The organism is Enterococcus sp. C76, assembly GCF_040886985.1.
Taxonomy (GTDB): domain Bacteria; phylum Bacillota; class Bacilli; order Lactobacillales; family Enterococcaceae; genus Enterococcus_B; species Enterococcus_B lactis.
Genome location: NZ_JBFOEY010000005.1, coordinates 1 through 57,671 on the forward strand (window position 1 = coordinate 1; position 57,671 = coordinate 57,671).

Below are 57,671 nucleotides of genomic sequence, written 5' to 3' on the forward strand. Positions count from 1 at the left end.
TTTGACGTTCGTATCAATCAAGTTAGAGAAGTAGAAGTAGATATTTTTATGGAAGAAGTAGCTATAGCAAACTATGTAGTTGACGCAAATGGTCACTTATATCGTGTAACTGCATCTGACAAAAAAATGGTGGCGAATAAATGGGACGTACCAGAGAATTTTGAAATAGAAAACGCGAACGATTGAGATACTCGTTCGCGTTTTTCAAAATAAAATAGCGTTAAAACACACAATGAACAGACAGAAATGTGAAACTTTCTATATCATCAAAACGGTGTGCCGTACGCATCAGTAATCGAGATCACTCCATCTGGGGACACTCGATAGAAACCGACACTTCCTGATCCTCCTTGGGCACGAGTCTGCTTGCTAGAAGTCGTGAACAAATAATCTTGATCGATTTTTTGATAAAAGCTAGTAACGATATCGTCACTTTGTAATTCGGAACGATGAGCAATAAGAAATAGAAGTGCTTCATCAGAGTTTTCCAATGGAAGAGAAGGTTCAGTTCTTTCCTGCATTTCAGATGTTGAAGAAATGGGAGACGACTGAATGCTTGATTGGCTATATTGCGAATCTACATTACTAGTAGAAGTATTAGTAATGGAAGCAGTAGAAGTACTTTTAGTCGAACCGACTTCAGTTGTTGAATTGGTTAGTGAAGATTCATTGAGAGAATTCTTTGTAGCATTTCCACAGGCTGAAAAAAGTAGTGCAACCCCCAACAATCCTATGTAAAGCCCTTTATTCATGATGGTACCTCCTAAAATAGATTATCTTAATTCAGTATACCACTTCCCATGTGGAATCAGATGACTTCAAATGAAAAAACCTTCCCACTAATGGGAAGGTTCATGAAGATAATAGCTTTTTTAATAATTATAGCTTTCTAATATCTTTCATCAACTTTTCTAGTAATCATAGGGAAAAATTTCAAGCAGTAGATCGCACAAATACCTACGATGATATAAATGATTTTCGCAAAAATAGTTGTTGAACCACCAGCAATCATAGCTACTAAATCAAATTCGAACAAGCCTACCAACAGCCAGTTCAGCCCTCCCACAATCAATAAAGTTAATGCAATAGCATCTAAAGTTTTCATTAGAATTCTCCTTTCTTAAATGATAAAATAATTATATATCAAAAAGAGAAACATTGCTTATATAACGCTCATGGATTTTAGCAAATGATGCAAAAAAAGGAAAAACAAGTAAAGGTATCGCAGATAATGCCTTCAATCAAAAAAAGAAACAGACTTACAAAACGTCTGATTTTCAACATTGACAGTCAGAAATACTTGATGAGCTCCGATGAGGGATGAGGAATGACTTGCGGACTCACTTATCCATAAAATAAACGATAGCCTTCTCGAAAACTCGAGAAGGCTATCTGACGATTCAATATTCATTAATTTAAAGTTTTGGTGACTATTACTAACTATTACTTATTTCTCATTTAAACGATGTATTCCCTAACCTCTAATACATCCTTGTAACTCTGAAGTTACGCCAGTTTTGAATAAATTTCATAAAAACAAATGAAAAGTGTCGCATAAAAATATCTTTCGTGTATCTTTAGTATAACAGAATAAGAAGAAAAAGTCCAGAAGGGATGTTTTTAGCTCATTTTAAAATAACTTTTTAATCAGGTTTAAGTTTGCTATACTTGTTTTTGAGGTGATTTGGCAAGTGAAAAAAAGATTGGAATAGTAATGCTATTCACTGTTTTATTAACAGGATGTGTTTCATTAGCGAATAATTGGTTGGAACATGAAGGTACTTACTTAGTAGCTCATCGTGGCGCACACGTTATTGCGCCTGAGAATACGGTGGAGAGTATCCATCAAGCAAAAATATTAGGCTACCAAGCAGTCGAGATTGATGTTCGGACAAGTAGAGACGGCGTGAATTTTTTGATGCATGATGACACATTGGATCGAACAACAGATGGAACGGGGAAACCAGAGACATACACGATCAAACAACTAAAGAAGTTTAATTTAGATACGAAAAACTATTCAGAATACGTAAATAAAAAAGTTAAGATACCTACTTTTGAAGAAGCCGTAAAGGAAATCAAAAAAAATAACTTGATTGTCAACGTGGATGGTTCAAAAGGAAACTGGCAGGATGAACATTTTGTTAATGAGATCGTAAACACGCTAAAACAAAATAGTGTGTATGAACGTTCATTTTTTGTACTGACGGATAAAAAGATCCGAGACGAAGTCGTAAAGAATCATCCTGACTGCACAGTATCTTGGTTATATGACCAAAAAAATAAACTTGAAGATGAGATTGAACAAGTAAAAAGTTATAAAAAAGCGTTGCTCTCAGTATCTAATGATGCTGCTACAGAAGAAACAATCAATAAACTAAATAAATCTGGAATCGAGTATCAAGTGTATGGGGTGAATGACGTTAAACGATTTGAAGTGTTAAAAAAATCATCCGTTCCAATCGTAGAAACGGATGAAATCAATCCTAGTGATTTATAAACATAATATATTCATTTTATGTAATTACTCATCTTTATATCCATTTTTGAACCTAGGTCGTCAAGTTGACTTAGGTTTTTTATATAGCATGTTCATAAATAAAAAAACTTCTTTTTTATTTTATATTGATATGATTGTGATAAATTCAGTTACTTGTTTTGGTATGGAAAAAAATAACCCGCATGAGGTCGTGGCAGAAGTGTTCATCTTTAAGAAATAAGAAGTAATTTCCGAAACTTGCTTGCCATATCCCCAATTGGGTCAAACTTGTTTAGTTGAATATATTTTTTACATAAGGATCTTTAATAGTTACATTGTCTTTTTTCATCACTTTATGGATTGTTTTGTCCATGAATTCCGTATCAAGAGTTTTTGTTTCCGTGGCGATTTTTTCTAGCTCTGATTTGTATTTATCTTTATTAGAACCTTTATCCTGTTTTTTTACCATTTTTACTAGATAATAGCTTTGCTGATAAGTCGTTGGATCTGTTACAGGAATGATATCAGAAACTTCCCCGTTGTTTAATTGAAATGCTGCTTTTTTTACTTCAGTAGGAATCCCTGGATTGGTTGAATCAAAATTCATTTTTCCATCAGTTTCCTTTAATGTTTTATTTTTACCATAAGTTTGAACAAGCTTGGAGAAATTTTCCCCTTCGTTTGCTTCTTTTTTTGCTTTATCTGCTTCTTCTTTAGTCGAAAGTGGGATGATCTGTGTACTAACTTCTGGATGGAATTCTTTCCAAGCAGTGTCTAGATCTTTATCTGTTAATTTTACATTGGCTTTCAAACCGTACTGGAAAGCCAGCATCTGTTTCAAAAGTTTCTTATATGTCTCTTCTGTTTGGCCAACTGCTTTTAATTGTTCTTTGTAGTTTGGACCAAGTTTTTTGATTTGTTCATTATATTCTTTTGTAACTTCCTTTGAAGAAATCTCTTTTCCGTATACATCATCAAATGCTTTGAAGACGATCATTTTTCTTAATAGTGTTTGATTGTTTGATTTAACTTTTGGGTTATCATAAAAATCCTGAACTGTAAGTGTTCCACCTTTAAACGTTGCAATTGTTTCATTGGACATGCTACAACCTGAGAATAGTAAAATAGCAAATGCTGAAAGGCACATAATCAGTAGTTGTTTTTTCAAAAAATTTCCCATCCTTTCCTTATTAAAGACAGTCTAACAGAAGAACCAGGCAGACAGTCTTTCATTTTCGTAAGGTTGCTGTAGATATTCTTAGTTCGTAAAAATCTATTCTCTCTATGATGGAGAACATTTAGATAGTTTTCACGAGACAAGAAAGAAAAGGGTTGTTACACTTAATATAAAGGAGGGATGAAAGATGATCAGGATTATTCGGTTGATTGGATCTGTTTTAATAGTCTTAGTTGGTTTTGTTTTAGGTATTCTTGTCAATAATGCACTTGCGGATATGTTTATTGGAGACAGTGAATGGATTGGAGCAATTGCTGGTACGGTTGGACATTTAGTTGTTTTTTTACTAGCTTTATTTCTTGCTAGTAAGATAGAAGGGAAAAAAGTGGAAGATTATGGTATTTCTGGACGTGGAAAAGACTGGGGATATTTAGCGGGAGGTCTCGTTGTTGGAATTGGAGTGTTTCTGCTTATTACTAGTCCATTATATTTGATGGGGGCGTATCGGTTAGATTCAGGAAACGCAAACATTGTTCCGCTGATCACGAGTTTTATTTTATTTATTGCAGTGGGGGCATCCGAAGAGCTTTTATTCCGTGGCTTTTTTCAGCATCAGCTGCTTAGATTTGGTCCATTAATAGCAATGATTGGATCTGCTGCATTATTTGCTCTTTTGCACGGATTGAATCCTAACATGACATTTCTGGCAGTTTTCAATATCTTTTTAGCAGGTTGCTTTTTCAGTGCACTTATCTACAGTACAGAAAGTTTATTTACGGCCATCGGTGCTCACATTACTTGGAATTGGACTCAAGGAGCTATTTTGGGTATACCAGTCAGCGGAACGCAAGAACAAGGTTTTTTCTCCACTCTGGTCCAATCGCAAAACACAATAATTACTGGGGGGAACTTTGGGGCTGAAGCGTCTATATCGACTACATTATTCTTGTTAGTCTTGATTGTTGGTTTGTTACTCTATGCATATAAAACAAAGCGGATGAAGAAATACACTGCTGTTTATCAATAAAAGATGAAGAAAGCAAGGCTGATATCGGTCTTGCTTTTTTAAGTCTTTCATTGATTAAATTAAAAAGTAAACAAATTCAAACAAATACACGACATCTTTTGTTAGATTTTCACAACTGACTGTCGTGTTCTCATCATTTTCATCTTATATAATTCCTTTATCAAATAGAAGGTAATTATATGGAGAGTGATAGAAATGAAGAAAACAGCGACCGTATTATTTGTTATTCTTGGGCTAAGTATAATTGCAACAATGATTGGAATCAGTACTTCTGCAAATGAACGGGCAAATGAGAATCTTTCATTTACTGTGAAAACTGATCGGATCGTTTATGACATGACACAGCAAGTCATTACTATTCCGATCAAACCAAACAAAAGCGTGAATGCTAGTGATGTACATGCTGTTCTAACATATGGTTGGGATGGTAATGGAAGTTCAGAAAAGGTTATTGGGGAAGTTTATTTAAAGGACGTACAATGGACCGCTGGTATTGAGTATACAATAATGATTTCTGCAGAACTATCGATTGATGAGATCAAGAGTAAAGATAAAGTTGATTTGATTGTTTTTTATGATGGACAGATGACGATTACGGAGAATTTGAAACCAAGCAGTTGGACAGTTGTTGGACCGCCGAGCAGTACGGATAGCACAAGCAGTGAAAGCAGTACGGATAGCACAAGCAGTGAAAGTAGTACGGATAGCACAAGCAGTGAAAGTAGTACGGATAGCACAAGTAGTGAAAGCAGTACGGATAGTACGAGCAGTGAAAGCAGTACGAATAGCACGAGCAGTGAAAGCAGTACGGATAGTACGAGCAGCGAAAGCAGTACGGATAGTACGAGCAGCGAAAGCAGTACGGATAGTACGAGCAGTGAAAGCAGTACGGATAGTACAAGCAGTGAAAGCAGTACGGAGAGTACAAGCAGTGAAAGCAGTACGGAGAGTACAAGCAGTGAAAGCAGTACGGATAGCACAAGTAGTGAAAGCAGTACAGAGAGTACAAGCAGTGAAAGCAGTACGGATAGTACGAGCAGTGAAAGTAGCACAGAAAACACGAGTAATGAAAGCAGTACAGAGAGTACGAGCAGTGAAAGCAGCATAGAAAACACGAGTAGCGAAAGCAGCACAGGAAAAGTAAATAATGAACTTGATTTGGTACCTATCATACCAACTAAGGAACAAAAGAGAAATGCAGGGAGCAACCTAAAAAGTGTGCTAAAACAGCCTGATTTTGTTTCTCGTGGAATTGATCGTCAAGAAAAAGCGAAAGAAACAGATAAGAGAAAAAGCGGTTTACCAGAAACTGGTAGTAGAACCTTAAACAAGCTAATTACATGGATGGGTGTGCTACTCATTTTGATTGTAGGAGCAAGCTATTTTCGTTCTCTCTTCCATCGAGTGAAATAAAGAATAAAAGCAACAGATCTAAAATTGAATAAAGCGATAGATTTTTGAGTGAATATTTCATTCGAGAGTGCTGTATTGCCTGGCGAAGTTGTAGCTTTGCCAGGTTTATTTTTGTTTACTAACCTATTTGAGAAACAGGAAATAACAGGAACACAAATGGAAAATAAGAGCAAGAATAATTGACAATGCACACTACGCATGGTAGTATCTCTGAAAAATCAGTAACGAATCTATTTGTACGTCATTCATGTAGCTGTCGGAATAAGTCTAAATAATAGATAAAAAGGAGTATGTACTTTGTTTGAAGAATTTATTGATATCAATGAAAGGCAAGTATATCAATTTTTGAACTATTGTTATGAAAGAGACGAGAAATTATATGTGGTGAAGGATATCGCTTTAGATCTAAACTACACCCTGGCTAAGATGAATTCGGTGATTCAACAAGCAGAGTCATTTTGCGAAAGGTATCCAGAATATAAATTATCTTTTCTTTCAGAAAACAAGATGATAAAAGTCGAATTTTCTTCTCAGTTTTTACTGAGTAAAGTTTATTCTATACTGTTAGAGGGAACGATTGGTTATATTTTACTGGATTCACTTTACAAAGGTACTTATCAATCCTTAGAAAATCTTAGTCAAAAAAATTATATAAGTTTGCGTACGATTCAAAGAAAATTAAGAGAACTCAATACTATTTTGAAAAACTATCATTTATCTTGCAGCTTGAAAAAAGGGAATCCGATAGAAGGAGAAGAATACCGTATCCGATACTTTTTTCACTTGATGTATTGGCAGTCATTCGACGAAAATCATTCTGACATATTATCAAGTATAAAAAATAAACGTCAACTATTAGAAAAATTTGCAAAACATGCGCCATATACGCGTAGTATAGATAGAAAGAAATGGATCAGCCTCCTAAGAATTTCGTTGCAACGAATGAAACAAGGCCACCCGATTACGTATGTCCCAGAAGAGATGAACAAATTTGTGCATCCATTGATAACAAAAGAAGAGTTTACGCATTACATACTAGAGCCTTTTTTTGAAGCAAACTTCTGGTCGATGAATCACATCACTCCAACAGAGCAAGCTTACCTTTATTTTATGTTTGGTGTAATGAATACCTATTTGGAAGAAGATTTGTTGGATGCTCCAGATAAAGTACAAGAAAGTTGGGGTTGGATTGAATCGTCTATTGTAGAAAATTTTGAAAAAAAATTCAAGATTTCTTTTACAACTTCAGAAAAAAATTATCTATCTGTCAATTTGGCAATGATCCATTTGTATTCAAGGGTTTTTGGGACAAAAAAGAAGGTGGATGCTTTTGGAAAATCAGCAGAAGACAGAGATTTTCAGCATATATTTCCAGTGATGTATCCAATTATGCAACAGTTTTTTAGTGGGGTAGCTCGCAGAATTCCAGAGCTTAATACTTATTATGAAAAGAACAGACGGTTGATTTTTCAATACTGTATGTTAGTCAGGGATATTTTTATAAAACACGAACAACCTGTCATATTCTATATTCAATCAAAGTATGGTAAAACACAGGAATTATGGGCAAAGAAAAGGATATTATCTATGACTGAACGCCCAATAAAATATAGTGCATCCGCTGATCAGTTACCTGATATTGTCATTAGCGATTATCCTATCGATCAAACGGCATATGACCAGACGAATACACAGATATTTTACTGGAATGGACAACCTACAAAAAATGATTGGGCGCGTCTGAAAGCTGAGATCATAAAAATCAGGAATGAGAAAAATAGATCCATATTGGAAAAATTGGATTTCGTTAATTAAGAACAGCAGATTTCTTATACCAAGATCAAGACATCGCCAAAAGATTGTTTTCTTTAAAATCAACAAGATGACCAGAAAGCAAGAGTTCGTTGAGCTCTTGCTTTCTTTTAGTCTTAGGAAGGAACATCCTGATTTTATCTTCGCTAAATCCAGTCAAAAGTTTTGCAGGTTGGTCGTAGATAATCGGTTTTTTCAATAAAGAAGGGGATGTACGAATCTCAATATATAGTTCACTCAAACTAAGCTCATCTATTCTGTGAACAAGATTTTTATAACTAATAGAATGAGTAGAGAGCATTTCGGTCACGCCGTTGTTTGTCAATTTTAGTAAGTGGATAAATTCATTTTTGGTTAGTGGTTGACGAATTAAGTTCTGTTCGATAAACGGTATATCATGTGCGATAAGCCAACGTTTTGCGCGTCTAGAAGACGAGCAACCAGAACCTGTATATAATTTAATCATGATACATTCCTCCAATAGCTAAATATTTATGAAATAATAGCATGAAGAAATAGTCGAAAAGTGCCATTTATAGGTGTAAAATAAGAAAATGTTGTCACGTATAAAGGAACGAAATAGATAAGAAACGCTATCAAAGGAACCCCAATAAAAAAATCAGAAAATGGAATATATTTTTTTGATTTCTAACCATAAAATGGAAAATAGTAGTAAACGAAACATCATTAGAAGAAAGAACTAGAAAAAAGAAAGAAGGCATACGTATGTCAAACACAGCCGACGCATTCGTAGTGATCGATTGACAAAAAGGGGTATGTTTTGATTCTTCGCCGATACACGAATTAGAAACAGTGACAGCATTAGTGAATAAAAGAATCAAAATATACGAAACGATTGGGAAACCAGTTATTTTCGTTCAACACGAAGATGCTCAATTAGTGCCACAAACAAAACCATGGGAGCTATTGTCGGAATTATCTATTCCTGAACACAGTTATTTTGTGAGAAAAACCCATGCGAATTCATTTTATAAGACTAATTTGAGTATGTTATTAACTGAATTGGACTGTCATTCGATCGAGTTATGTGGGGCACAAACAGAGTATTGTATAGATACGACTGTGAAGTTTGCTCATGGATTAGGTTACCAGCTTATGATGTGCAGAGGAGCAGCGACGACTTATGATTATCCTTTTATGAAAGCAAAGGAAACAATCGCTTTTTACGAGAATATTTGGGATAAACGATTTCTGACATTTTTGGAGCAATAAGTTATTTCATCATTTAAAGAAAAGCAGAATGGATACTGGTTTATCCATTCTGCTTTGTTATGTAAATTGAGAAAATAATCCTGTTCTATTTTTATGGGATAAACCGTTTGTTTTTTGTATAAAAAATGTTTGCGTTTACATATAATTCTCCTAGAATCATAAAAAGGAGTGAATCGATTGAGAACAAAACAAGTGTTAAAGGGAGCGTTGGTCGTCTTATTTGCTGTAAGTACAAATGTCCCGCAATGGTCAGTATATGGAGAGAGTATCTTTTACGAATCGGGATCTAGGGAGGTCGAAACCACGGAAACAACTGATGCTAGAAACGAAACGAAATCGAGTACTTCACAAACAGAAACAAGTACTGAAACAACGGCTGAGACATCTGTTACTAGCTCAGATCAAGAAACGACCACTACCACAGATAACCAACAAACAGATGAAGCAACAGCTACAAAAACGCCAAACGACGAATCCTCTTCTACTAAAGTAAGTGACAAAGAGAATGGGACAGAAAACGATGATATCGGTAAAGGCGAAAATTTCAATGGTAAAAAATATTTGAATTACTTTGGTAAACAGATGACAGAAATACTTAATGGACCAGTAGAAGAAATTAACGCACGACTAATAGGTTTAGTATTAAGTGAGCTTTTTGGTAAGGATTATGGTGTAGATAAAGAGATTATCAAACATCTGATTGCTACTTATCTATTGTATGATATCGCTTTTTCTAAAAATAGTGTGTTGATGTCAATGCTTGGAGGTACAGATGATGGTACGACGCCTACAGAAAACACAGGCTTCTATCCAAACACAAAACAACTTCATCAAACTGTACTAAACAAACAAGACGGCAAAATGATGGATGTGTATGCTTACTATGTCGACCAGGGTTCAGATAAAACAGTCATGATCCATGGCGGATTTAGAGGGAATTGGAATAATGGGATCGTTACAGAAGAATACAATGATTTTTATAAGGCAGGGTATAATTTATTATTTGTTGATTCCAGAGCAACTGGTAACAGTGGAGGCGATTATGTAACTTATGGACAATATGAATCAGATGATGTCCTTTACTGGATCAATCAAGAAGTGCGAGAACGTCCATCCCAAAAGATCCTGCTGTATGGTGGTTCTATGGGAGCAGCTACGATGATGTCTGTATTAGCAAAAGATATCCCAGTCAATGTCAAAGGAATTATTGAAAATTGCGGATTTGCATCAATCGATGAACAACTACGTTTTACGTATAGCCAGACAGTAGTCCCCGCATTACCGGCTGCCATAAAAAATCAGTTAGACATCATTGGGGATCAAGAGCATGAAGATTTGTTTATGGGGCTTTTGAAACAATATTATTTTGATCAGGAGATGCATTTGGATCCAACAGCCGCTCTACCTACGATTGGGATGTCTGGTTCATTGCCTAAATTGATCATCCATGGAACGGCAGATGATGTAGTACCTGTGTCTAACGCGCAAAAATTATATGAGTTAGCAGGAGGATATAAAGACCTTTTATTGGTAGAAGGAGCAGGGCATGGGAAGGCGCAGGAAGTTGACCATGCTGCCTACACGAAACATGTAACGGACTTTTTGAAAGTAGTGTTCCATGATCAGATAAACGTGAAATATGTGGATGAAAACAATAAAAGTCTACTCAAAGACCAGGACGAAATCCAGCTTTACGGAGCTTATGGAGAGAATTATGTGACAGAGCAAAAGACATTCGAAGGATACGAATTAGCAAATGTTGAAGGACCGACTGAAGGTGTTTTTAACGAGACGATACCAACTATTATTTACCATTACAAAAAAATCCCAGTAGCTCCACCAAAAAAACAAGATCCGACAGAGAATGCAGACAATAAGGGAAAGAATGAACCTCGAGATGATCAATCAAATGATGATACGCAACCGATTCAGATGACAGTGAAAGTACAAAAAAAGACAGATACAAAAAAAAGAATGTTGCCGAAAACTGGAGAAAAGAAACATTCGCTTCTCATTTATTCAGGTGGATTTTTGTCTGCTAGCACGATTATCACATGGATTTGGCGAAGAAAGAGAGGGTAAATGAATGAAATGGTTCAAGCGAATAGTGATTGCAGTGCCAGTTATCATCGTAGTTATTTTAGTCACTGTATTTTTGATTAATCAAATCACACCAAAGCCGATTAGTTTGCTTGTTAGAAAACAATTTGACACAAGTGAAAAAGAACAAGTATATGCCAGACCAGACGATTTCCAGCAAAAAATCAAACAAATCGATAGAAATAAAGAAATATCTTATCCATCAAAGTACAAAAACAATCATATGGATATCTACACACCGAAAACGGAGAAGAAAAAGTTGCCAATCCTTTTCTGGATGCATGGAGGCGCATATGTAGGAGGGGATAAAAACGATTGTCGTGATTATTTGGAATATCTATGTTCAGACACGCAGCAGATCGTCGTAAATATCGATTATGAACGATCGCCTGAAGCAAAGCATCCTACACCAGTTATCCAATTGAATGAAGCCATTCAAGCAGCCAAAAAAGAGATAAAAGAGCAAGCGGATTGGTCGAATATTTCGATTGGTGGCGATTCAGCAGGTGCACAAATTAGCGGAGAGTATTTGTTAGCACTTCAAAACGAAGAAATCAAAAAAGCCGACCAACTTGATCCAACTTTGGAGAACAAGCAGATCACAAAATTTGTTTCTTTGTCTGGACTACTAGACCCTTCTGCATTTACCCAAGTAAGTGATAAGATTTCTAGCTTTCTTTATGCAAAATGTGGATGGGCTTATTTTGATAATAAGAACTTTGAACGTTTAGAAGAGGTCAAACATTTAGCATTAGCTAGACATACAGACCATTGGACGCAAAAAATATTCTTGACGGACGGAAACACAAATACGTTTACGAAACAAATGGAACAAACAGCTTCTATATTTGAAAAAGCAGGAGTGGAAGTCACAAAAGTAGACTATACGGAGAAAAATGTTGTCTTGAACCATGAATATCAGTTTGATTTTAGTAATAAACAAGCGCAAGAAACATACCAAAAATTAGTAGCATTTTTCAAGGAATAAACGCTCATGATGTAAAAGAGGATATGAAGAAGCTGCTTAGTTCCGAGTCAGAAGGAACTAAGCAGCTTCTCATGTTTGATGAATAGGGGGACTTGTGACTGAAGAGCTTGTAGGTACCGTATATCAGTTCTCGCGAAAGAGACGTCCAGCCTATTGTCAAAAGGTTGTTATGGAAAATATTTATTCGGAATAAGGAAAGGTGATACGATTTTTTTCACGGTCTCTTTTACGTAAATTTTATAAGTCAGATTTGTTGTTTCGATCGTTTGAAAAAGGCAACAAATCCGAAGCCAGCGGAGGCAAGAAGGGATAAAAGACCGAGCGGTAAGCAAAAGAATGCTGGTTCTACTAATATTCCGTTGTTATTGATATAAGGCTGGGAGCAAAGATGAATAGCAAATAAAATCAATGCACTAGCGAAAAAAAGCAAAGAAATATGAATAGCTTTCATACGCAGCACCTCCTTTTTTTATAATTATAGGATAGATAGATTAAGAATTCATAAATGTGTCAAGTTTGTTAGAACGTGAACAAAAAATACCATCCATCTATCATAAGTAAGTTTGGAACAAAGATATCTCATGATAAATGAAAAAGGATTCATCCATCATATAGATAGAAAGTTCATTAGTATATGTCTAGACCAATAATGGAAAATATGAGAAAATAATAGAAAAGGTTTAGGATACCCCCCAAAAGAATTTCCCCCAAAATTCGATGTATCCTAAACTTTTTTATTTTACATAACAATCATAACAACTGTGAAATAAAATTACAAACGATAACCTAATATGTATTCGAAAGCCAGTTTTGTCAAGGGAATGCTTGATTCATCAAAGATTTATTTTTATTTTTTAGAAAATAAGAAACAAAACTAATAAAAAAAAGAAAAAATAAATTTTTCCCTGCTGTATACTATCCTTGTTATCGCATCTAATAAGTCACTCGAATAATACCAATACAACCTTCTCCAAAGATGTGATAACATACGTTCTAACCCACCGACTATTGATGTTCTGTACCACCCTTACAGAACCCGAAAAGCCACTACCAAATATTTGGTAATGGCTTTTTAGGTTTTAATGGATTTTTTACTTTTTCTGTTATAGTAGGATTCTTCCTTTTCTTAGAAAAGATTTAGTTGATTGAGTTAGTCGAATACAATCGTCAATTAGATGGAGGGTTGTCAGATGAGAAGAAGTTATTGAAAACACAAAACGCACCTACTGTTATCATCCAGTAGATGCGTTTAAAGAGAAGAACGAGAATCGTCCATATGAGGGTTTCCACTCCTTATGCAGATTTTTTTAATTCTTGCACTGCTTGTTCGATCGTAACACCTGTTGCTACATGATTGCTATTTTCTTTGTCAAAAACGACAAAGAGATTCAAATCTGTATCCAAGGTTACTCGATATTGTATATCTTTGTTATAGAATGTCATAGCCATTCTCCTTTCTTTAAATACTTGCTGAAAGGCAACGAACGCGTTGATAACGAAATTCCATTTATAAGTATATCACCAATTGAAAGGTTTTCATAGTTAAGAAAGTTTAAAGTCAAAATTTAGCAATCATGTTGTAAAATAAAGTGGGGAGGGAACACAATGACAACTATATTTATAAATGCAAGTCCAAACAAAGAAGGTATGACTAGTAAGTGGGGAGCGAAAGTTCTAGAAGGAATAGATTATGAGAGGATCGATCTTGTAGATTTTCATATTGCTCAATTAGGTCAAGTCAAAGCTAATGATGATTTTGATGCCGTTATGGATAGATTGGCGAAGGCGAACTACGTAGTTATTGGTACACCGATTTATTGGTGGGATATTAGTGGACTGCTTAAAACGTTTATTGACCGTTGGACAGAATTATTCCAAACCGGACTTGATTCAGAAAACGCGCCATTGCACCAGTTACCAGTACTATGGATCGTTCAAGGAGCAGCGCCAGAAGAAGCCATACCAGGCATAGAGAGAATGCTAGAAAATATTAGTGAACGATTCATGATGGATTCACAAGGAATACTATATCAAAAGAGACAAATCTCTGAAGCAAACAGACAACTTAAACAAATGCTAGTAGATAAAAACAAATAAATGGAGAACAATAGGCGGCTCAAACGCGGTTATCCAACTTTTTCATCGATTCGAAGACAATAAATTTTATATTTCATTGCATTATTCTTGTGTTATTAGAAAAAGCATGATATATTAAATAAGTAATCTATTTTGAAACGTAATTTGAGCGATATATCTACATAGATAAAACTCCTTTTGCCTATCAAATATTTATTGCAACGAAAAAACGTACATTGATACGTATCAGGAGGAATTTATTTATGAATAACGGTACAGTAAAATGGTTCAACGCAGACAAAGGTTTTGGCTTCATCACTGGTGAAGATGGAAATGATGTATTTGCACATTTCTCAGCTATCCAAGGCGATGGCTTCAAAACTTTAGAAGAAGGCCAAGCAGTGTCTTACGATGTTGAAGATGGTCAACGTGGCCCTCAAGCAACAAACATTGTTAAAGCTTAATAAAAATTGACTTTTAACCGTCTTTTCGAAAGAAAAGACGGTTTTTTTGTACGAAGAAATTCATCGATCGTTGAATAGGCGGAAGGATGTTTTTCTTGGTGCTTTTTTGTTTCGTCCTTTGATTTTTTCATTTCATAGCTATGTTTGTTTGTCAATAGGTATTTTGGAGAAGTATTTTACATAAAGTTGTGTATCGATTATTAAAAAAATAAAAAAACAGATCAACTATTATTTTTTCATAATTATTTAAAGAGAATTAAAACGAAAAAGCCTAATGGCAGTAAGGTTTTAAAGAGTTTTTTTGTTTTTTAAATAACTAAATTTATTTTAGTTATTTAAATTATACCTTTTATTTTAAGCGTGTTGAACTTATTTTTTTATTTAAAAATAACTATGTTATGTATTACGAAAGTTATAAGAGTTTTTAAATAAAATTTAAGAACATTTAGAAATTATTAAGCTTTATCTGAAAATAAAAAAACGAAATGTTATTATTTTAGTCTGTTTTCATGGGGGGGATAATCTTATGATAAAAAAACTATTTTTACTATCAACATTAACACTAGCAATGGCAGGTTGTTCTACAACCGATTCGGCAACTGAATCAACAACAGAAACAACTGAAGACACGACAGAAGAGGTAAAAGTTGAGACAATCACAGAAGCCGAAGTCGACGAAGCACGGGAACGCTGGGCAGAAGCAATCATAAGTATCGGTGCAGCAAGCGAGGAAGGTATGGAGGAAGCAACAGAAAAAGCAGAAGAAGTCATCGAGACATTGTATGCATACGACGAAGGTGCTGTGCTTTTTAAACCAACTAAAGCTGCAGAGTTACCATTCAGGGCAACAAAAGAAGAAGCACTTTCTTATTTCGTTGGCGGTGATATCAGTGAAGATTCTGGTTTTGCGTTAGAGCCTTGGACAGACATCCGCTTCGACAATCATGAAACGATCATCGATACGGATTCAGCAATCGCATCAGGAGAATATTACTTTACTTCTGGGGAAACAGGTGATGAAACAAAAGTAGAATATACTTTCGGATTCATACGTGATGACGAAGGTAACCTGAGAATCAACTTGCACCATTCGAGCTTACCCTACGTTGGTTAAGCCTTTTTCGATGAGGGAAGAGTAGAAGAGTTTTTCATGTTATATCAGAGCGTGGGACAAAAGTAAAGAAAAACTTTTGTCTCACGCTCTAAACATGTGTAAACGGCGGAAGCAGAAGCAACTCCTTCGGAAATAAGCTGAAATTCCCAAAAATTTGAAAAGCAATTTTCGTGAATTTCCTCTTATCTCTTGGAGTTAAACGCTTCTGTCCCAGTCTCTTTTTTAGATAAGATAAATTCCTTTTTGCTCCAAATTTGCTAAACACTCTGCTAGATACACTTCATCATGTTCCGGATAAATCGGCACGGTACGTTCTACAGCAGGCAAATCAAAAAATGCTTCGCATGATTTGCCGCGGTACATAGGATCTGTCCATTCTGGTGCTGGGCTGTAGCCACGCTTTTCCATTTCGTCCATGACAAGTTGATGATATTGAAATAATTTATAAGGAGAATAGTGGAAGACATAATCTACAGTAGCGTGTTTCTTTCCCCAACCATTTCCTCTCAACGCACAGCATTCTCGATGTTGTCCTAAAAGCTGCTGACGAGGAAGTTTTGAAATCAATTTTTCATGCCATAAACGCATAGATATATCTCCTTTTTGTACATAGTTTGTTCACTTTAAACATTAAATGAAAAAACCAGCACAATGGCTGGAAAAAATCATTTCAGTTTGCTTGCTGTTTCTGAGCGACCAATCAGGTAGTCAACGGAAATATCGTAAAAGTCGGCGATGTAGATCAATTCAATGATACTTGGAATTTCTTCACCTTGTTCGTATTTGCGATATTTGAATAAAGGGATACTTAACGCGCTAGAAACAGCTACTTGAGATAAAGATCGGCCAGTTCTTAAAAAATTCAGACGACAACGTAAAGTATCCAGTAAAATAGCTTCTTCGATACTCATTTAATCACCTTTCATCATAATAGAATAGTTTTGTAACGGCCATAGAAAGCTACACAAGCAATCAACAGCACTCAATGTTTTTTATTTAAACGTATCAAATAAAGAATGACGATCAATAGAGACAAAACCAGCCCTGATAATTCTTTTACAAAAACACTATCAGGTTCAAAGTAGTTGTAATTAAAAACCTTCCACATAAAATAAATAACCGGAAGAGTCAAAACAGCTAAATAAAGCCGTTCTTTGTTCCAATGCATAAGATAAAAAATAATTGCGATCAGGACGACCGAAGGCAACCAAAACAAAACTCTAACCAACGTAATCATGTAACGGACTCCTCAACGATTCTTCTAATAAAAGATAACATGTTATTGCATACATCACAAATGAAATGCTAGGAAAATCAAAGAAGAATAGACCGATGAAAAAGCGGAACAGCTCTCTGCTCATACGCGAGAACTATTCCGCTAAATACAAGTTATCTATCTAGAAAAAATCAATGGATTGATATTTAAGTAATTCAATACATATAAAAAGAGGACAATCGCGTTCACTAAAAAGGAAAGAATGATGATTCCGTAACGAATAGAAACATATTTAACAAATACTTCTGTCTGGACACGTGCATATTTTTTTCCTTTATAGCTGATTATCATGATGAGAAGCAAAAGGGTGATCACACCTTGGAAAATCATTCCAACAAACAGGACTTCTGAACTTTGATGATTGTATTGGAGAAAGTAAGCTGCTGCCGCAACTAAATCGAATAAAATCGCAATAAATGGCAAAATAATCACTCCTAGCATTGAGAATACTTAAAAGAATAACATTTCTTCTGAAATAAGCAAGTAAAAAACAGTCAAGTTTCAAGTCAAGTAAATAAGAATAAATATATCATATTATTTATATTTTGAAGCTTGTGAGCGTCTATAATTCGTGCTATAGTTAAAAAGTAACTAAAATATATCTCATGATGATGTACCTTTAGCTCAGTTGGTTAGAGCAGACGGCTCATAACCGTCCGGTCGTAGGTTCGAGTCCTACAAGGTACATAAGTGGTTGTGAAAAAGCTGCCCTGCATCAAGTAATAAGAACAGCCAAGTAAAAACAGCTTCTTATGTTTTTTACTTGGTTGGGCTTATTACCGCAGATGCAAGCTTTTGAACACCGTTTAAGGAAGAGGTTGTGAAATCAGCGTTTTGACCTGAGTATTAGCTTAACAAACGGAAAAATAGTTCCTCATATTTTGCCGTTTGTTAAGCTAATACCGAGAGTCAGCTGATTGAACACCATTTAAGAAAGAGGTCGTGAGCTTGCCGTTTAACTCTGAGTCACAAGGAGCAATTTCAAAAAACAGCTTCTCATGTTTGATGATATTGTGACTTGTGACCGAGGAGTTGGTAGGAGAACACCGTTTACCAAGGCGTCATGGAAAAGCCGATCTACTTTTATAGAAAAAGCACGTAAGACTGAAAACAGTTCTTCGTGCTTTTTCTTTTTTAGTTTGCTTGCTAAATGATAATAGAACTTATATAAAGAATAGACTGTAGCATATGTGTGACTGTCTATTTTTTAGGTTCGATGATCGAAACATTGAAATCTTTCAGAAGTTCCAAAGCAGATTCTCCATGTTTTCTGCTGGAAACTAACGTTGGATCAACAAAAAAATCAGCTTCAGGGAACGCACTCTGCAAGCCTATCAAATTAGAGAGCACACATAAGTTTGTTTCGATCCCAACCACTTCGATCTCTTTTTGTTCTTCTTTGCTTTCAAACAAAGTCTTTTTGATTTCAGCTAAAGTCTCAGGGGGAATCGTAAAGTAATACTTTTTGATCACTCGTTCATTTTCTTGGGGAGAAAGAAGAGGGATCAATTGCAAATCTTCCCGTTCCTCTTCTTTGTCCTTCAGTTCGACTGGAATATCCCGTGTGAATAGAATATATTCCTTGTTTTTGCGTGCTTTAGCTAATCGTTTAGCAATGCGTTCCGCCAATTGGTCTGATTCTGGAATATAAAATTCGCTGTTTGGATCAAGAATATGATTTTGCATATCGATAATAACTAACATTTTCTTTCCTCCTACGTTCATGACGTCATTTTTATATTTTCAATAGAAGTTTTTTAAAATATAAGCAACACCAGCTTCCTCATTCGTCAGTGTTACTTGGTTTGCAATTTCTTTTACTTGCCGCTGTGCATTCCCCATCGCAATACTCAACCCACTGTAATTCAACATAGCAATGTCGTTTTCTTGATCGCCAAAAGCCATGATGTCACTCGACTCGATTCCAAGGTAATCCGCCAGAAAAACAAGTGAATGAGCTTTAGTGATACCTGTAGGCGTGATTTCTAAGAAATGCGGATCAGAGAATACTGAATTGATGCCGTCTGCTTGCAGATCTCTTTGTAGCTTCTGTAGTTTTTCTTCACTCTTGTCTGTTAACGCTAATTTAAGATAGCTAAGAGAAGGATCTTCTAACATACTTAAAATTTGATCAAAAGAATGATTCTGCAGATTGAAATGCTCATAATAGGGGTCGTCTTTGACAAGATTAGATTCATCGAATGTCAGCTGATCATCTTGGGTTTCTCGGCTGGCAATAATTGAGATTTTTGCTTCTTGAGCATAGAAGAAGGCTCTTTTCAGAGTATCGATATCTATTTTCGAACGTCTGAGAACCTTTGCCATCTTTCCATCCTTCATTTCAGCAATCAGCGAACCATTGGAAGAAATCAAATAGCCGCCGATTCCTAATTCGGAAAAAATATCTTTAGCAGAAATGCTGTTCCTTCCTGTAGCTACTGTTACGATTCCGCCATTTTCATCAAATTTCCGAAGTGCTTGGATATTTTCTTCTGGTATCTTTCCATTTCGATCAAGCAAGGTACCGTCTAAATCAATCGCTGCTAGTTTCATTTTATCTTCCTACTTTCTTTTTACATATCTATTTTCCTGTTACCTTAAGATTAAATGAGAAATCAAAAAAATGAAACTAACTTGCTTTGCCGTTATGAATTTTTTCAAAAAACATTCTTAAGAAAAAGGTGGCTATATATAGTAGTTTTTGGTCAATACCTTTGAATAAAAAGCCATGAAAAACGAATAGTTAGCGCTTACCAATGCGTTTTGTGATGAAAATATTTTAAAATATTCAATGAAAACAAAGCATATATTTTGCTTTAATGCCAAATGAGGAATATTCTAGATGTAGAACAGGTTAGAAAAAGATTAGAAAAAGGAGTGATTTTGATGGAGAAGAGATACGGCGTAGTTCCTGTGGTGACTGCTTCAGACGAAAATTATGCTCCTTACTTGAGCGTGATGATCGCCACTGCATTAGAAAATTGCAATAAAACAAGACGCATAAAATTTTATGTGATTGACGATGGTCTATCAGAATATAGTAAACAAGGATTGGAAGAAACGGTAAATAAATATTCAAGTAATGCAAGTATCCAATTCCTGACAGTGGAAAAAGATATCTACGAAGACTTCCTAGTCAGCGACCATATCACAACTACCGCTTACTTAAGAATTTCTTTACCCAACTTATTAGCTAAAGAGGATTATAAAAAAGTCCTTTACTTAGATTCAGATGTGTTAGTGCTAGACGATATCGTAAAACTATATGATGAACCATTAAATGGAAAAACGATCGGCGCTATTATCGATCCAGGACAAGTGAAAGCATTGGAAAGATTAGGAATAGATTCCGATGACTTGTACTTCAATTCAGGGGTGATGGTGATTGACATCGATCAATGGAATAAAAAAGAAATTACAGAAAAAACTATCCATTATTTAAGTGAAAATGGTGATCGAATCATCTATCACGATCAAGATGCTTTGAATGCTGTCCTTTATGAAGACTGGGAACCACTTCATCCAAAATGGAACATGCAGACTTCTTTGATTTTTGAACGACACCCAGCACCAAATGAAAAATATGAACGTCTGTATAAAGAAGGAAATGAAAAACCTTCGATCGTTCATTTTACAGGACATGATAAACCTTGGAATACATTGAAAGATCATCCGTATACCAATTTATACTTAAAAAAATTAGCACACAGTACTCTAACGAAAGTAGGCGAGATCAATGAATAAAAAAGAAATAGCAGTAGTCGCAAGTTGTAACACAAAATTCGTACCGCATTTAGCTGCATTATTTGTCTCAGTATTAGATAATTGCAACCCGTCTAAATTTGTTCGGTTCTATGTGATTGACGACGATATCGATTTTGAAAGCAAACAGCTTTTACGTTTCTCAGTGAAAAATGCACGAATGAATTCAGATGTAGAATTTTTGAAAATCAATAAAGAATTCTTTACAAATGTAGTAATCAGCGATCGTATTCCAGAAACAGCTTATTACCGCATAGCGATTCCAGAATTGTTCCGCGGCACGGAAGTCGAACGTATCTTATATATGGATTGCGACATGATCGCTTTGCAAGATATCTCTAAATTATGGCGTCTTGACTTCGGTGATTCAATCGTAGCAGCTGTTGAAGACGCTGGGTTCCATCAACGATTAGAAAAAATGGAGATTCCAGCTAAATCAATGCGTTACTTCAACTCAGGATTGATGCTGATCAATGTAAAAAAATGGTTAGATGAAAATATTACGCAAAAAGTATTAGACTTCATCGAACATAATCCAGAAAAATTAAGATTCCATGACCAAGATGCATTAAATGCAATCTTACATGATCGTTGGCTTCCGCTTCATCCGCGTTGGAATGCACAAGGCTATATCATGGCTAAAGCAAAGAAACATCCAACAGCAGCAGGTGAACGTGAATACGAAGAAACACGCAACAACCCTTATATTATCCATTTCTCAGGACATGTGAAACCTTGGAGCAAGGATTTTGAAGGACCAACGAAGAAATATTACGAAAAATATGCAGGGATGACGGCGTTCCGTTGTGTGGCTAAATTCCCTAAATATCCAAAATATGCAAAAGTTCAACAAAAAACAGACGTAGTTGTTAAATAATACAAGACTACAACTGAACAGGGGGAGTAGGAATGGAAATTACATTGTCTAAAAATGCAGTAGAGACGTTAATCGAAAAAGTGGGGGAAAATACAAAAATTGCACTCGCTCTCATCAATGATTCCGATCCATTTTTAAGGGATAAAGGTGCTTTTGCAAAAGGCAGCTTTTTCCAAATCATTCCTTTTGTTTCGGAATTCGGAGAGTATGCTACAAAAATCGAGCATCCTTTACTGGAAATCTATACATCTAAAGTAGAACAAAGTTATTTCGGTAAACGACTGAACATGGACTTTAATAAACAGCTTGACAGCTTCTCATTAGAAAATGAAAGTGCAGTACTCGATTATAATATCAAATTAAAGAACTGCTTCTTCAGCTAATCGTTTTTGAAAAGTCCAGAAAGGAGGTATACATTGAGATACTACTTTGTGGATGATGAAAAGAAAGTCACAGAAACAGATGAAAACAAATACAATTGGCTTATTCTCGATAATACAAAGCCAGAAGAGATTCAGCAGGCAATTAAAGAATTCGAGCTTCCAGATGACATTTTCGTAGGCACGGAATATCCGGAAGAAGTTTCTCGGATGGAACGCCTTTATGAGACTAAATTAGCGCATCCATTTTCTTTGGTTGTGATCAATCTGGATCAGTCAGATAATCGTATCGAAAAAAAATTGACACCGATATCTTTTGTACTTTCCGATAATCTCTTGATTACATGTATCGATAGAAAAACCGAGTTCGTGGATCGCCTACTGACAAAGCATGGAGATCATTTAAACTCGTTTGAAAAGATCATCACGTATACATTACTGGATATTTATACCCATTACGTGAAAGAACTAAGAGAAATGAAGCATAGAATTGACGCTTTAGATAAAGCAGCTCGTAAAACGACGGAGAATGAGGAACTGTATAAACAGGCAGATCTTGAAAGAGACATTGTGTATATCGATCATACCTTAAGAGATCAGCGGGAAACGATGGATCAATTATGGAATTCTGAAACGTTCATCAAACGGTTAGACGATGAACAGTTGCTTTATGATGTTCATTTGAGACAGCGACAAACAGAAAAAATGATCGAGATCTATCGAGACTTATTGGAGAGTATTGGTGATTTATTCAATGGGATGATGGATAATAACCTAAACCATATCATGAAGTACCTAGATTCAGCTGCACTGATCATCTCCGTTCCGGCGTTGTTTGCAGGGATTTGGGGAATGAATACAGGAGGATTGCCGGGTAAAAGCTCTGCTTTAGGATTTATTCTCGTAGTATTCGGCTCTTTGATAGCAGCGGCGGTTTTAGGCTACCATCTATACCGAAAAGATTATACGAATTAAACAAACTATTTAAAACAGGTATCAAACAAAGAAATTTGTTTTGGCAATACAATTTAGAAAAACTAGGAGGAATACAGCAATGACAGAACCAAAATTAATCGATCCGCGAAATCTGTACCATACGGAGAAATTTCCTAAGCAAGATCAGGATACACCAGCTTTACAGCAGAACATGATTCCTGTTCCTGATTGCGGAGAAGAATCCTATGAGGGTAATAATCAGCTGGAAAACCGCCGTGTACTCATCACTGGTGGAGACTCAGGGATCGGTCGTGCAGCAGCGATTGCATTTGCTAGAGAAGGTGCAGATATCGCTCTTCAATTCTTCCCAGGAGAAGAAAAAGATGCAGAAGAAGTAGCTAAATACGTCAAAGATGCAGGACGTAAAATCGTCTTACTACCATTTGATCTTCGTGATGAACAAGCACCTAAAGAAATCATTGAAAAAGCAGTAAGTGAGCTTGGTGGGCTAGATACGATGGTATTGAATGCAGGACAGCAAATTTCTTGCCAGTCCATTACTGAACTGCCACTTGAACAAATTAAAGACACATTCATGGTCAACATCATCGCTATGTTTGCTTTAGTGAAAGAAGCTGTTCCGCATATCCCTGCAGGAGGAGCGATTGTTACAACAACTTCTGTCCAAGCCTTCAATCCAAGTGAACATTTGTTGGATTATGCAGCAACAAAAGCTTCAATTGCTAACTTTACGATTGGCTTAGCAAAACAACTTGCTCCTAAGGGAATCCGTGTAAATGGTGTAGCACCTGGGCCAATCTGGACACCGCTACAACTAGACGAAGGTCAGCCTTCTGATTCGATTCCTGAATTTGGTCAGCAAAGTTTACTAGAACGTGCAGGTCAACCAGGAGAATTAGCACCGGTCTATGTCTTCTTAGCATCGAATAAAGCAAGTTATGTCACAGCTCAAATTTACGGAGTAACTGGTGGAGAAGCGATCAACTTATAAAAAGTTGATCGTTTCACCCCTATGAGGAGGTGCGAAAATGAATAAAGGAGTAAAAACGCTTGGAGTGATCGGAACGTTACTTTTGCTATCTATACTTTTGTTTGCGATACTATTAAGTGCAGCCTATCCACTGCCTTTTCAATTAGAGAAGTTTCGATTCTTTTCCATCACTAATTCATATGTGCAACAATATGTATTCTGGCTTGCTGTTGCATTTGCTATTTTGACGATTATCACGTTGCTTATTTTCTTGTTTTATCCAAAAACGATCGGAACCTTTTTACTGAAACATGGTGATGGGGAGTTGACGTTGGATAAAAAAGCAATCGAAGGAATGGTTCGTTCTCACTTACATGAAGATGAATTTATCCATTCACCAAAAGTAAATGTCAAAGCAACGAAAAACAAGATCGCCGTCAATGTAAAAGGGGAGTTGAAACGAACTTCAGCACTCATTGGTAAAACTGGAACATTGATGAAAGAAATCGAAAACGAAGTACAACACATATTAGGCACAAAAGAGTCAGTGAAAGTATCCGTGAAATACACAGGTTTTGAAGAACCAGCTAAACGAAGCAATGACCGCAAACGAGTAGAATAGGGGGGGACCAAAAATGAAAGAACTATTTTCGACATACAAGCTCCCTATCATCTTTGGGGTACTTGGGTTGATACTAGCCGTTTTATGGATTACCGTCGGCTTTTTCAAGACTTTATTGATCTTGATCATGGCAGCTATCGGTGCCGCTATCGGTTTTTATTTGAAACAAACGAAAATCTTAGATCACTATTTTAAATCTTAGGAGGAAACATCCATGAATAACAATAACAAAAATAATAACAACAATAAAATGAACAACCAAAAACCAGTGTCTGCACATCCAGATCCAACGACACCAAACCAATCAAATGGTGTGAACGATGAAAAGAACAAAACAGCACCAGTATCTGCACATCCAGATCCAGTCGTGCCAAATGTTCAACAGGAAGTAGAAGAAAAGAAACATGACGCAGAAAAACATGCGCCTCATCATCCCGGCTCTCCAGAATCTAAAGTTCCAGAACAACATGATGCAATCGATCCTTCTAAACCATTAGAGGAACAAAAGCATCCTTCTGATCATGCGAAAGCACAAGAAAAACTTGGTTCTGAACACTCGAACGGACAAGGGAAATTTGGTTCACAACATACAAACGACCAAGAAAACCATGGCTCTGAGCAGGAAGATTCGATGCGCGGTGAGTTGAATTATGAAGATAAAGTGGTGCAAAAAATCATTGGAATCGCAATTGAACAAGTAGACGGCTTATTATCTGCAAACGGTGGTTTCTTCTCTAATGTGGCAGGAAAACTTGTGAATACAGATAATGTAACGGCTGGGATCGAAACAGAAGTCGGTAAAAAACAAGTAGCAGTTGACATGGATATCATTGTGGAATATGGCAAAGATATCGAAAAAATCTTTGAAGAAATGCAAGAAGTAATCGGCAAAGAAGTAAAAAATATGACACACTTAGACGTGATCGAAGTCAACGCTAACGTAGTGGACATTAAAACAAAAGAAGAATTTGAAAAAGATCAAGAAACGGTGCAAGACAAAGTAACTGACGCAGCGAAAAAAACCGGTGAATTTGCTTCCAATCAAACAGATAAAGTAAAATCAGCAGCTGGAAGCGGCGTTGAAAAAGTAAAAGAAAATACAGAACCACGCGTTCAGTAATAAGGAAGCAAAACATTAGGAGGAACGAAACATGGGATTTATTTGGTCACTTATCGTCGGAGGAATTATCGGAGCAATTGCAGGAGCAATCACGAATAAAGGTTCTTCGATGGGGATTATTGCAAATGTCGTAGCAGGTTTAGTTGGATCAGCACTTGGTCAAGCATTATTAGGTTCTTGGGGACCAAGTATTGCAGGAATGGCAATTGTGCCATCATTGATTGGGGCCATCATTTTAGTACTGATTGTCTCATTCTTTGCTAGAAAACTGTAAAAAGACTTTTAATAAAGAGGTCGTGAATAAGCTGTTCTGCATCAAGTAATAAGAACAGCCAAACAAAAATAGTTCGACATGGTTTGCCGTTTATACGTGTTTAGAGCGTGAGACAAAAGTGTTCTTTACTTTTGTCTCACGCTCTCTTTGTGTAGGCAAATTCCCAATTAGATTTTTAAAAGTTTTTAAGGAAAAACCAGCATGTTGACCAGTTTTTCCTTAAATGTGTCTTTATTGATACAGAGCAGCTTTCTCCACCTTTTTTAATAAAACAATGTCTCCCTAAATTTTCTTGAGATAGGGAAAGTGAACATACAAAATAGTACGACCACTTGAAAGACCCAGATGATCCACAAATGGATCGTATGATACTGATGAAGTAAAAAGCAATGGATCAGAAACTCAAAGAGATTGAAAAAGACAAGGAAGAAATAATATCTCTTTTTTACTCTTGTCTGTTTTAGCCAATAATAGCTCGTAAAGTAATCTAGACAAACAAATAGAAGTAAACAAAGCTTCGTAAGAGCAGTAATCGTATCATGTTGCTCTGCTAGACGATTGACGAGCAGGAAAAATGTAGGTAATGGGATATAGATCACGAGTAATGAAAGAAAAAAGTAAACGATGAATGGCATACTATTCCTCCTAATTGTGTGAGTTCGCCCTCATTTTAAAATAACGATATTTGTTTGTGAAGCTTTTTTGTGTCGTAACTAATGTTATCTAATGTATTTTTAAATAAATAATCATTATTATCAAATTAACGTTAAAAAGAAAAAAGAGTAGTGGATCGTTGTTATTCGAAACATTCTGTCAAAAACTCCATATTAAATGGGAAAAAGTGGCATTACATAATAGAAAGAACCCCTTTACAGTATAAATGTGGGAGTTTGCTCCCGCATAAAACCAAAAAGAAAGGAGTGGGAGACACCCAGTTACGATTATTGGGGAGAGAACTACATATTCAAAGATCGTAAGAAGGGGAACAGGAGCAATTCACGTACAATGCTGACCGTCAAGTTTGTCACAACAAATGATCGTTAGGTGTTTAGCAAAATCAATACTATTTGATCGATCAGACTTGTGTCAATTGAGCAAAAGCTACGGAGGTTAGAAACAAACAAAACTATTTTTACACGATTTATTTATGTTTAAGACAAGAAAATAGCATACCTTCTTTGCTGACGGTTTAAAACAGACCGCTTTTAATCTGTATAGGAAAAATAAAGGAGGTAAAACGTTCATTGAAAAAAATAAAAAAGCTATTAACTAGTACACTCTCCTTAGGACTGGTTCTAGGGAATATGGGCGGTACCGTAGTAGAAGCTACCTCTGCTTTACGCGACATGGAAGTCCCAGTATTGAGGCAGCTGGAAAAACAGAGCAAGAAAAAAGAAAAACTAGAAGAACAAACATTGAAAGAGAAGACAGAAGATAGTTTGTCTACTTCTGCATTAGGATTAGGACAAAGCGCTATGTTAACCGCGGGTGCAAGGATAAAAAAAATACAAGAAAATACTCCAGTATTGACTGATTATTCTAGTGCATTCGATTCTGCCGAAAGGAATAGAGAAGAAATTCGAATTGCTGTTGGAAATCAAATACAACGTAGTCTCGACCGAGCTATGTCAAATACATCAGCGTCCCAATTTAAGGATACCGAAATCACTTTCGAACGTATCACTCAGAGAGGATGGAATTTTGATTATGAGGATACGGATATTGCGCCTAGTGTGGGAGAATTTGTTCAGGATAATCTTCTTTTTCTTTATTCTGATCGTGATGGTTTGGGCTCGGGGTTGTGGTCGGTTACAACAGATTCAACTTGTGGAAACTGGCGTTTAAGAGTATATGCCGCAAGAGAAGGGACCTCCGTTGACCACATATTTGCTAGGATTACAAGAGTGAGATGGGGAAGTCTAAATACAACGAAAGTAGACTTTAATTTACCGATATTGCTTTCTTACGGTGAATGGTTTAGCTCTCCACCATATTTCAGAGATGTTACGCTAAGTGGTACTACACGTCCAATCAGTATCGAGATTCCGGGGACTTTACAATCACATGGGGTAATTACAGCTACTGCAAAAACTGGCCCGCATGTGATTACTCAAAATGATACATTACCTGCCCCTTCAACATATATCACTACAGGGAATACTGTAGGACGTGTCACGATTGACTGGAAAGATGGAAAAGTCCCAAATACGTCATCAGTAGGACAGATAAATGGGGAGATAACAGTCACTGATGAGACGGGACGAACGGCTAATGTGTCAGTGCCGATTACTGTTCAACCAGCACCTCTACAAGTGACACCAAAAGCTGGGACGAATGAAATCTATCAATATTCAAAGTTACCAACACCAGAAGATTATTTTGAAGTAATAAATTTTCATGGTACGCATAGGCTTGAGTGGATTGAGGCAAGTACGCAAGTACCTGGTACTTATACGTGGCGAGTAAAAGCTACGACGAGCGATGGAAGAGAAGCAACCAGTTCAACTACCATGGAAGTCTTGCCACATTCAGGAATAGAACTAAAATTAAAAGATATAGAAGATCGCAATCTTGGTATGAATTATGATTCATTAGCAAGTAATTTCAGAGAATATATCGAAGAAGCGTCCATGTTTGGTGAAGCAATTGACTTTGATCAATTAGAATTTGTTGCGGCGGAATCAACAGAGCCAGACTATTCTACAGTCGGCAAACAAAAGGTGAGAATAACAGTGCAAAAAAAACATCCAGATAGTGATGTCATGGTAAAAGGTACTGCCGAAACGTCCATCAACATCCGTTGGGGCGACACGTTCTTATTGAAAGCCCATGATGGACGATCAGCGGGCGCATACGCCTTCCAGTTGAGAAATGGGAATAATGCTCGAATCGTGGCAACTCGAGGATTAGATTCTCCTCTTGATGAACGGATTGGTCTGGAAGATTCGTTGTATTACTCTATTGAGGTGCTACGAAATGATCGACAAGCTTATTACCATGAAGTGCCGGGGAGAGCTACTCTACAGCAAGTGATCACGACATTTGGAAATGGAAATGGATACCTTGATGTACAGTTGGGAGATATCATCAATATCCACCATCCACAAAAGAGTGCAGGAAGTTCAGTTTTGATGGTAGAAGAAGAACAGGATTTCACTTACGGGACAGATAACGCCTATTATCGTGTCACGGCTTTCGGATTTGAACCACTTCCTGTACTTCCTGATCCGGCTATCCAGCTGAAATTGAAGCCAATGGAAGACCGTACATTAGGAGAAACTTCTGCGTCACTTGCAAGTACATTTAAAAATTATATTGAAGAAGCCACTTTTGAAGGGGAATCGGTTGCGATCGATGATCTAGAATTTGTCGCAGCAGAATCGACAGAGCCGACGAATACGATCGCTGGCAAACAAGATATTCGGATCACGGTACAAGCGAAACACCCGATTTCAGGGGAGACGATCAAAGGAACAGCCGAAACATCAGTCAATTATCTTTGGGGAGATACGTTCATGATCAAGTCAAGCGAAGGTGGTTCAGCAGGAGCTTATTCCTTGCATCTGAGAAGTGGGAATGCAGCTAGATTAACCGTTACCAGTGGGTTGCCTTCAGCATTAGATGAACGGGTCGGTACGGAAGAATCGATGCATGCCTTGTATTACTCATTGGAAGTCCTGAGAAACAATCAGTCAATCTACAATTATGAGGTACTTGGTAGAGGAACTCTGCGCCAAGTGATCGATAACTTTGGGAACGGGAATGGTTACGTTGACGTTCGATTGGATGATGTAATCAAGATCTATCATCCGCAGAAATCGCCAAACAGTTCAATTGTCATGATTGATGAAGAAGAACGGGATTTCACTTATGATTCCGAATATGCTTATTACAGAGTGACTGCATTTGGCTTAGAACCGATTCCAGTGATGGAAGCAGAAGGGACTTCGCAAACATTCTCTTTGATGGATGACGTCAGCACATTAGATGTCAAAGAACTAGTCAAAGATGTCACGATCAATCATCAAAGTATTTCAGAGGATCGTTACACGATCGAACAATTGTCAGAGATTGACACAAGTACAACTGGAAAACGAACGACAAAAGTAAAGATTACGATGAATGATGGGTTAGCTGAAACCGAAATCGAAGTCCCTTATGAAGTACAGTGGGGAAGTACATTCGTTCTTCGAGGACTGGAAGAAATGACCGTCGGCGCGTTTAGTTTATTAAAAGAAGGCGATCAGTTAGCAATCCATGCTTCGCTTGGTTCAAGTGATACGGACTTGAACCGTCCAGTGAACAATCCTTTCGGTAGGGGAATCTATTATGCTATCGAAGTACTGGAAAACGACACGCGAAAATACAACTATGAAGTAACAGGGAATACCTTGATCCGTCAAGCAGTGAATGGATTCAACAGTGGGCAGCCGTTAGCAGTCAATGTAGGAGATACCATCAAAGTCTATCATGCGGAGACACAAGGAAGAAATCTTCTGATGATGGATGAAATGGTCAGAGATTACACTGGTGGTTCTAATTATGCCTATTATAAAGTAACAGAAGAAGGGTTTGAGCCGTTTACAGATATCAAGGCAGATCCGATTTCACAAGAACTGCTGTTAGGGCATGAGACGAATACAGTGAACCCGGCAGAATTGATCCAAAATGTGACTTTCAACGGACGTCCGCTAACGAGTGATCTTTATACGGTGGAACAATTGTCTAACTTTGATACAACAACTGTGGGAGAAAAAGGGGTTCGTGTGAGAGTAAGCACGACTGATGGTACTGGATTCACAGAAGTGAAGATACCATATGTAGTGAAATGGGGAAGCACGATCCGAGTCAAAAACAATGATGGAGCAACGATCGGCGCATTCAGTCTAATTAAACAGACAAATCCGAACACTCAGAATACACAAATGATTATCCGAGCATCTCAAGGTGTGGCAAATACAGAGTTGTCCAAAGTAGTGCATGATTATTCCGATCGCTCGATTTATTATCAATTCGATGTGATGAACAAAGATAATACCACTAGCAGATTCACATATGATGTAACAGGAAACCGGACGATTGAACAAGCATTGTCTCGATTCAATAGTGGACAGCCATTGAATGTCAATGTGGGTGATATTATCAGGATCTATCATACGAAAGAGTTTAGACGAAATATGTTGATGGAAGATGAGCAGGAGAAGAACTTCACTTACGGTTCTCAATATGCTTATTATGAAGTCACAGAATATGGGTTCGAACCAAGCGGGAAAATTGATGTAGAAGCTAATAAAGTAGAAATCCCACGAGGTGCAACGGATCTCGATCTTAAATCATTTATCAAAAATGTAAAAGTAAATGACAAGGTCATTCCAGAAAATCTTTATACAGTCTCTTTAAATTCTGAAATCGACACATCGACTCCTGGTCGGAACAATGTCGCAGTCAACGTGACGACTGACAGTTCTTATGGCGGTTTTTCAACAGAATTGAATATGCCGTATGAAGTACGTGATCACACAACGAATTCCAGTACGAATGAATCACAAAATAATCATACAAATAATGAAGATACAAGCGGCAGTACGGAACGAAATGAAGGAACGACGCCAAGCATCCAAGATGATCCAACAACAAGTGCAGATAATGAATCTTCACTGAATATGCCACAAACCAATGCAACTAGGAATACTGCATGGACATTGATTGGTATCGCGTTAGTAGCAGGCATAGGGGCGATTGTTATGAGAAGAAAAACAAAAGAGAAAGCTGAAAATCAATAACCGATTTTTGCTTAAGTAAGAAAAAATAGTTCTCAAAGTTCCTATTTCTAAAGCAGATACACGATATAATATAATCACAAGCACTCAATAAGGGAAACCGACATTGAGTGCTTTTACATTTATCTATCAGGATGTATCAAAAGAATCTGGTTAGAAAGGGGTGAAAACATGTTGAATCTTCTCTCAAAAAAATTACAACGTCAGTTGAATCTGTTAGAAATACTATTCGAGGGGGAACGTTGCCGTCTTAGTCAATTAGAAAAAAGATTGGCAAGTTCTGGAAAAACATTGCGGAACGATTTTATAGAAATCAATACATATTCTTCCGATATCCAAATCGTCACTGATCGGGATGCTGGTGTGACAGCTATATTTTCACCTGCCTTCACAAAAGATCATGTTTATCAGATCGTGATCTCTCAATCTACTGAATATAAATATTTAGAAACCATACTGCTACATCCAAAAGAGAATTATTTAGAATTAGCAGAGTATCTGTTTATTTCAGAAAGTACATTGCGAAGAATCGTAAAGAAAATCCAATCAAAATTAAAAAAATACGATTTGAGGATCAAAGGGTTGACACGGATTGTCGGAGAGGGTCAGGTGATCGACGGTCTTACAGCTCGTTTGTTGATGGAAAAATATCCTTCTCCTGCTAGTATTTTTAATCGTTCTTTTAGCGAGGCAATTTATGATGCGGTTATCCTATTTTTAAAAGAAAATCAACTATATGAGGTAGCAAAAAATGATCCGAAAACCTTATGTTTTTTACATTTTTTTATTGCTTGTCGTATACAACGATTCAACAAAAATAAAATGGGAATGGAGCAAAAGAAAATCAGCTGTTTCACCTTTTCATTCTTGGAGAAAAATCACTTGAGCCATTTTTCTTTGCCACGGGAAGAAAAAATCTGGCAGTGGATATTTGATACAGAAGTCATTTATACTGCTTTGAAAATGAGGAATGCAAGCGAGCAAAGAGAGTATCATTTTTGTATCAGTAATTGTTTAATGACATGGATGGATTGCTTAGAAAAAAAATATCAGTTGGAATGTGAGAACAAAGATCTGATCGTTCAACGATGTAAAGAGATACTGACACAACCACGATTTCCAGAATATATCCTAAATGATCCAAGCCAGACAACGATAGTCGATCCGTCGATTTTTGCCTGTTTATATGAAGAATTGAAGGGAAAGATGGTAGATGACTGCAGAGAAAAAGGATACGTCATCCCTGAACTCGATTCATTTGTTCGCCATGCTATCTTAGAAATTCTTTTCGACTGGCCATTATTGCTATCATACGTTGAAGGGAAAGAAAAAAAATTAAAAGCAGTGATAGTCACAAATACAAGAAAAAAACAGGCGGAATACATAACAAAAAGATTGCAAGAAAAATTAGGAGACTATTATCAATTTGGTGTTCTCCCAAACTTTTATCAGAAAGAAAGGAAATTATACTATCCAGATATCGATTGTATCCTTACAAATGCGAGGATCGATGAGGAGACAAACATTCCGGTCTTCGGTATTTCACTGTTTCCAAATCAACGTGAGATCCAAAATCTTCTTCATTTTTATCAGGAGAAGTACCGTATAGTAGAAGAAAAATCTCTCTACGTGTAAATATGTATCTATAGACAACAGGATATTCCATCAAAATAAAAAATATCTGAATAATAGATGTAATGACCGCTAAAGGTCTCATACATCTATTATTCAGATTATTTTTTTACTGATTGTTATGCTTTATATTCATTTTTTTGGTATAGGATCGGGGTCTTTTTGATAACTTAACAAATCTCCCGGTTGACACTCTAATACTTCACAGATTTTTTCGAGGGTGGAAAAACGGATAGCTTTTGCTTTTCCGGTTTTTAGAATAGAGATATTTGCCATCGTAATACCCACTTTTTCACTCAATTCTGTTACACTCATCTTTTTTTGAGCCAATACTACATCTAGATTAACGATAATAGCCATGTCGCACCTCACACTGTCAAATCATGATCTGTCTTAAGTAAAATCGCGTGTTCGAGCAGATTTTCCAACACGCTTGTCAAAGTGTATACGGCAAAAGGAATGAATACGACAGCAATTCCTACCAACATCAAACCAGGAGCATCATCTAAATCTGCTACTTTCAAAAATTTAGGAAGCAAGCCGAAAAAGGCGAAACCAATAATCAAAATCGTTCGTTCGATTTTTTTTAGAATGTCTAAGCTTTGATTAGAAAAGGCCTGGTTTTCTTCGATTTGTTTCAACAGTCTCAATAAGAAATAAGCAATAATAATCCCTAAGAGAAGGGCGAAGTAGATGACAGAAACAAATAAAGTCGTCTGCCAATCAAAAGTGAATCCTTTTTCGCTTGTAGCAATCTGAGTATAAAAAAGTATACCGAATAAAATAAATACGGCACTTATACCTAAAACAACAAACTTTAATAATAATGTTTTTAATTTCATTGTTATCCCTCTTTTATCTTTGATAGCTAAAATATAGCAGAATAATTATTGAAAAGCAATTACTTTTTATCGAAAAACAATAAATTTTTGCCGTTTTTAGCAAATGTGGTTTTATAGTATTTGAGAGTTTTAATTGAAGTAAGCATTTGATTCTTTTTGATTTATAAGGAAACTTTTAAATATGTTATTTACAAATAGTTAGTAAACTATGTTACAATTTTTATGGGGAAAACTTAAAAAATAAATTTTTTTATTCATAATTGCTGTTTATTTTGTTATGTAAAACATGCATAAAGTGAGGTTCTAAAATTGAATATTTTACAGTTAAGTTATTCTCTACTCATATCAGGACAGCTGATGACGATGTTTGTTGGATTGGGCTATTTGAACAAGAAACTAAGAAATAAAAAGTATGCTTTATTATCAATCTTGGTTATCCTATTGATATCGGTACTTTATCAATGGATAAATGTAATTGCCACTGGTTTGGTATGGCTAGTCATGTGTGCTCTCGTGATTTATCATGAAGAGACGCTTCAATCAGCTTTATTCTATGCTTCGTTATCTATTATCCTACTTATTTTTTCTAATTATCTGATTTACGTTATCTTAAAATCATTATCTATAACGATGAATGATTTGGGTATGTGTTTTTTATCAATTATTTTATATTTATGTTTCGCATTTTATTTAAGGAATCATATATTGAAAAAAGTACCCCTTGAATCGATGGTATATGATATTAGTAAGTATACTGTTATTGCTACGTTTTTGATTTATTTCATTTTTCTTATGATTGAACGCTTTTCAGATTTAGACTGTTTCATGAAGGGTGCTCATGGGATTTTTATGCTGGCATATAGCCTTTTTGCTATTCTTATCAGCTTTTTAGCTGTTTATATAAAAAAGGCAGAATATAAAAGTAAAGAAGAAAAGAATCGAATGGAATATCTTATCGAATATAGTGAGCAAATCGAAAAAAGTTATATGGAAATACGCAAGTTCAAGCACGACTACAAAAACATACTAGTTTCTATGGAAAATTATATCCAAAGTAATGATATAGATGGGATGAAACATTTTTTTTACTCCCATATCAAGGAAACTGGAACTCTTTTTGATCAGGAATTATTAGAAATGTCACCGATAAGAAATCTTGAAGTCAAGGAAATAAAAAGCATTGTGTTGAGCAAGTTGTATCTAGCTCATGAAAAAGGAATAGAAATAGACGTAAATGTGCCACAAAAATTGGATGCTTTCCCCGTTCCTTCTATCATGCTAGTACGGATGCTGGGGATCATTCTAGATAATGCAGTTGAAGAATCTTCTATTATAGATAAGCCGAAAATCTTGTTTGCCGGATTGAGACAAGAAGAAGCGATAACCTTTATTATTGCCAATAAATGTCGTTCTGATATACCTGATTTACATGTATTAAAGAAAAAATCTTATTCATCAAAAGGGAAAGAACGTGGGATTGGTCTAAGCAATCTTGATGAATTAGTGCAGTTGAATAAAAATGTGTACTTAGATACTAAAATCGAAGAAGGACAGTTTATTCAAATACTGACAATTTGGGAGGGGTAGAATCTTTATGTTGAAAATTTTTGTTTGCGAAGATGACGGAACATTTAGATTGAAATTAGCAAAGATGATCCAAAATTATTTAATGATGCAAGATTATGACATCAAATTTCAAATGGATACCTCGGACCCTGAAGTGCTGCTTTCATATATACGTTCAAATAAAACAGAAGGCATCTATTTTTTAGATATTGACTTAAGTTCCAATATGAATGGAATCAATCTAGCCGCTACGATTAGAGAATACGATCCACTAGCAAAAATTATTTTTGTGACCAGTTACACAGATTTAGCTTATCTCACTTTTTTGTATAAAGTAGAAGCAATGGATTATATTGTGAAGGGGAACGATACACTGCTGCAAGAAAGCGTGACAAAATGTATCGATGTGGCTAACCAAAGATATCTTGATACAATTTTACCTACAAGAGAACAGATTCGTATTAAGAGTGGACCAATCAATACAAAATTGTTCGTAGACGAAATCTTGTTTTTTGAATCCAGTCCTGTTCCTCACAAAGTGATCGTTCATCTTGAAAACCGAATGTTAGAATATAATGGAAAAATCAAAGAGATTGAATCGTTTAGCCCGAGCTTTTACCGTTGCCATCAATCGTTTGTTGTAAATGTAGATAATATTTGTTCCATCAACAAGAAGGAAAGAACGATCCTTATGTCTAACGGAGAAAAGTGTCTTGTTTCCACACGAAGTTTAAAAAAATTATTGATTGCATTTAGCAAAGGAGCGTGACGAATGTCACGTTCTTTTTTTTAGAATATTTTTAGATCTAAAGAATATAAGGGGGTTATTAAGAAAGATAACACTGCAGTTATGTAAAAAAAACGCGCACTTTTGACTTTTTAATATATGCATCCTTATTTTTAGTATAATCAAAAGTGAGAAAGGGGTGAACGATATGCCAAATGAATATCTGTCTCTTGAAGAGAAGCTGTCAAGCAAGATGAGCAGAAAACTCGGAGAGAAATATGGGTTAACAGAACTGGATGAAGCAAAAGTCAACTATGGATTAGCGATCCTGTTCATTAATCTTTTCAAGTTCATGCTTATTTACGTATCAGCGTTTTTCTTACATAGCATTCTTGCTGTGATCACCACTCATTTGTCTTTTATTGCTGTACGAAGATACGCAAAAGGATATCATGCAAGCCGAAGCATGGCCTGCACGCTCTATAGTATGGGATTATTGGTGGCGCTACCTGTTTTGGCTAATCATTACCATTTGGAACTTACACGCTACGAATATTTCATCGGAGCAGCTATTCTTAGTATGGTTTTAGGAATCATTAGTTCCTTTATCGCACAAGACCAACAAAAAAGAAGAAGCGTAAGAAACAAGCTAGTTATAACAGGAATAAGCCTCACGCTGATCGGTTCAGTGATTCCAGCAGATGATTCAAGAGTCATGATATTACTGGGTATGTTGACCGCAATCTTACTTGTATTCATTCCAAAAAAAGAAAGGAAGATCATCAAATGAAACACACACAAACTAAATTTAGTCTCTCACATGCAATCACAACAATTGCTATCAGCGTTGCCGAAAAGGCTGTAATAAGCGGAAGTACCTGTATTGGTTTAGTTTATGAACCAAAAGTACCAGAGGCATTAAAAAAAGAAGTAGAAAAATAAGTAAAAATAAAATGGATTGCCGAATAAAAAGTACCGTAAAGTCCTAAAAACTGTGCCAACAGATCGTTGGCACAGTTTTATTTTTTTCGATAGTTTTGTAACAAAAATACAAAGATGAAAAAGAATAAAGATTCCCATAGTGTAGTAGTCCAGCTGAATTCTTTACTGATACCAAATACCATATTTCCAAGATTCGATACAATCAAATAGCCAATCGTTATGATCAATGAATAATACAATCTTTTCATCATAGGACATACCTCGTTTTTATTTATAAGAATAGTATAAACCAAAGAAGAAAATAAGAAAAATGATAATAGAAAAATAAAGTAAAAACGCAATAAAGTAACTTAAGTTATTTTATTGCGTTTTTTTCTTCACTGGAAAATTTTAATAAATAAATAGAATTTTGTAATAATAACTGAGCATAATCTTTGCAATTTTTAATCTTGAATAATATCCTTTAAGTATAGCCAGCAATCAAAAAGAAACAGAGAATAAGTGATTAGTTGTTATTTCAGTATCAGAATGACAATAAAACGCCGTTATGATCCAACAACGTTTGGCAGCGCTTTATTTATTGGTGCTAAGCTAACTATTTGCTCTCTATACTGTGATTGTCGGTAGAGTTATTTACAGGGTAAAAATAAGTTTATAGGAGGTGGAAAATGAATAAGGGGTTAAAAATAATCGGTGTTATCATGAGTTTGCTGCTACTTTCAGTGTTTCTAGCAATTGCGTTAATCAATGCGCCGTATATTATGCCTGAACAATTGGAACGATTTCGCTTCTTTACCTTAACGAATTACTACATGCAACAATATATTTTCTGGGCAGCTGTAGTATTTGCCGTTCTTGCTATTATCATCTTGCTAGTCGTTCTTTTCTATCCAAAATCAAGAGGAACTTTCGTTATGAAACGGGAAGATGGCAAATTGACGATCGACAAAAAAGCGATCGAAGGGCTGGTACGTTCCCATTTACACGAAGAAGAGTTCATTCATTCACCTAAAGTACGGATACGTTCAACGAAAAATCGAATCCATATCCATGTCAACGGAGACTTGAAGCGAACTTCTTCATTAGTAGGGAAAACAGGTGTACTGATGCAAGACATCGAAGAAGAAGTGACTAGAGTACTTGGAACAAAAGAAACAGTCAAAGTAGCAGTCACATACAGCGGTTATGAAGAACAAGAAGATACAAGAGACTACAAGCACTCTCGAGTGGAATAGGAGGGCCAAATAATGAAAGAACTATTTTCAGCATACAAGCTCCCTATTATCTTTGGGGGTCTTGGACTACTGCTAGCTGTTTTATGGTTAACAATTGGATTTTTCAAAACATTGTTAATCATCATTATGACAGCAATTGGCGCAGGAATCGGATTTTATTTGAAACAGACAGGAATAGTGGATCAATTTTTTAAATCATAGGAGGAAACAAAGATGGAAAACAAAAACATGAACACAACAAATGGATCAGTTTTGGCAAATGAAAAAGGGGAAAACCGTATGATGAATGGTGAATTGACTTATGAAGACAAAGTTATCCAAAAAATCATCGGCTATGCATTGAAAGATGTAGATGGTCTATTGACATTAGATGGCGGATTCTTCTCAAATATGGCTGAAAAATTAGTCAACACAGATAATGTAACAGCAGGTATCAATACAGAAGTAGGGAAGAAACAAGTAGCTGTGGATTTAGATGTGATTGTAGAATACGGTAAAGACATCGAAGACATCTACAACCAAATCAAAGAATTGATCAGTACTGAAGTAAACAATATGACACATTTAGATGTTATCGAAGTGAATGTGAATGTTGCAGACATCAAAACACAAGAAGAATACCAAAAAGATCAAGAAACAGTACAAGACAAAGTAACAGAAGCAGCAAAATCAACAGGACAATTTGCTTCACGCCAAACAGATAAAGCAAAAGCTGCTGTAGGCAAAGGTGCACAAAAAGTCAAAGAAAATAACGAACCACGTGTACAATAAGAAGTAAAAAGTCAGTTAGGAGGAATTTAAAATGGGATTTATTTGGGCATTAATCGTCGGAGGTATCATCGGAGCAATTGCAGGAGCAATCACGAATAAAGGATCATCAATGGGAATCATCGCAAACATCATTGCTGGTTTAGTAGGTTCAGCCATTGGACAAGCTTTATTAGGAACTTGGGGACCAACAATTGCAGGAATGGCTATCATTCCATCATTAATCGGTGCAATCATTTTAGTATTAGTCGTTTCATTCTTTGCACGTAAATTATAAGCAAATTGAAGAAAAAATTATGTTGAAATGAAGAACAAATTTGAGAACTGTAGTGAAACTTGCTGCAGTTCTTTTTTAATATATTTTTATATGAAGTATTCTTTATTCCTTATGAAAAAATAGCTTGAAAAATAAAAAAAGACGAAAATAAACGGTTTTCTATAAAAGAAGATCGTTTATTTTTTTGTCTTTATTTGGTCAAAACGATAAAAAAGCATAGCACACCAAGCTTTTATTGATTGTCTGTCTTTTATAAATACAAGAATGTATTCAAAAAAACAGAAGAAAAATACAAGTAGATTTTCTTTTATACTCGTAAACGTAGAAAGGAGGCGAAAAAATGAATACATTACCTATCAATACAGGAGATACAGCATTCATGATTTTATGTACAGCGATGGTTTGCTTGATGACTCCTGGTTTAGCATTTTTTTACGGCGGACTGGCACGGAAGAATAATATACTGACGATCATGACTCAATCTTTTCTCTCAGTTGGGATAACAACGATCATGTGGGTATTCGGTGGATTCGGATTGGCATTTGGACGAGATATCGGCGGTATGATTGGAAATCCGGCAGATTTCTTTTTGATGAGACATGTTACAAGCTTCCCCAACATGTTCCATGGAGCGACGATCCCATTTTTGATGTTCTTTCTTTACCAACTGATGTTTATCGTGATTACTGTTCCTTTGATGACAGGAGCTTTTGCAGGGAGACTGAATTTAAAAGGCTATATTATCCTTGTTGTTTGTTGGAACCTGCTGATTTACTTCCCTGTTTGCCATTGGATATGGGGCGGCGGATTTTTGGATCAGATGGGATTTAGAGATTTTGCTGGCGGTGCAGTCATCCACACGACAGCTGGATTCGGTTCATTGGCATGTATCCTCACACTTGGACAAAGAAAGATTCCTATGGGCGAAAGAACTCAGCATAGCAGTCTTATGGCAGCTGCTATCGGTACAGGTCTACTTTGGTTTGGCTGGTTCGGTTTTAACTCCGGTGGTGCACTTCGAGCAGATGATCAAGCAGTCAACGCATTTGGTTCAACATTCATCGCTCTTGCATTTGCGATGGTTACTTGGTTGATTATTGCAAAAGTAAAAGGAAATGGCTTTGATTTTGTCGACGTACTAACAGGATCCGTTGCTGGATTGGCAGCCATTACGCCTTGTGCTGGTTATGTAGAAGCAAAAAGTGCCATGTTGATCGGAATCATTGCTGGAATCGTCTGTCATGCTGCTGTTGATTTTCGTAAAAAGAAACAATGGGACGATGCACTTGATGTGTGGGGTGTCCATGGAATGGGCGGATTCACAGGGACGATTCTGATCGGAATTTTTGCAACTAACAGCCATTTATTAACAAATCCAAGCAGCTGGTACTTCTTAGGAATCCAAGTGATTGGTGTCATCATTACTGCCGTGTATGCCTATGTGCTGACAACAGCGATTCTAAAATCAGCCATGCATTTCACAACGATCACTACTACAAAAGAAGAGCAGGAAGAAGGATTAGACTTTTTCTTCTTCGGTAACAAACGCAATTGAAACAAAATCAAATAGAAAAGAGGAAGATTCATGCAACAAAGCAAAACGAAAATTCCTGCAAAGAAATTAACGTTCTTCGGCTTTTTGGCCATGACGATCTCAATGGTCGTTTCACTATATGAATATCCCACATTTGCGACCTCTGGCTTCAGTTTAGTATTTTTCTTGTTATTAGGCGGTTTGCTATGGTTTATCCCTGTGGCATTGTGTGCAGCAGAGATGGCAACGGTGAAAGGCTGGGAAAAAGGCGGTGTCTATACTTGGGTCAGTCGGACATTGGGAAAACGATTTGGTTTTGCCGCTATCTTTTTCCAATGGTTTGAGATAACTGTTGGCTACTTGACTATGCTGTATTTCTTAACTGGTGCATTATCCTATGCAACGGGGATCGACGCTATACAAAACAATAAATTTCTGAAATTGGCCATCTTATTGATTATTTTCTGGGCTATCTTGCTCTCTCAGCTAAAAGGAACCAAATACACTTCTTTAATTGCTCGAATCGGTTTTGTAGCTGGGATCTTATTGCCTGCATTAGTCTTGTTTGGCTTAGGGATCCACTATGTCGCTTCAGGTGCTCCACTACAAACGACACTGTCTATGAAAACATTGATTCCTGATTTTTCAAAATTACCTACGCTGGTTGTTTTTGTTTCCTTTATTTTAGCGTATATGGGAGTAGAAACATCTGCTAGTCATGCAAATGAAATGGAAAACCCTAAAAAGGATTATCCATTAGCAATGTTTGTATTGGTTATTCTGGCAATCATTTTAGACACTTTTGGCGGATTGACTGTGGCTACTACAGTCCCTCAACAGGGTTTGTCTCTTAATACAGGAGTGATCCAATCGTTAGAATTCCTATTAAGACACATTGATCCAAGTCTTGCATGGGTTGCGAAAATCCTTGCGATCCTTGTTTGTTTAGGTGTCATCGGAGAAATAGCTTCTTGGGTAACTTCTCCTTCAAAAGCACTTCACGTAGCGGCAGAAGAAGGATTACTTCCTGAATATTTTGCGAAAGAAAATGCACATGGTGTTCCTGCGCATTTGATGATCGCAAATGGGATTGTTGCGACAATCTGGGCAGCCGTCTTTACATTAAGTGGCGGGGGGAATAATCTTTCATTTCTTGCAGCGATGTCATTAACTGTTGTGATCTACCTAATGTTGTACTTTATGTTTTTCGCGGGCTATTTGAAGTTAGTGTTTAAAGATGAAAGTCTTGAAAGAGCCTATCAGGTTCCAGGAGGAAAAGTTGTAAAAGTAATCGTTGCTTGTTTAGGTCTTTTGACTTCACTTTTTGCTTTTTGTATCTCATTTGTTCCACCTGCAAGTATCGCAGCTGGACAGCATGGGATTTATGAAACGATTCTGATTGTTTCTTATCTTATCGTCTTAGTTATTCCATTTACGATCTACGCATGCCGTCATAAATTCCAGCATGCAGAAAAATAAAAAATGAAAGCTGGTTATTCAAATGGAAGGAAAAGAATTAGAACAATTGATTGGAAAAAATTTCCACTATTATCAAACAGGACAAGTGGCAGACTACATTCCAGCGTTAGCTGAAGTGGATCCAAAACAATTAGGTATGGCGATTTATGATCTGGATACAAAACAACTGATCGAGGGAGGAGATGCCGATGTACGTTTTGCCATCGAAAGCATGTCAAAAGTTCCCGTATTGTTATTAGCAATCAAAGATAACGGAATTGAAAAAGTCTTTCAAACAATCAATACGGAACCAACCGGATTTGCTTTCAATTCTATCATGAATATGGAGATCAATCATCGCAAACACCCGATGAACCCTTTTGTTAATGCAGGAGCGATTGCAACAACCTCTCTGATTGCCGGAAAAGATGCAGATGAAAAATTTGAACGGATCATATCATTTATGAAAGAAATCTGTGATGATCCTGATATCACATTGAATGAAGAAATCTATCATTCTGAATCAAGAACAGGTGATATCAATCGCTCTCTTGCTTATTATATGAAAGGCAATCAAATGATCGAAGGAGACGTTCCAGAGATACTCGATGCCTATTTCAGACAATGTTCCGTCAATGTCACCGCTACAGGTATAGCAAAACTAGCCGCTGTATTGGCAAATAAAGGGATCGCTCCTTGGAATGGCAAGCGGCTCATTACTGAAGAAAGTGCAACGATCGTCAAATCGATTATGACAACTGCCGGTTTGTATGATGAATCAGGCGAGTTTTCCGTTCATGTTGGTGTACCTGCCAAAAGCGGGGTAGGTGGCGGCTTGATGGCAGCTGTGCCCAATCGTTACGGCATAGGCGTCTTCAGTCCAGCACTAGATCCATTCGGTAACAGCGCAGCTGGCATCCAATTACTGAAGGACGTAGTCAAAGAACTCGATGCTGATATCTTCGAATAGCCTTTCTTGAAAGTGGCTGGGGTAAAAGTCCAAGCGACACCAAGTTATCTAAACGATAGCTGGGATTGTAAGCTTGATCGACTTTTGTTCCGGCTCCTTTTTTTATTGGTTTTTGAAAGGGGTTTTCTAAACAAAAAGTAAATAAAAAAGCGATTCGTGGATATGTTTAAATAAAACTATAAAAAAACTGGAGGCGTGTATCAGGAATGCTGGAAAAATACATCGAGCGAAATATATTTAGAAAAGTGTATCTATGCGAACAATTATTTGAATTCCAAGAAATAGATATCGAACAAACAGCTATTTCACTAGGGGTGACCACACCGACGATCCTTCATGATCTAGAAAGTCTAGCCGAGTGTCTGGAATATTGCATAAAAGAACAAATAAGAGAGAAGCATAAGTACAAACTTATATTTAAACGAGGGATTGCTCTTTCTGAGCTTACGCAATTTTTGTATGGTCAATCTTATTTTTTAAAGTTTTTAAGTTATTATTTCAAGGGCATATTCACGAGTACAGAACTGGCTGATCTTGAATTTATTTCTTTGAGTAAAGTATATACGATCAAAAAGAGCGTCTTGGATTTTTTTAAAGAAAATGATTATTTGAAAAATAAAGAAATCATTATTCCAGAATTTGATTCGCGGAATATTCTGCTAGCTTTAGTACGTTATATCAATTGGGAAGGATATGAGAGTAAAAATCCGCATGTAGAAGAAGCTTGTAACGAGCTGATCGATTATGTAGAGACACATTTTTTTAAAAGGAGATATTCGGAAGATGAAAAGTCCTTTATCATACGGGGAATAGAGATTGCAATCGGAAGAAAGACGTTTCCCCTTGAACTGAAAGAAGAAGATAAGAAAAGTGCGGAGACGAAGCCGTTATTTCAATTAGTCTGTCAAGGATTGGAAGAGCAAAAAGGGATGCTACACTTACAGGAAGAAGATGTCTATTATATTTTCTCTTTGTTCAATAGCAGAAATTATACCAATGAGAACATGGAGCTGTTAAGAAAAGATTTCGAAGTTGTGTATAAAAATTTTGTTCTCAATGACCTGTCACTCAATGAATTGATTTTACAGATTCTCCCAGTCGCTGAAATCGATGATGCAGACAATTTTATTTTTAAGCAATCCTTTTTACAATTTGTCCGTACGTTGTGGGCAGACGGTCAAGTATTTTTACCGGAACGAATCTATCTACTGTCAGAAAAAGAACAGCTTCTATACAGAAAAATAGTAGAAGTGCTAGACGATTGGAAAAAGAAAAACCAAATTCATCTAAGATGGAATGATAATTTCATCCGAAAATTTGTTAAGAGTCTTTCTTTGATTACCAGAGAACAGATGATACAGCAAGAGATAGAAATATTTGTTGTTTCAGAAAGTTCAGTCAAACAATTTTTTTATCGAACCCAATTTCATTTGTATGCTGAAGAAGATATGGCTGAAATAAATCCCATTTTATTTCGTTCTTTAGAAGAATTACCTGATGAATGTTTGTGTTCAAAAAAACGAGTGGTTTTATGCGATGCTGCTAGCTATCAAACTGGTTTAGAAACTGAAAAAACAAAGGTCTATCCTATCTCGTTAAAAGGTGTAAACATCCTTTTGTATCGTATTGCTCAGGAGCTTCATTTATTAAAAAAACATATTTCTTGAGGAGATCTTAAAGCAAGACAAACATCAACTTTCTACAGAGCTTTTTAAAAGACTGTAGAAGTTTTTTTATTTGTGACCTGATTTGTGCGAAAAACTACTTATATAACAAACTTTCTCCGAATTTTTTTAAAATACTATTGACTTAGAGTCAACTCTAAGGAGTAGAATAGATAAAGTGTTACAAATCTATTTTCAACTAAAAAGAAGATAGTACGGAGGAGAGAATGTATGATGAGTACAGCATTACATGTATTGGATACAATCAACAGTCCAGCAGATGTCAAAAAATTATCTGTGGAGGAAATGAAACAGCTGGCAGAAGAAATGCGCCAAAAAATCTTACAAAAGGACAGCGATGTAGGTGGGCACGTTGGTCCGAATCTAGGTGTAGTCGAATTAACGATTGCTTTTCATTATGTATTCGATTCACCTAAGGATAAAATCGTATGGGATGTTTCCCATCAATCTTATGGTCATAAGCTGCTAACTGGTCGGAAAAATGGCTTTGAAAAAGGACATTACCATGAAGTAAGCGGGTATTCCAATCAGCACGAAAGTGAACATGATTATTTTACAGTGGGTCACACATCTACATCTATCAGTTTAGCTACTGGGTTGGCTAAAGCCAGAGATCTGAAGAAAGAATCAGGAAATGTGGTAGCATTTATTGGAGATGGCTCACTAAGTGGCGGCTTAGCTTTTGAAGGGCTGAACAACGGCGGCGCTTTACAGACCAATTTAATCGTATTAGTAAACGATAATGAGATGTCTATTGATGAGAACCACGGTAGCTTATATCAGAACTTAGCAGAGCTTCGTCAAACTCACGGTGAAAGCAGTAATAACCTATTTAAAGCTATGGGATTTGATTATCGCTATGTGGATAATGGAAACGACCTAGAGACGGTGATCCGTTTATTTGAAGAAGTAAAAGATATTGATCATCCAATCGTACTTCACGTACATACGGAAAAAGGCCGCGGTTATCAGCCAGCAATCGATAATAAAATGAAATATCATTGGCACGTCCCATTTGATCTGTCTACAGGAGAAGCAAAACAGGCAGCTTCTGGAGAAACATTCAATACGATCATCATGGATTATCTGGATAAAAAAGTGCAAACAAGTACAGCACCTATTGCCGCAGTCAATGCAGCAATACCAGGCGCCTTTGGACTGAAAACATTCCAAGAAAAACATCCAGATCATTATTTTGATGTGGGGATCGCCGAGCAGCATTCCATTACGTTTGCATCTGCTTTGGCTTCTCAGGGAGTACGTCCAGTCGTCTTCCAATCGAGCACTTTCCTGCAACGGGCATATGATCAATTATCACATGATTTAGCAATCAACGAGAATCCAGTCATCATTTTAGTTGGTGGCGGAACGATCTCTGCTAGTGATCGAACACACCAAGGAACATTTGACATTCCTTATTTATCCAGTATTCCGAACATCAAATATCTTGCTCCAGCAACAAAAGAAGATATGATCTCTATGCTAGATTGGGCTTTTGAGCAAACAGAACAGCCTGTAGCTATTCGAATCCCTACTCATGGTGTGGAACATGGTAAAGCTATCGCAAATGATTACAGTATTCCAACCTATCAGACAGTGAATAAAGGCGAAAAAGTGGCAATTTTAGCTTTAGGTGGTTTTCTTGGACTAGGAAAAGAAACAGTGGAAGCTTTTAGAGAAAAAGGAATGGAAGCAACATTGATCAATCCAGGAACAATTACAGAAAATGATGTAGAAACATTAGATAAATTAAAAGAAGTCCATGAATTAGTCATCACATTAGAAGATGGTAGTTTATCAGGCGGATTTGGCGAAAAAATCAGTCGTTATTATGGTGATTCTTCAATGCATGTGCTGAATTTCGGTGCAAAGAAAGAATTCACAGATAGTGTTCCAACAGTTAAACTTTATGAACGTTATCATTTGACACCAAGCCAAATCGTTGAGGATAGTCTACGTGTCTTAAATATTCAATAATACATCGTATTTTCCATCCAGATAATCGTTTATACTAGTATCTGGATGGTTTTTTATTATACGAAACAAAGGAGTAGATGCTCTTATGTATCAAAAAGCAGAAGAATATTTCAAAAAGTTTCAAGAAGAATATCCTAGGTATCAATCAGAAAAACTAAGCTTTTTTTCATTTGGGAATACAGAAGAAATGGCAGATGAATTGAGTGAGTTAGTGGTAAAAAAAATAAAAACCGGTACATCAAGCGGATACGATCTATACAAAAAAGAGAAGGAACCTCTACCAAAAGTGGGCCAGTTAGATGTGGTTCTGAATGGAAAAAATGAACCAGTTTGTATCATCAAAAATATAAATGTGACTATCTTGCCTTTTAGTGAAATCACGGAAGAACATGCTTGGAAAGAAGGAGAAGGAGATCGAACGTTAGCTTATTGGCGGAAAGTCCATACTGACTTTTTCAAGCATGTCTACAAAGAAGCACTGAACACGGCATTTACAGAAGAGAAGCTAATCGTATATGAAGAGTTTGAAGTAATTTTCTTTTAACAAGAAAGGCTTGCTAAAAGAAAAAGGATAGCTACTTTATTGACTCCTGGATAGAAAAGGGTTACATTTTTATAAGAAGATGTATTTCTAGAGAACGTCATTGGAGGAGATAGTGTGGATGTACTGGAAAAAATAAAAGGTGGGGTTGTCGTTTCTTGTCAAGCTTTGGAAAATGAGCCATTACACAGTTCTTTTATCATGGGGAGAATGGCTTTGGCTGCAAAAGAAGGCGGAGCAGTTGGTATTCGCGCAAATACAACAGAAGATATCAATGAAATCAAGCGAATCGTTGATTTGCCAGTCATAGGGATCATTAAAAGAGATTACGATGGGTCAGAAGTATTTATTACTGCGACAGAAAAAGAAGTGAAAGAACTTTTGGAGACGCAAGCTGAGATCATTGCACTCGATGCAACTTCTCGTAAACGTCCGACAGAAAAAACAACAGCTGAGCTTGTCCAAATGATCCACGCTCACGGTCGATTAGCCATGGCAGATATTTCGACTTTTGAGGAAGCGCTTCAAGCGCAAGAAGATGGTTTTGATCTCTTGTCTACGACATTAGCAGGATATACAGAATATTCTCGAAAGACACAGACGCCTGATTTTGATTTGTTGAATCAGATCATAGAACAAGTCAATATACCAGTAGTCATGGAAGGCCATACTGACTCTCCAGAACAAGTAGAGAAAGCCTATGAATTAGGTGCTTTTTCAGTCGTCATTGGATCCATCATCACCCGTCCGCAATTCATCACTAAAAGATATGTCGAAGCCGCGAATAAAGCAAAGAACTAAAAAACACGTACGGCACAGATTCTTGACAAAAAAGAAAAATTAATAGATAGTTTAAAGCAGATTCTAAGAAGAAGAGGAAAGCGTTGCTTTTCCTTTTGTCTTCGCAGATCTGCTTTTTAGCGAATTTTATAGAAAGAAGGCGAGACCATGTTTGAACGAAGTCCTTCAGAATTGACAGAACGTGAAAATTACAAGTTGCTGATTGGTTCAGTTATCCCTAGGCCAGTTGCAGTAGTAACGACTAAGTCCGTAAATAATATAGTGAATATCGCACCCTTCAGTTACTTCAATATCGTCAGTTCGAATCCACCGATTTTATCCTTGGCGATCCAGAGAAAACAAGATACAGTAAAAGACACAGCAAAAAACATTCTTGAGACAAGAGAAGCGGTCATTCATATCCTTGATGAGGACAACGTAGAAGAAGCAAATAAAACAGCAGCTAATCTGCCTAATGAGGAAAGCGAACTACACTTGACTGAATTGACTTTAACGGATTCAGCAATCATTTCAGTACCAGCATTGACAGAAGCAAAAGTTCGTTTTGAGACAACCTTATATGAACATGTCGAGATACGGAATAAAAATAAAGTAACAGCTGATTTATTTTTGCTAGAAGTACAGAAATATCATTTGAATGAAACAGTCTATGATGAAAAGACGGGAAGGATCGACCCAAGAAAGTTGAATGCTGTAAGCCGCTTGGCAGGAAATGATTATGCAGCAATAGGAGAAATTTTCACGATCGCACGTCCCCAATAAGAAGGAGTAATAGTTATGTTAAAAATAAGTTATAAACCATCAGCAGATTCAAAAGAAATGGAAAAAGAATACGAGACAGTGGATGATTTTCTGCAAGGGCAGTATTTAGAAGTTCCGCCATTGCAAGATCATTTTGTCGTCACCAAAGTTACTTTAGATGGCAAAGAAATAAGATTAACAGACCACACGATTAGCGGGTTATTCAATTACTTCAACAAATAAACATTTATTCCGAAAAGTGGAAAGCACATAAAAAAACACCAAAAATAAAAAAATTATCAAGGAATCCTGGCACAATTGAACGAAACTGCGCTGGGATTCTTTTACGTTATTTGTTATTTTTTCCTAAAAAATATTAAAGATTGTTAAATTTCACTATTTCATTTCAAATTCCATTGCCTAATCCTTAGGAAAAGTCTATCATGGACTCGTAAATAGAATATAGTAATAACCTTGTTAGGTGAGGCTCCTATACAAACATAGGCTATTGCCCAGAAACGTCGAAAGTCGCCAATGGGTAAAACAGAAACTGTCGGATTAAGGCTTTTTCCAATAGCTAAGAATGTTTTCTTTACGTTGTATAGTGCTAAAACTCGGACGATGAGATGATGCTAGGTCAGAATTCTTGTTCGAAAAGGTTTCTGACCTTTTCTTTATATTTTCAAGACTGACTTATTTGATGAGACAAACTCGCTCCTCACCTGACAAGTGGTTTACTGTGTGAGGAGGAGATGCGGTGAAAAAAAGAAAAAAGATCGATTGGTGGATTTTGGGTCCTTATTTGACTTTGTCCATGATCGGTCTTTTAGAAGTATACAGCGCTAGTTCTTATCGCTTATTGCAAGCAGATGAAAATACAAAAAGTCTATTATTGCGCCAACTGATTTTCATATTTTTGAGTTGGGGCGTAATCTTCTTAGCTCGTTCAATCAAACTGCACTATTTACTTCACCCTAAAATAGCAGGATATGGTTTAGCTTTATCGATTTTCTTTTTGATCTTAGTACGAGTAGGAATATTCGGTGTCACTGTTAATGGCGCGCAACGTTGGATTTCTCTGTTTGGCATTCAATTTCAGCCTTCAGAATTAGCAAATCTTTTTCTGATTTTTTATCTAAGCTGGTTTTTTCGTGACGGAAATAATCCGCCAAAAGACCTAAAAAAACCTTTCCTGATTACAATAGGCATAACTTTGCTGATTTTATTCCAGCCAAAGATTGCTGGAGCATTGATGATTCTTTCGATTGCGTGGGTCATTTTTTGGGCAGCAGCAGTTCCATTTAAAAAAGGAATCTATCTGATTGTTACTTTTTCCGCCTTATTGATTGGAGCAGCCGGCGGAGTATTATATTTAGGAAACAAAGGCTGGCTTCCCCAGATGTTCAATCATGCTTATGAAAGGATTGCGACTTTAAGAGATCCTTTCATAGATAGTCATGGTGCGGGCTATCAAATGACTCATTCGTTTTATGCACTATACAATGGTGGCATATGGGGGAGAGGATTAGGAAACAGTATCACAAAAAAGGGATATCTTCCAGAGACAGAAACAGATTTTATTTTTTCGATCATTACAGAAGAGCTTGGGCTAATTGGTGCATTGTGTGTACTTTTCTTATTATTCTCATTATGCATGAGAATCTTTTGTTTAAGCAGTCGTTGTAAAAATCAGCAAGCTGGATTGTTTCTTTTAGGATTCGGAACTTTGCTATTCGTTCAGACGATAATGAATGTGGGAAGTATCGCAGGGCTTATGCCAATGACTGGCGTGCCATTACCATTTGTTAGTTATGGAGGAACAAGTTATCTGATCCTTTCTTTAGGAATCGGGATCACGTTGAATATTTCTTCGAAGATACAGGCCGAAGAGTTGCCGCTCTATCGACCTGAAAAACAATAAAGAGAAACTGAGAATCTCTCAGTTTGAATTATCATAAAGGACTATCTTTTATTTTTCAAGCGAGAGATTCTTTTTAGAAAGAGGAATTCGCAATGAAAGTATTTCAAAAAATCATATTATCTGTTTTGTTACTGCTTACACTAGTAGTCGGCTTTTTTTCGATTGAATTTGTCCATGGATTTTCGTCTGCAAAACAGACCTCAACTGTAAAAAAGGTAGAGCCGAAAAGTGTCCCTACCACACTAAACGTGGCTTTGATTGGTTCGGATGCCCGTTCGAAAGACGAAAATGGTCGCTCAGATTCACTTATGGTTGCACAATACGACCAGAAAACACAACAAGCAAAACTAATCTCTATCATGAGAGACTCATATGTCGATATACCAGGTTATGGAATGGATAAAATCAATGCAGCGTACTCTTACGGAGGAGTTGATTTATTGAACCAAACATTAAAGGAAAATTTCAAATTTGAAGCCCCGTATTATGCAAGTATCACATTTCAAGATTTTATCGATTGCGTCAATGAACTGTTTCCTGATGGAGTAAAGATTGATGCAGAAAAATCTTTAGATTTAGATGGCGTATATATAAAAAAAGGGAAGCAAGTAATGGATGGCAATACGTTACTGCAGTATGCTCGATTCCGTGAAGACGAAGAAGGGGACTTTGGGAGGATTAGAAGACAGCAACAAGTGATTAAAGCTATCTCTCAGCAGCTGAAAGACGTCACTTCGATATTTAAATTACCGAAAGCAGTGGGAAAACTACTTGGTAGTATCCAAACGAACCTTCCTGAGAGTGTGCTACTGGATTGCGGTATGGATTTCCTCAAAGACGATAATAAAAAGATCGATACATTATCCGTACCAGTAGACGGCAGTTGGGACTTCAACGACAATACGCCTTCCGGAAGTGTTCTGGAATTAGATTTGACCAAAAACCAAGAAGCAATCAAAAAATTTCTGAATAATTAAGGAAAGAAAAGAAAATAAAAGAAGTTAGAAATAACAATTTATGTTATGTTCTGACTTCTTTTATTATGTTAGAATAAACAGGTATAAATAGTGAAAATAAAGGAATAGCAAGCAAAAGAAGGAGGAAAAAATGAAAAGAAGTGACAAGCACGGCAAAAATCGAACAGGCGCTTATATTGCCGGCGCAGTGATCCTAATAGCAGCTGCAGGTGGCGGTTATTTTTACTACCGGCACTATCAAGAAACCCAAGCAGTAGAAGCTGGAGAAAAGACGGTTGAGCAATTTGTCCAAGCTTTAAACAAAGGAGATTATAACAAAGCTGCAGGAATGGCATCGAAAAAGGCCAAAAATAAAAGTGCATTATCTGAAAAAGAGATCTTAGAAAAATACCAAAATATATACGGCGCTGCCGATGTCAAAGGACTTGAGATATCAAATCTAAAAGTAGATAAAAAAGATGATTCTACTTATAGCTTTTCATATAAAGCAAAGATGAATACCTCATTAGGTGAATTGAAAGATCTTTCTTATAAAGGAACATTAGACAGAAATGATGGTCAAACCACGATCAACTGGCAGCCTAACTTGGTTTTTCCAGAAATGGAAGGAAATGACAAAGTAAGCCTGACCACGCAAGAAGCAACAAGAGGGAACATTTTAGATCGAAATGGGGAACCATTAGCAACAACCGGCAAACTAAAACAATTAGGAGTCGTTCCAAGCAAACTTGGGGATGGGGACGAAAAAACAGCCAATATCAAAGCAATTGCTTCCGCATTCGATTTAACAGAAGATGCTATCAATCAGGCTATTTCACAAAGCTGGGTACAACCCGATTACTTTGTCCCATTGAAAATCATTGATGGAGCAACGCCAGAACTTCCAGCTGGAGCTACCATCCAAGAAGTAGACGGCAGATATTATCCTTTGGGTGAAGCAGCTGCTCAACTGATTGGTTACGTGGGAGATATCACAGCAGAAGATATTGATAAAAATACAGAATTAAGCAGTAATGGAAAAATCGGACGATCTGGTTTGGAAATGGCTTTTGATAAGGATCTTCGTGGGACTACAGGTGGAAAATTAAGCATCACGGATGCAGACGGTGTCGAGAAAAAGGTTCTGATCGAGCATGAAGTCCAAAACGGCAAAGATATCAAATTGACAATCGATGCGAAGGCACAAAAAACAGCTTTCGACAGTCTAGGAGGAAAAGCTGGATCGACTGTTGCGACAACGCCAAAAACCGGTGATCTTCTTGCGCTTGCTAGCTCTCCAAGCTATGATCCAAACAAAATGACAAACGGGATCTCACAAGAAGACTACAAAGCTTATGAAGAAAATCCTGAACAACCATTCATCAGCCGATTTGCGACAGGTTATGCTCCTGGATCTACGTTTAAAATGATCACAGCAGCAATCGGTCTCGACAACGGCACTATCGATCCAAATGAAGTGTTGACGATCAACGGACTTAAATGGCAAAAAGACAGTTCTTGGGGATCGTATCAAGTAACTCGTGTTAGTGATGTGTCACAAGTAGACTTAAAAACTGCTTTGATTTATTCCGATAATATATATATGGCGCAAGAAACGTTGAAAATGGGGGAGAAGAATTTCCGTGCAGGTTTGGATAAATTCATTTTTGGTGAAGACCTTGATTTGCCAATCAGTATGAATCCAGCACAAATTTCTAATGAAGAGAGCTTTAATTCAGATATCTTGCTAGCTGATACTGGATATGGACAAGGCGAACTTCTAATTAATCCTATCCAGCAAGCAGCAATGTATTCTGTTTTTGCCAACAATGGCACACTTGTCTATCCTAAATTGATTGCAGATAAAGAGACAAAAGACAAGAAGAATGTCATCGGCGAAACAGCGGTACAGACGATCGTGCCAGATTTGAGAGAAGTTGTGCAAGATGTAAATGGTACAGCACATTCTCTTTCTGCTTTAGGGATTCCGTTGGCAGCGAAAACTGGTACAGCGGAAATCAAAGAAAAACAGGATGAAAAAGGGAAAGAGAACAGTTTCTTGTTTGCTTTCAACCCTGATAACCAAGGTTATATGATGGTTAGCATGTTGGAAAATAAAGAAGATGATGATTCAGCAACTAAACGAGCACCCGAACTATTACAATACCTCAACCAAAATTATCAATAAAGAACGACTTCTTAACTATAGTAAAAGGACTGTGACGGGATCGTCACAGTCCTTTTTTTCGAATAAACGACAGGTTCACGACCGCTTTCTGGGTCACTCACACTTCATAAACTTTTTTTGTAAAATATTTCAGAACAAGTGGAGAAATAAGTGTACTTAATAAAATCACGATTACTAAAGGTGAATAGTACTGTGGTTCGATCAATTGACTTTGCTGTCCAATTTGCAAAATGATCAAAGCCATTTCTCCACGCGAAATCATACCAGCACCGACCATCAATGAACTATGTTGAGAAAAACCGGCAATCTGAGCACCAAAATACCCTCCAAGCAATTTGGTCAAAATCGCTACAAGCGTCAATATAGAAATAAAGAGCAGCTGCTCACCAAAGTCAGAAAAATCAACTTCTAATCCTACACTGACAAAAAATACTGGTATAAATACTGCATATCCTAAGGCTTCAACATTGTGGTATACTTCTTCTTTGACCTTTGTCTGACTGACTGCTATCCCAGCAAAAAAGGCACCAATGACAGAACTAAGACCTACAAGATCCGCTACGTAAGACATACCTAAACAAATAACTAGCGATACGATGATAATAGAAGAATTTGCGTACACTTTTTCTGCAAATGAAAGCAAGAAGGGTGCAATCCATTTGACTAATAAGAAAATAAAAACAAAGTAAACGAGCTGTTCAATCAAAACAAGCGGTAAAGAAGCATTGCTAGAAGCTTCTCCAGTGAGAAAAGATAGACTGAAACTTAGGACTAAAACGACCAAAATGTCATCTACAACTGAAGCGCCTAAAATAGTTGAGCCTTCTTTCGTATTCACCACGTTTAGTTCCTTTAATACTTCAACTGAAATACTGACAGAAGTTGCTGCAAGAATAATCCCAAAGAAAATCGCTTCATTTCCCGAAACTTGGAATGCTTCGCCTGTTAGCCAACCAAAAACAACAGGGAAGATGATTCCAAGTAAAGCAACGAACATGCCTGGTCGGAAATATTTTTTCAAAAGAGATAAATCACTTTCCAGTCCAGCTAAAAACATCAATAAGATTACACCAATCTCCGAGAAGTCATGGACTAGAATATCCGGTTTGACCCAATTCAATCCAGCTTGTCCTAGCAAAACACCAACAAGTAATTGTCCGATTACTGCTGGAATACCTAATCTCCTAGAGATATGTGAGCCAATCGTTGTTGAAATCAATATCAGGCATAGAATACCAATAAATTCCATTCTCATCATTCCTTTGTATAAAATATAGCCCGAACTTAGCATAACATATATTATTAATTTTTTCGGACAATATACTTGTAAACAAATCTTATAGTCACAATTTTTTCTTTTAATAGAAAAAAATAGTTTTTATACTAAAATTATGGATTGGATAAATATGTTAAGATGACTTATCAGAACGTTTAAATATTTATCACAGTGGAGGAAGCTTATGGGCGAGCATAAATTAATACAAGAAATAGATAACGAAAGATTAGCACGTATCGAAAATGATCAATGGGTTAACAATATTGCTAATGCCTTTGCTCAGCAATATCATTTTAAAGCAAACGATATCAATCGCTTTAATAAAACAAATTTTATTTCAGATTTGACCCCTTTATTTATTAACTTAGTTGATTTAAGTGAAGATGAATTTAAAATAGATACAAAAAATATGAAAGAATCTCTTGTAAGAAGTACTTATGCGCTTGAAAATGCTGAATTATTTCGCAAATATACCAATGAATTGGTTGTTAATGATTCCAGTAGTTTTATTATGATACCTCTTTCTTTCAAAACTGAAAAAAGTTCACATCTTGTAACAGCATCCATCCAAAAAAAAGCTGGTTTTTTTCAGATAGAAATTTTTGATAAAGCTGGAATAGCTCCTCCTGAAAGATCAGAGAAATCTTTAGTTGTTAAAAATAGGGAACAGATGAAGAGGAAAGTAAGTTACATTTATGAAATAAAAGACACAGAAAAAAATTTTGCAGAGATGATTTATGCCCTTGAGAACGGCAGAGGAGAATTCAATATTCCTTTGGATATCAATAATAAAAAACTAAATTATAAAGAGTATATTCCTTTAAGACTCCTCAGTAAAGTAGCAACCAAGGAATATTATGGTGATAAGATCAGAAGTGCGCAAATTATAGGAAATTGTTGCGTAAAATCATGGACAGGAGCATTGAAAGATAAATTGGAACAGTTTCGTATAGAACAAAGTAAGCCGAGTAATGAGTCATTGAATAAAATACTTACAGAAATTGCCTGTCGTCAATTAGAAAAAGCAGGTTATGGTCCCAAAACAATCTATCATTTTAGAGAATTGAACAGCTTATACAGTTATAATAAAATAGAGAGAAAAGATATGAATAATAAATTTTCAAAAAAACAGGAAAATAGTAGGTTGTTCAATCAATATTTTACTGAAACTAAAAATAAGCTTCCGCTTGATCGGATTGCTTTACCTATGTTAAATGCCTCTCTTAAACATAACCATACTGGAACTAAATATAATAAATTAAAAAAACTTTTGGGTAAAAATAAAACAAATGACTCTACTAGTATTTATTTTTTAACAGATTTAGATAAGCAAAAGATTATCGAGAATGTTGGAACTATCATTTCTCATCATGAAATAAAAAAAACAATGGATACTATAAAAAAGGAAGTCCAAAGGTGCCAGCAGAATAGATTACAGCTCAGAACTGTTCAGGCATATAGCGAAAGATAGGGAGTTGTCCATTTTCTTTTATTATAAAAAGAAAAATTCTGAGATTTTTTTATCTTTGTGAATTAAGACCTCCAGTGTGAACTGGAGGTTTTCTTTTCATCGGAAATCCACTTCAACTTAATAGTTTAACGAGTTTTTTTACTACCACGCGGGAAACTCTCTGCAGACCTTAGCATAACTAGGGTTTTCATAACATACAAACAGAGACCGAAGAATCAATTCTGATTCATCAGTCCCGTAATTATAAAATAAGGTCTTCTTG

58 protein-coding genes, 1 tRNA gene, 3 pseudogenes and 1 riboswitch are annotated in these 57,671 nt (G+C 36.4%); of the genes and pseudogenes, 45 read left to right on the plus strand and 17 right to left on the minus strand.

The features are described 5' to 3' along the window. Nucleotides 1–186 (plus strand): annotated as a pseudogene (locus AB3I00_RS07660) (hypothetical protein); the annotation flags it as partial. An 80-nt stretch (nt 187–266) separates the two neighbouring features. On the opposite strand, the gene AB3I00_RS07665 reads toward AB3I00_RS07660, so the two are convergent. Both AB3I00_RS07665 and AB3I00_RS07670 read right to left on the minus strand, forming a co-directional pair. Beyond that, a complete protein-coding gene (locus AB3I00_RS07665; RefSeq protein ID WP_368025013.1) occupies nt 267–752 on the minus strand; it encodes a hypothetical protein in 486 nt (161 codons plus the stop codon). Nucleotides 753–889: 137 nt separating this feature from the next. Further along, entirely contained in the window at nt 890–1,105 is a 216-nt protein-coding gene (locus AB3I00_RS07670) for a DUF378 domain-containing protein (RefSeq protein ID WP_002293281.1), read from the minus strand. 609 nt (nt 1,106–1,714) lie between these two features. On the opposite strand from AB3I00_RS07670, the gene AB3I00_RS07675 reads away from it, so the two are divergent. After that, nucleotides 1,715–2,500, plus strand: a complete 786-nt coding sequence (locus tag AB3I00_RS07675; RefSeq protein WP_025478118.1) for a glycerophosphodiester phosphodiesterase family protein — start codon at nt 1,715–1,717, stop codon at nt 2,498–2,500. A 271-nt stretch (nt 2,501–2,771) separates the two neighbouring features. Here AB3I00_RS07675 and AB3I00_RS07680 read toward each other — a convergent pair whose 3' ends face one another. Continuing rightward, nucleotides 2,772–3,659, minus strand: coding sequence for a peptidyl-prolyl cis-trans isomerase (locus AB3I00_RS07680; protein ID WP_104764442.1), 888 nt, complete (start codon nt 3,657–3,659; stop codon nt 2,772–2,774). Nucleotides 3,660–3,843: 184 nt separating this feature from the next. Between AB3I00_RS07680 and AB3I00_RS07685 the strand changes: the two genes are divergently transcribed. The 4 genes and pseudogenes from AB3I00_RS07685 to AB3I00_RS07700 all read left to right on the plus strand — a co-directional run bounded on the left by AB3I00_RS07685 (nt 3,844) and on the right by AB3I00_RS07700 (nt 7,911). After that, entirely contained in the window at nt 3,844–4,683 is an 840-nt protein-coding gene (locus AB3I00_RS07685; RefSeq protein ID WP_098041658.1) for a CPBP family intramembrane glutamic endopeptidase, read from the plus strand. A gap of 195 nt (nt 4,684–4,878) precedes the next feature. Next, nucleotides 4,879–6,096, plus strand: a complete 1,218-nt coding sequence (locus AB3I00_RS07690; RefSeq protein WP_368025014.1) for a cell wall anchor protein — start codon at nt 4,879–4,881, stop codon at nt 6,094–6,096. 507 nt (nt 6,097–6,603) lie between these two features. Next, nucleotides 6,604–6,828, plus strand: a pseudogene (locus AB3I00_RS07695) (helix-turn-helix domain-containing protein); the annotation flags it as partial. A 54-nt stretch (nt 6,829–6,882) separates the two neighbouring features. Beyond that, nucleotides 6,883–7,911 carry a hypothetical protein gene (locus AB3I00_RS07700; RefSeq protein WP_070770239.1) on the plus strand — a complete coding sequence of 343 codons (1,029 nt, stop codon included), beginning with the start codon at nt 6,883–6,885 and terminating at the stop codon, nt 7,909–7,911. Between the two features lie 25 nt (nt 7,912–7,936). On the opposite strand, the gene AB3I00_RS07705 is transcribed toward AB3I00_RS07700, so the two are convergent. Then, nucleotides 7,937–8,377 (minus strand): Spx/MgsR family RNA polymerase-binding regulatory protein, encoded by a 441-nt coding sequence (locus tag AB3I00_RS07705; protein WP_024635269.1) that lies wholly within the window; start codon nt 8,375–8,377, stop codon nt 7,937–7,939. Between the two features lie 257 nt (nt 8,378–8,634). Here AB3I00_RS07705 and AB3I00_RS07710 point away from each other — a divergent pair. From AB3I00_RS07710 to AB3I00_RS07720, 3 genes and pseudogenes are all read left to right on the plus strand, one after another. Further along, nucleotides 8,635–9,141 (plus strand): annotated as a pseudogene (locus tag AB3I00_RS07710) (cysteine hydrolase family protein). 168 nt (nt 9,142–9,309) lie between these two features. Next, nucleotides 9,310–11,223: an alpha/beta fold hydrolase gene (locus AB3I00_RS07715; protein ID WP_368025015.1), complete on the plus strand. Its 1,914-nt coding sequence runs from the start codon at nt 9,310–9,312 to the stop codon at nt 11,221–11,223. A 4-nt stretch (nt 11,224–11,227) separates the two neighbouring features. Next, complete coding sequence (locus tag AB3I00_RS07720) at nt 11,228–12,229, plus strand: alpha/beta hydrolase (protein ID WP_086285974.1); 1,002 nt, start codon at nt 11,228–11,230, stop codon at nt 12,227–12,229. 244 nt (nt 12,230–12,473) lie between these two features. Here the strand turns inward: AB3I00_RS07720 and AB3I00_RS07725 are convergent, their stop codons facing one another. Together AB3I00_RS07725 and AB3I00_RS07730 are read right to left on the minus strand one after the other, a co-directional pair. Next, nucleotides 12,474–12,680: a DUF3955 domain-containing protein gene (locus AB3I00_RS07725; protein WP_024635266.1), complete on the minus strand. Its 207-nt coding sequence runs from the start codon at nt 12,678–12,680 to the stop codon at nt 12,474–12,476. An 842-nt stretch (nt 12,681–13,522) separates the two neighbouring features. Beyond that, on the minus strand, nt 13,523–13,672 hold the full coding sequence (locus tag AB3I00_RS07730; RefSeq protein ID WP_002293298.1) for a hypothetical protein: 150 nt from the start codon (nt 13,670–13,672) through the stop codon (nt 13,523–13,525). A gap of 162 nt (nt 13,673–13,834) precedes the next feature. Between AB3I00_RS07730 and AB3I00_RS07735 the strand changes: the two genes are divergently transcribed. The 3 genes from AB3I00_RS07735 to AB3I00_RS07745 all read left to right on the plus strand — a co-directional run bounded on the left by AB3I00_RS07735 (nt 13,835) and on the right by AB3I00_RS07745 (nt 15,883). Continuing rightward, nucleotides 13,835–14,326, plus strand: a complete 492-nt coding sequence (locus tag AB3I00_RS07735) for a flavodoxin family protein (RefSeq protein ID WP_368025016.1) — start codon at nt 13,835–13,837, stop codon at nt 14,324–14,326. A gap of 242 nt (nt 14,327–14,568) precedes the next feature. Next, nucleotides 14,569–14,769, plus strand: coding sequence for a cold-shock protein (locus AB3I00_RS07740; RefSeq protein ID WP_002293303.1), 201 nt, complete (start codon nt 14,569–14,571; stop codon nt 14,767–14,769). A gap of 526 nt (nt 14,770–15,295) precedes the next feature. Further along, nucleotides 15,296–15,883, plus strand: coding sequence for a hypothetical protein (locus AB3I00_RS07745; protein ID WP_086310853.1), 588 nt, complete (start codon nt 15,296–15,298; stop codon nt 15,881–15,883). A 222-nt stretch (nt 15,884–16,105) separates the two neighbouring features. On the opposite strand, the gene AB3I00_RS07750 is transcribed toward AB3I00_RS07745, so the two are convergent. From AB3I00_RS07750 to AB3I00_RS07765, 4 genes are all read right to left on the minus strand, one after another. Next, on the minus strand, nt 16,106–16,471 hold the full coding sequence (locus AB3I00_RS07750; protein ID WP_024636153.1) for a TIGR02328 family protein: 366 nt from the start codon (nt 16,469–16,471) through the stop codon (nt 16,106–16,108). 77 nt (nt 16,472–16,548) lie between these two features. After that, nucleotides 16,549–16,794, minus strand: coding sequence for a helix-turn-helix domain-containing protein (locus AB3I00_RS07755; RefSeq protein WP_002306609.1), 246 nt, complete (start codon nt 16,792–16,794; stop codon nt 16,549–16,551). Between the two features lie 71 nt (nt 16,795–16,865). Next, a complete protein-coding gene (locus AB3I00_RS07760) occupies nt 16,866–17,120 on the minus strand; it encodes a hypothetical protein (RefSeq protein WP_002340677.1) in 255 nt (84 codons plus the stop codon). Nucleotides 17,121–17,276: 156 nt separating this feature from the next. Next, nucleotides 17,277–17,600 (minus strand): hypothetical protein, encoded by a 324-nt coding sequence (locus tag AB3I00_RS07765; RefSeq protein WP_033627383.1) that lies wholly within the window; start codon nt 17,598–17,600, stop codon nt 17,277–17,279. 172 nt (nt 17,601–17,772) lie between these two features. Here AB3I00_RS07765 and AB3I00_RS07770 point away from each other — a divergent pair. Then, a tRNA-Ile gene (locus AB3I00_RS07770) sits at nt 17,773–17,846 on the plus strand. 513 nt (nt 17,847–18,359) lie between these two features. On the opposite strand, the gene AB3I00_RS07775 is transcribed toward AB3I00_RS07770, so the two are convergent. Further along, nucleotides 18,360–18,863: an isochorismatase family cysteine hydrolase gene (locus AB3I00_RS07775; protein ID WP_104764437.1), complete on the minus strand. Its 504-nt coding sequence runs from the start codon at nt 18,861–18,863 to the stop codon at nt 18,360–18,362. A 39-nt stretch (nt 18,864–18,902) separates the two neighbouring features. Then, a complete protein-coding gene (locus AB3I00_RS07780; RefSeq protein ID WP_024635254.1) occupies nt 18,903–19,712 on the minus strand; it encodes a Cof-type HAD-IIB family hydrolase in 810 nt (269 codons plus the stop codon). Nucleotides 19,713–20,045: 333 nt separating this feature from the next. On the opposite strand from AB3I00_RS07780, the gene AB3I00_RS07785 reads away from it, so the two are divergent. From AB3I00_RS07785 to AB3I00_RS07825, 9 genes are all read left to right on the plus strand, one after another. Next, entirely contained in the window at nt 20,046–20,903 is an 858-nt protein-coding gene (locus tag AB3I00_RS07785; RefSeq protein WP_002291260.1) for a glycosyltransferase family 8 protein, read from the plus strand. Next, entirely contained in the window at nt 20,896–21,798 is a 903-nt protein-coding gene (locus tag AB3I00_RS07790; protein ID WP_002291262.1) for a glycosyltransferase family 8 protein, read from the plus strand. Before AB3I00_RS07785 ends, AB3I00_RS07790 begins: the two co-directional genes overlap by 8 nt. A gap of 32 nt (nt 21,799–21,830) precedes the next feature. After that, nucleotides 21,831–22,181, plus strand: a complete 351-nt coding sequence (locus AB3I00_RS07795) for an iron-sulfur cluster biosynthesis family protein (protein WP_002291264.1) — start codon at nt 21,831–21,833, stop codon at nt 22,179–22,181. 48 nt (nt 22,182–22,229) lie between these two features. Next, a complete protein-coding gene (locus AB3I00_RS07800; RefSeq protein WP_180363520.1) occupies nt 22,230–23,153 on the plus strand; it encodes a magnesium transporter CorA family protein in 924 nt (307 codons plus the stop codon). Between the two features lie 79 nt (nt 23,154–23,232). Next, on the plus strand, nt 23,233–24,126 hold the full coding sequence (locus tag AB3I00_RS07805) for an SDR family oxidoreductase (RefSeq protein WP_002291266.1): 894 nt from the start codon (nt 23,233–23,235) through the stop codon (nt 24,124–24,126). A 37-nt stretch (nt 24,127–24,163) separates the two neighbouring features. Beyond that, nucleotides 24,164–24,727, plus strand: coding sequence for an alkaline shock response membrane anchor protein AmaP (amaP, locus tag AB3I00_RS07810; RefSeq protein ID WP_202779828.1), 564 nt, complete (start codon nt 24,164–24,166; stop codon nt 24,725–24,727). Nucleotides 24,728–24,740: 13 nt separating this feature from the next. After that, complete coding sequence (locus AB3I00_RS07815; RefSeq protein ID WP_024635250.1) at nt 24,741–24,929, plus strand: DUF2273 domain-containing protein; 189 nt, start codon at nt 24,741–24,743, stop codon at nt 24,927–24,929. A gap of 12 nt (nt 24,930–24,941) precedes the next feature. Next, on the plus strand, nt 24,942–25,847 hold the full coding sequence (locus AB3I00_RS07820; protein WP_086285979.1) for an Asp23/Gls24 family envelope stress response protein: 906 nt from the start codon (nt 24,942–24,944) through the stop codon (nt 25,845–25,847). Between the two features lie 31 nt (nt 25,848–25,878). Beyond that, a complete protein-coding gene (locus AB3I00_RS07825) occupies nt 25,879–26,121 on the plus strand; it encodes a GlsB/YeaQ/YmgE family stress response membrane protein (RefSeq protein WP_002291278.1) in 243 nt (80 codons plus the stop codon). Between the two features lie 263 nt (nt 26,122–26,384). Here the strand turns inward: AB3I00_RS07825 and AB3I00_RS07830 are convergent, their stop codons facing one another. Continuing rightward, on the minus strand, nt 26,385–26,756 hold the full coding sequence (locus AB3I00_RS07830; RefSeq protein WP_002340670.1) for a hypothetical protein: 372 nt from the start codon (nt 26,754–26,756) through the stop codon (nt 26,385–26,387). 609 nt (nt 26,757–27,365) lie between these two features. Here AB3I00_RS07830 and AB3I00_RS07835 point away from each other — a divergent pair. Beyond that, nucleotides 27,366–31,904 (plus strand): LPXTG cell wall anchor domain-containing protein, encoded by a 4,539-nt coding sequence (locus tag AB3I00_RS07835; RefSeq protein ID WP_368025017.1) that lies wholly within the window; start codon nt 27,366–27,368, stop codon nt 31,902–31,904. A 168-nt stretch (nt 31,905–32,072) separates the two neighbouring features. Continuing rightward, nucleotides 32,073–33,536, plus strand: coding sequence for a helix-turn-helix domain-containing protein (locus AB3I00_RS07840; protein WP_368025018.1), 1,464 nt, complete (start codon nt 32,073–32,075; stop codon nt 33,534–33,536). A gap of 129 nt (nt 33,537–33,665) precedes the next feature. Here the strand turns inward: AB3I00_RS07840 and AB3I00_RS07845 are convergent, their stop codons facing one another. Continuing rightward, nucleotides 33,666–33,893 (minus strand): helix-turn-helix transcriptional regulator, encoded by a 228-nt coding sequence (locus AB3I00_RS07845; RefSeq protein ID WP_002291287.1) that lies wholly within the window; start codon nt 33,891–33,893, stop codon nt 33,666–33,668. 8 nt (nt 33,894–33,901) lie between these two features. Beyond that, nucleotides 33,902–34,375, minus strand: a complete 474-nt coding sequence (locus AB3I00_RS07850; protein WP_002306633.1) for a DUF2975 domain-containing protein — start codon at nt 34,373–34,375, stop codon at nt 33,902–33,904. A gap of 309 nt (nt 34,376–34,684) precedes the next feature. Between AB3I00_RS07850 and AB3I00_RS07855 the strand changes: the two genes are divergently transcribed. From AB3I00_RS07855 to AB3I00_RS07870, 4 genes are all read left to right on the plus strand, one after another. Continuing rightward, entirely contained in the window at nt 34,685–35,962 is a 1,278-nt protein-coding gene (locus AB3I00_RS07855) for a GHKL domain-containing protein (RefSeq protein ID WP_002342192.1), read from the plus strand. Between the two features lie 7 nt (nt 35,963–35,969). After that, the gene (locus AB3I00_RS07860) at nt 35,970–36,710 is read left to right on the plus strand and encodes a LytTR family DNA-binding domain-containing protein (RefSeq protein WP_002306636.1); all 741 of its coding nucleotides are present in this window, start codon (nt 35,970–35,972) and stop codon (nt 36,708–36,710) included. A 166-nt stretch (nt 36,711–36,876) separates the two neighbouring features. Beyond that, on the plus strand, nt 36,877–37,458 hold the full coding sequence (locus tag AB3I00_RS07865; protein WP_024635243.1) for an accessory gene regulator B family protein: 582 nt from the start codon (nt 36,877–36,879) through the stop codon (nt 37,456–37,458). Beyond that, nucleotides 37,455–37,610 (plus strand): cyclic lactone autoinducer peptide, encoded by a 156-nt coding sequence (locus AB3I00_RS07870; RefSeq protein WP_002291297.1) that lies wholly within the window; start codon nt 37,455–37,457, stop codon nt 37,608–37,610. Before AB3I00_RS07865 ends, AB3I00_RS07870 begins: the two co-directional genes overlap by 4 nt. A 77-nt stretch (nt 37,611–37,687) precedes the next feature. Here the strand turns inward: AB3I00_RS07870 and AB3I00_RS07875 are convergent, their stop codons facing one another. Next, complete coding sequence (locus AB3I00_RS07875; protein ID WP_002291299.1) at nt 37,688–37,861, minus strand: hypothetical protein; 174 nt, start codon at nt 37,859–37,861, stop codon at nt 37,688–37,690. Nucleotides 37,862–38,278: 417 nt separating this feature from the next. Here AB3I00_RS07875 and amaP (AB3I00_RS07880) point away from each other — a divergent pair, with 417 nt between their 5' ends. The 16 genes from amaP (AB3I00_RS07880) to AB3I00_RS07955 all read left to right on the plus strand — a co-directional run bounded on the left by amaP (AB3I00_RS07880) (nt 38,279) and on the right by AB3I00_RS07955 (nt 54,662). After that, nucleotides 38,279–38,845 carry an alkaline shock response membrane anchor protein AmaP gene (amaP, locus tag AB3I00_RS07880; protein ID WP_002297459.1) on the plus strand — a complete coding sequence of 189 codons (567 nt, stop codon included), beginning with the start codon at nt 38,279–38,281 and terminating at the stop codon, nt 38,843–38,845. Nucleotides 38,846–38,857: 12 nt separating this feature from the next. Beyond that, nucleotides 38,858–39,046, plus strand: coding sequence for a DUF2273 domain-containing protein (locus tag AB3I00_RS07885; RefSeq protein WP_002290682.1), 189 nt, complete (start codon nt 38,858–38,860; stop codon nt 39,044–39,046). Nucleotides 39,047–39,058: 12 nt separating this feature from the next. Then, a complete protein-coding gene (locus AB3I00_RS07890) occupies nt 39,059–39,616 on the plus strand; it encodes an Asp23/Gls24 family envelope stress response protein (protein WP_002290684.1) in 558 nt (185 codons plus the stop codon). Between the two features lie 31 nt (nt 39,617–39,647). Then, a complete protein-coding gene (locus tag AB3I00_RS07895; RefSeq protein WP_002290686.1) occupies nt 39,648–39,890 on the plus strand; it encodes a GlsB/YeaQ/YmgE family stress response membrane protein in 243 nt (80 codons plus the stop codon). 340 nt (nt 39,891–40,230) lie between these two features. Then, nucleotides 40,231–41,445, plus strand: a complete 1,215-nt coding sequence (locus AB3I00_RS07900) for an ammonium transporter (protein WP_002340661.1) — start codon at nt 40,231–40,233, stop codon at nt 41,443–41,445. A 30-nt stretch (nt 41,446–41,475) separates the two neighbouring features. Continuing rightward, nucleotides 41,476–42,903: an amino acid permease gene (locus tag AB3I00_RS07905; RefSeq protein WP_002340660.1), complete on the plus strand. Its 1,428-nt coding sequence runs from the start codon at nt 41,476–41,478 to the stop codon at nt 42,901–42,903. 22 nt (nt 42,904–42,925) lie between these two features. Further along, a complete protein-coding gene (glsA, locus tag AB3I00_RS07910; protein ID WP_002340659.1) occupies nt 42,926–43,852 on the plus strand; it encodes a glutaminase A in 927 nt (308 codons plus the stop codon). A gap of 206 nt (nt 43,853–44,058) precedes the next feature. Further along, nucleotides 44,059–45,519 (plus strand): hypothetical protein, encoded by a 1,461-nt coding sequence (locus AB3I00_RS07915; protein ID WP_368025019.1) that lies wholly within the window; start codon nt 44,059–44,061, stop codon nt 45,517–45,519. Nucleotides 45,520–45,750: 231 nt separating this feature from the next. Beyond that, nucleotides 45,751–47,514: a 1-deoxy-D-xylulose-5-phosphate synthase gene (locus AB3I00_RS07920; protein WP_368025020.1), complete on the plus strand. Its 1,764-nt coding sequence runs from the start codon at nt 45,751–45,753 to the stop codon at nt 47,512–47,514. Between the two features lie 85 nt (nt 47,515–47,599). Continuing rightward, nucleotides 47,600–48,058, plus strand: a complete 459-nt coding sequence (locus AB3I00_RS07925) for an ASCH domain-containing protein (RefSeq protein ID WP_368025021.1) — start codon at nt 47,600–47,602, stop codon at nt 48,056–48,058. Nucleotides 48,059–48,172: 114 nt separating this feature from the next. Continuing rightward, nucleotides 48,173–48,856 (plus strand): N-acetylmannosamine-6-phosphate 2-epimerase, encoded by a 684-nt coding sequence (locus AB3I00_RS07930; protein ID WP_123838284.1) that lies wholly within the window; start codon nt 48,173–48,175, stop codon nt 48,854–48,856. 147 nt (nt 48,857–49,003) lie between these two features. Beyond that, nucleotides 49,004–49,618: a flavin reductase family protein gene (locus AB3I00_RS07935; RefSeq protein WP_002290695.1), complete on the plus strand. Its 615-nt coding sequence runs from the start codon at nt 49,004–49,006 to the stop codon at nt 49,616–49,618. Between the two features lie 15 nt (nt 49,619–49,633). After that, entirely contained in the window at nt 49,634–49,840 is a 207-nt protein-coding gene (locus tag AB3I00_RS07940) for a hypothetical protein (RefSeq protein WP_002290696.1), read from the plus strand. A gap of 223 nt (nt 49,841–50,063) precedes the next feature. After that, a riboswitch (M-box (ykoK) riboswitch) is annotated at nt 50,064–50,230 on the plus strand. 124 nt (nt 50,231–50,354) lie between these two features. Beyond that, nucleotides 50,355–51,518 (plus strand): FtsW/RodA/SpoVE family cell cycle protein, encoded by a 1,164-nt coding sequence (locus tag AB3I00_RS07945; RefSeq protein ID WP_368025022.1) that lies wholly within the window; start codon nt 50,355–50,357, stop codon nt 51,516–51,518. 92 nt (nt 51,519–51,610) lie between these two features. Then, nucleotides 51,611–52,495, plus strand: a complete 885-nt coding sequence (locus AB3I00_RS07950) for an LCP family protein (protein ID WP_024635234.1) — start codon at nt 51,611–51,613, stop codon at nt 52,493–52,495. A gap of 130 nt (nt 52,496–52,625) precedes the next feature. Then, nucleotides 52,626–54,662: a penicillin-binding transpeptidase domain-containing protein gene (locus AB3I00_RS07955; RefSeq protein ID WP_368025023.1), complete on the plus strand. Its 2,037-nt coding sequence runs from the start codon at nt 52,626–52,628 to the stop codon at nt 54,660–54,662. 97 nt (nt 54,663–54,759) lie between these two features. On the opposite strand, the gene AB3I00_RS07960 is transcribed toward AB3I00_RS07955, so the two are convergent. Beyond that, nucleotides 54,760–55,911 carry a cation:proton antiporter gene (locus AB3I00_RS07960; RefSeq protein WP_002319954.1) on the minus strand — a complete coding sequence of 384 codons (1,152 nt, stop codon included), beginning with the start codon at nt 55,909–55,911 and terminating at the stop codon, nt 54,760–54,762. 211 nt (nt 55,912–56,122) lie between these two features. On the opposite strand from AB3I00_RS07960, the gene AB3I00_RS07965 reads away from it, so the two are divergent. After that, a complete protein-coding gene (locus AB3I00_RS07965) occupies nt 56,123–57,409 on the plus strand; it encodes a hypothetical protein (protein WP_368025024.1) in 1,287 nt (428 codons plus the stop codon). The last annotated feature ends 262 nt before the right edge of the window (nt 57,410–57,671 follow it).

Coding starts and splice junctions, on each gene's coding strand:
- AB3I00_RS07820 (WP_086285979.1), top strand. CDS start 24,942: ATGAATAACAATAACAAAAATAATAACAACAATAAAATGAACAACCAA.
- AB3I00_RS07870 (WP_002291297.1), top strand. CDS start 37,455: ATGAAACACACACAAACTAAATTTAGTCTCTCACATGCAATCACAACA.
- AB3I00_RS07940 (WP_002290696.1), top strand. CDS start 49,634: ATGTTAAAAATAAGTTATAAACCATCAGCAGATTCAAAAGAAATGGAA.
- AB3I00_RS07775 (WP_104764437.1), bottom strand. CDS start 18,863: ATGTTAGTTATTATCGATATGCAAAATCATATTCTTGATCCAAACAGC.
- AB3I00_RS07845 (WP_002291287.1), bottom strand. CDS start 33,893: ATGGCTATTATCGTTAATCTAGATGTAGTATTGGCTCAAAAAAAGATG.
- AB3I00_RS07960 (WP_002319954.1), bottom strand. CDS start 55,911: ATGGAATTTATTGGTATTCTATGCCTGATATTGATTTCAACAACGATT.
- AB3I00_RS07735 (WP_368025016.1), top strand. CDS start 13,835: ATGACAACTATATTTATAAATGCAAGTCCAAACAAAGAAGGTATGACT.
- AB3I00_RS07720 (WP_086285974.1), top strand. CDS start 11,228: ATGAAATGGTTCAAGCGAATAGTGATTGCAGTGCCAGTTATCATCGTA.
- AB3I00_RS07680 (WP_104764442.1), bottom strand. CDS start 3,659: ATGGGAAATTTTTTGAAAAAACAACTACTGATTATGTGCCTTTCAGCA.
- AB3I00_RS07760 (WP_002340677.1), bottom strand. CDS start 17,120: ATGATTACGTTGGTTAGAGTTTTGTTTTGGTTGCCTTCGGTCGTCCTG.
- AB3I00_RS07765 (WP_033627383.1), bottom strand. CDS start 17,600: ATGCTAGGAGTGATTATTTTGCCATTTATTGCGATTTTATTCGATTTA.
- AB3I00_RS07815 (WP_024635250.1), top strand. CDS start 24,741: ATGAAAGAACTATTTTCGACATACAAGCTCCCTATCATCTTTGGGGTA.
- AB3I00_RS07865 (WP_024635243.1), top strand. CDS start 36,877: ATGCCAAATGAATATCTGTCTCTTGAAGAGAAGCTGTCAAGCAAGATG.
- AB3I00_RS07895 (WP_002290686.1), top strand. CDS start 39,648: ATGGGATTTATTTGGGCATTAATCGTCGGAGGTATCATCGGAGCAATT.
- AB3I00_RS07900 (WP_002340661.1), top strand. CDS start 40,231: ATGAATACATTACCTATCAATACAGGAGATACAGCATTCATGATTTTA.
- AB3I00_RS07920 (WP_368025020.1), top strand. CDS start 45,751: ATGAGTACAGCATTACATGTATTGGATACAATCAACAGTCCAGCAGAT.
- AB3I00_RS07690 (WP_368025014.1), top strand. CDS start 4,879: ATGAAGAAAACAGCGACCGTATTATTTGTTATTCTTGGGCTAAGTATA.
- AB3I00_RS07790 (WP_002291262.1), top strand. CDS start 20,896: ATGAATAAAAAAGAAATAGCAGTAGTCGCAAGTTGTAACACAAAATTC.
- AB3I00_RS07950 (WP_024635234.1), top strand. CDS start 51,611: ATGAAAGTATTTCAAAAAATCATATTATCTGTTTTGTTACTGCTTACA.
- AB3I00_RS07745 (WP_086310853.1), top strand. CDS start 15,296: ATGATAAAAAAACTATTTTTACTATCAACATTAACACTAGCAATGGCA.
- AB3I00_RS07935 (WP_002290695.1), top strand. CDS start 49,004: ATGTTTGAACGAAGTCCTTCAGAATTGACAGAACGTGAAAATTACAAG.
- AB3I00_RS07860 (WP_002306636.1), top strand. CDS start 35,970: ATGTTGAAAATTTTTGTTTGCGAAGATGACGGAACATTTAGATTGAAA.
- AB3I00_RS07965 (WP_368025024.1), top strand. CDS start 56,123: ATGGGCGAGCATAAATTAATACAAGAAATAGATAACGAAAGATTAGCA.
- AB3I00_RS07670 (WP_002293281.1), bottom strand. CDS start 1,105: ATGAAAACTTTAGATGCTATTGCATTAACTTTATTGATTGTGGGAGGG.
- AB3I00_RS07685 (WP_098041658.1), top strand. CDS start 3,844: ATGATCAGGATTATTCGGTTGATTGGATCTGTTTTAATAGTCTTAGTT.
- amaP (WP_002297459.1), top strand. CDS start 38,279: ATGAATAAGGGGTTAAAAATAATCGGTGTTATCATGAGTTTGCTGCTA.
- AB3I00_RS07890 (WP_002290684.1), top strand. CDS start 39,059: ATGGAAAACAAAAACATGAACACAACAAATGGATCAGTTTTGGCAAAT.
- AB3I00_RS07805 (WP_002291266.1), top strand. CDS start 23,233: ATGACAGAACCAAAATTAATCGATCCGCGAAATCTGTACCATACGGAG.
- amaP (WP_202779828.1), top strand. CDS start 24,164: ATGAATAAAGGAGTAAAAACGCTTGGAGTGATCGGAACGTTACTTTTG.
- AB3I00_RS07905 (WP_002340660.1), top strand. CDS start 41,476: ATGCAACAAAGCAAAACGAAAATTCCTGCAAAGAAATTAACGTTCTTC.
- AB3I00_RS07785 (WP_002291260.1), top strand. CDS start 20,046: ATGGAGAAGAGATACGGCGTAGTTCCTGTGGTGACTGCTTCAGACGAA.
- AB3I00_RS07915 (WP_368025019.1), top strand. CDS start 44,059: ATGCTGGAAAAATACATCGAGCGAAATATATTTAGAAAAGTGTATCTA.
- AB3I00_RS07825 (WP_002291278.1), top strand. CDS start 25,879: ATGGGATTTATTTGGTCACTTATCGTCGGAGGAATTATCGGAGCAATT.
- AB3I00_RS07850 (WP_002306633.1), bottom strand. CDS start 34,375: ATGAAATTAAAAACATTATTATTAAAGTTTGTTGTTTTAGGTATAAGT.
- glsA (WP_002340659.1), top strand. CDS start 42,926: ATGGAAGGAAAAGAATTAGAACAATTGATTGGAAAAAATTTCCACTAT.
- AB3I00_RS07955 (WP_368025023.1), top strand. CDS start 52,626: ATGAAAAGAAGTGACAAGCACGGCAAAAATCGAACAGGCGCTTATATT.
- AB3I00_RS07875 (WP_002291299.1), bottom strand. CDS start 37,861: ATGATGAAAAGATTGTATTATTCATTGATCATAACGATTGGCTATTTG.
- AB3I00_RS07675 (WP_025478118.1), top strand. CDS start 1,715: ATGCTATTCACTGTTTTATTAACAGGATGTGTTTCATTAGCGAATAAT.
- AB3I00_RS07830 (WP_002340670.1), bottom strand. CDS start 26,756: ATGCCATTCATCGTTTACTTTTTTCTTTCATTACTCGTGATCTATATC.
- AB3I00_RS07730 (WP_002293298.1), bottom strand. CDS start 13,672: ATGACATTCTATAACAAAGATATACAATATCGAGTAACCTTGGATACA.
- AB3I00_RS07840 (WP_368025018.1), top strand. CDS start 32,073: ATGTTGAATCTTCTCTCAAAAAAATTACAACGTCAGTTGAATCTGTTA.
- AB3I00_RS07665 (WP_368025013.1), bottom strand. CDS start 752: ATGAATAAAGGGCTTTACATAGGATTGTTGGGGGTTGCACTACTTTTT.
- AB3I00_RS07780 (WP_024635254.1), bottom strand. CDS start 19,712: ATGAAACTAGCAGCGATTGATTTAGACGGTACCTTGCTTGATCGAAAT.
- AB3I00_RS07725 (WP_024635266.1), bottom strand. CDS start 12,680: ATGAAAGCTATTCATATTTCTTTGCTTTTTTTCGCTAGTGCATTGATT.
- AB3I00_RS07795 (WP_002291264.1), top strand. CDS start 21,831: ATGGAAATTACATTGTCTAAAAATGCAGTAGAGACGTTAATCGAAAAA.
- AB3I00_RS07750 (WP_024636153.1), bottom strand. CDS start 16,471: ATGCGTTTATGGCATGAAAAATTGATTTCAAAACTTCCTCGTCAGCAG.
- AB3I00_RS07885 (WP_002290682.1), top strand. CDS start 38,858: ATGAAAGAACTATTTTCAGCATACAAGCTCCCTATTATCTTTGGGGGT.
- AB3I00_RS07700 (WP_070770239.1), top strand. CDS start 6,883: ATGTATTGGCAGTCATTCGACGAAAATCATTCTGACATATTATCAAGT.
- AB3I00_RS07740 (WP_002293303.1), top strand. CDS start 14,569: ATGAATAACGGTACAGTAAAATGGTTCAACGCAGACAAAGGTTTTGGC.
- AB3I00_RS07925 (WP_368025021.1), top strand. CDS start 47,600: ATGTATCAAAAAGCAGAAGAATATTTCAAAAAGTTTCAAGAAGAATAT.
- AB3I00_RS07755 (WP_002306609.1), bottom strand. CDS start 16,794: ATGAGTATCGAAGAAGCTATTTTACTGGATACTTTACGTTGTCGTCTG.